The organism is Streptomyces sp. NPDC006235 (genome assembly GCF_040613735.1).
GTDB lineage: Bacteria > Actinomycetota > Actinomycetes > Streptomycetales > Streptomycetaceae > Streptomyces.
The window spans coordinates 108,621-151,448 of the sequence record NZ_JBEXSR010000019.1; the positions used below are offsets into that span (position 1 = coordinate 108,621).

At 70.8% G+C, this 42,828-nt stretch carries 37 protein-coding genes (1 of these 37 cut by a window edge); 24 read left to right on the forward strand and 13 right to left on the reverse strand.

Annotation, left to right across the window (positions count from 1 at the left end):
• The 4 genes from ABZ192_RS22855 to ABZ192_RS22870 form a co-directional block, all read right to left on the reverse strand.
• Positions 1-347 carry the 5' portion of a glutaminyl-peptide cyclotransferase gene (locus ABZ192_RS22855; protein WP_356926290.1) on the reverse strand. 547 nt of this gene lie to the left of the window's left edge, so 347 of the gene's 894 nt are visible here — the first part of the coding sequence; its start codon is at positions 345-347; the stop codon falls past the left edge of the window.
• 82 nt (positions 348-429) lie between these two features.
• Positions 430-1,962 carry a polysaccharide biosynthesis tyrosine autokinase gene (locus ABZ192_RS22860; RefSeq protein ID WP_356926291.1) on the reverse strand — a complete coding sequence of 511 codons (1,533 nt, stop codon included), beginning with the start codon at positions 1,960-1,962 and terminating at the stop codon, positions 430-432.
• A 121-nt stretch (positions 1,963-2,083) separates the two neighbouring features.
• A complete protein-coding gene (locus ABZ192_RS22865; protein ID WP_356926292.1) occupies positions 2,084-4,000 on the reverse strand; it encodes a DUF4012 domain-containing protein in 1,917 nt (638 codons plus the stop codon).
• A gap of 112 nt (positions 4,001-4,112) precedes the next feature.
• Positions 4,113-4,772, reverse strand: a complete 660-nt coding sequence (locus ABZ192_RS22870) for a sugar transferase (RefSeq protein ID WP_356926293.1) — start codon at positions 4,770-4,772, stop codon at positions 4,113-4,115.
• Between the two features lie 192 nt (positions 4,773-4,964).
• Between ABZ192_RS22870 and ABZ192_RS22875 the strand changes: the two genes are divergently transcribed.
• From ABZ192_RS22875 to ABZ192_RS22910, 8 genes are all read left to right on the forward strand, one after another.
• Positions 4,965-5,963 carry a UDP-glucuronic acid decarboxylase family protein gene (locus ABZ192_RS22875; protein WP_356926294.1) on the forward strand — a complete coding sequence of 333 codons (999 nt, stop codon included), beginning with the start codon at positions 4,965-4,967 and terminating at the stop codon, positions 5,961-5,963.
• Positions 5,964-5,986: 23 nt separating this feature from the next.
• Positions 5,987-6,907: a WecB/TagA/CpsF family glycosyltransferase gene (locus tag ABZ192_RS22880; RefSeq protein ID WP_356926295.1), complete on the forward strand. Its 921-nt coding sequence runs from the start codon at positions 5,987-5,989 to the stop codon at positions 6,905-6,907.
• A complete protein-coding gene (locus ABZ192_RS22885) occupies positions 6,904-8,106 on the forward strand; it encodes a glycosyltransferase family 4 protein (RefSeq protein WP_356926296.1) in 1,203 nt (400 codons plus the stop codon). Before ABZ192_RS22880 ends, ABZ192_RS22885 begins: the two co-directional genes overlap by 4 nt.
• Before the next feature lie 40 nt (positions 8,107-8,146).
• Positions 8,147-8,920 carry a hypothetical protein gene (locus ABZ192_RS22890; RefSeq protein WP_356926297.1) on the forward strand — a complete coding sequence of 258 codons (774 nt, stop codon included), beginning with the start codon at positions 8,147-8,149 and terminating at the stop codon, positions 8,918-8,920.
• Between the two features lie 23 nt (positions 8,921-8,943).
• Positions 8,944-9,837, forward strand: coding sequence for a glycosyltransferase family 2 protein (locus tag ABZ192_RS22895; RefSeq protein ID WP_356926298.1), 894 nt, complete (start codon positions 8,944-8,946; stop codon positions 9,835-9,837).
• 99 nt (positions 9,838-9,936) lie between these two features.
• On the forward strand, positions 9,937-10,728 hold the full coding sequence (locus ABZ192_RS22900; protein ID WP_356926299.1) for a class I SAM-dependent methyltransferase: 792 nt from the start codon (positions 9,937-9,939) through the stop codon (positions 10,726-10,728).
• Entirely contained in the window at positions 10,725-11,453 is a 729-nt protein-coding gene (locus ABZ192_RS22905; protein ID WP_356926300.1) for a hypothetical protein, read from the forward strand. Before ABZ192_RS22900 ends, ABZ192_RS22905 begins: the two co-directional genes overlap by 4 nt.
• Before the next feature lie 79 nt (positions 11,454-11,532).
• A complete protein-coding gene (locus ABZ192_RS22910; protein WP_356926301.1) occupies positions 11,533-13,008 on the forward strand; it encodes an oligosaccharide flippase family protein in 1,476 nt (491 codons plus the stop codon).
• On the opposite strand, the gene ABZ192_RS22915 is transcribed toward ABZ192_RS22910, so the two are convergent.
• From ABZ192_RS22915 to ABZ192_RS22935, 5 genes are all read right to left on the reverse strand, one after another.
• The gene (locus tag ABZ192_RS22915; protein ID WP_356926302.1) at positions 13,009-13,785 is read right to left on the reverse strand and encodes an FkbM family methyltransferase; all 777 of its coding nucleotides are present in this window, start codon (positions 13,783-13,785) and stop codon (positions 13,009-13,011) included. It abuts the gene before it with no gap.
• Positions 13,782-15,251 carry a hypothetical protein gene (locus ABZ192_RS22920; RefSeq protein ID WP_356926303.1) on the reverse strand — a complete coding sequence of 490 codons (1,470 nt, stop codon included), beginning with the start codon at positions 15,249-15,251 and terminating at the stop codon, positions 13,782-13,784. The genes ABZ192_RS22915 and ABZ192_RS22920 overlap by 4 nt, the downstream gene beginning before the upstream one ends.
• A complete protein-coding gene (locus ABZ192_RS22925; RefSeq protein ID WP_356926304.1) occupies positions 15,239-15,433 on the reverse strand; it encodes a hypothetical protein in 195 nt (64 codons plus the stop codon). Before ABZ192_RS22925 ends, ABZ192_RS22920 begins: the two co-directional genes overlap by 13 nt.
• 40 nt (positions 15,434-15,473) lie before the next feature.
• Entirely contained in the window at positions 15,474-16,517 is a 1,044-nt protein-coding gene (gmd, locus tag ABZ192_RS22930; protein WP_356926305.1) for a GDP-mannose 4,6-dehydratase, read from the reverse strand.
• A gap of 70 nt (positions 16,518-16,587) precedes the next feature.
• Positions 16,588-17,241 (reverse strand): class I SAM-dependent methyltransferase, encoded by a 654-nt coding sequence (locus ABZ192_RS22935; protein ID WP_356926306.1) that lies wholly within the window; start codon positions 17,239-17,241, stop codon positions 16,588-16,590.
• Positions 17,242-17,442: 201 nt separating this feature from the next.
• On the opposite strand from ABZ192_RS22935, the gene ABZ192_RS22940 reads away from it, so the two are divergent.
• Positions 17,443-18,483: a GDP-L-fucose synthase gene (locus tag ABZ192_RS22940; RefSeq protein WP_356926307.1), complete on the forward strand. Its 1,041-nt coding sequence runs from the start codon at positions 17,443-17,445 to the stop codon at positions 18,481-18,483.
• A gap of 321 nt (positions 18,484-18,804) precedes the next feature.
• Here the strand turns inward: ABZ192_RS22940 and ABZ192_RS22945 are convergent, their stop codons facing one another.
• Positions 18,805-19,308, reverse strand: a complete 504-nt coding sequence (locus tag ABZ192_RS22945) for a hypothetical protein (RefSeq protein ID WP_356926308.1) — start codon at positions 19,306-19,308, stop codon at positions 18,805-18,807.
• A gap of 345 nt (positions 19,309-19,653) precedes the next feature.
• Here ABZ192_RS22945 and ABZ192_RS22950 point away from each other — a divergent pair, with 345 nt between their 5' ends.
• The 3 genes from ABZ192_RS22950 (at position 19,654) to ABZ192_RS22960 (ending at position 23,712) form a co-directional block, all read left to right on the forward strand.
• A complete protein-coding gene (locus ABZ192_RS22950; protein WP_356926309.1) occupies positions 19,654-20,262 on the forward strand; it encodes a low molecular weight phosphatase family protein in 609 nt (202 codons plus the stop codon).
• Between the two features lie 114 nt (positions 20,263-20,376).
• A complete protein-coding gene (locus ABZ192_RS22955; RefSeq protein ID WP_356926311.1) occupies positions 20,377-21,897 on the forward strand; it encodes a cellulase family glycosylhydrolase in 1,521 nt (506 codons plus the stop codon).
• A 216-nt stretch (positions 21,898-22,113) separates the two neighbouring features.
• Positions 22,114-23,712, forward strand: a complete 1,599-nt coding sequence (locus tag ABZ192_RS22960; RefSeq protein WP_356926312.1) for an alpha/beta hydrolase — start codon at positions 22,114-22,116, stop codon at positions 23,710-23,712.
• A gap of 83 nt (positions 23,713-23,795) precedes the next feature.
• On the opposite strand, the gene serC is transcribed toward ABZ192_RS22960, so the two are convergent.
• Positions 23,796-24,914 carry a phosphoserine transaminase gene (gene serC, locus ABZ192_RS22965; protein ID WP_029180894.1) on the reverse strand — a complete coding sequence of 373 codons (1,119 nt, stop codon included), beginning with the start codon at positions 24,912-24,914 and terminating at the stop codon, positions 23,796-23,798.
• A 94-nt stretch (positions 24,915-25,008) separates the two neighbouring features.
• On the opposite strand from serC, the gene ABZ192_RS22970 reads away from it, so the two are divergent.
• From ABZ192_RS22970 to ABZ192_RS22980, 3 genes are all read left to right on the forward strand, one after another.
• A complete protein-coding gene (locus ABZ192_RS22970; protein ID WP_356926313.1) occupies positions 25,009-27,897 on the forward strand; it encodes an FAD-binding and (Fe-S)-binding domain-containing protein in 2,889 nt (962 codons plus the stop codon).
• A gap of 135 nt (positions 27,898-28,032) precedes the next feature.
• A complete protein-coding gene (locus ABZ192_RS22975) occupies positions 28,033-29,169 on the forward strand; it encodes a peptidoglycan bridge formation glycyltransferase FemA/FemB family protein (protein WP_356926314.1) in 1,137 nt (378 codons plus the stop codon).
• 141 nt (positions 29,170-29,310) lie between these two features.
• Positions 29,311-30,285, forward strand: a complete 975-nt coding sequence (locus ABZ192_RS22980) for an EamA family transporter (RefSeq protein ID WP_356926315.1) — start codon at positions 29,311-29,313, stop codon at positions 30,283-30,285.
• 16 nt (positions 30,286-30,301) lie between these two features.
• Here the strand turns inward: ABZ192_RS22980 and ABZ192_RS22985 are convergent, their stop codons facing one another.
• Entirely contained in the window at positions 30,302-30,985 is a 684-nt protein-coding gene (locus ABZ192_RS22985; protein ID WP_356926316.1) for an SUMF1/EgtB/PvdO family nonheme iron enzyme, read from the reverse strand.
• A gap of 70 nt (positions 30,986-31,055) precedes the next feature.
• On the opposite strand from ABZ192_RS22985, the gene ABZ192_RS22990 reads away from it, so the two are divergent.
• The gene (locus ABZ192_RS22990) at positions 31,056-31,514 is read left to right on the forward strand and encodes a PPOX class F420-dependent oxidoreductase (RefSeq protein WP_356926317.1); all 459 of its coding nucleotides are present in this window, start codon (positions 31,056-31,058) and stop codon (positions 31,512-31,514) included.
• A 30-nt stretch (positions 31,515-31,544) separates the two neighbouring features.
• Here the strand turns inward: ABZ192_RS22990 and ABZ192_RS22995 are convergent, their stop codons facing one another.
• Complete coding sequence (locus ABZ192_RS22995) at positions 31,545-32,477, reverse strand: hypothetical protein (RefSeq protein ID WP_356926318.1); 933 nt, start codon at positions 32,475-32,477, stop codon at positions 31,545-31,547.
• Between the two features lie 213 nt (positions 32,478-32,690).
• Between ABZ192_RS22995 and ABZ192_RS23000 the strand changes: the two genes are divergently transcribed.
• From ABZ192_RS23000 to ABZ192_RS23035, 8 genes are read left to right on the forward strand one after another with little or no spacing between them, the layout of a single operon-like run.
• Positions 32,691-33,488, forward strand: a complete 798-nt coding sequence (locus ABZ192_RS23000; protein WP_356926319.1) for a TIGR03084 family metal-binding protein — start codon at positions 32,691-32,693, stop codon at positions 33,486-33,488.
• The gene (locus ABZ192_RS23005) at positions 33,485-35,152 is read left to right on the forward strand and encodes an acyclic terpene utilization AtuA family protein (protein ID WP_356926320.1); all 1,668 of its coding nucleotides are present in this window, start codon (positions 33,485-33,487) and stop codon (positions 35,150-35,152) included. Before ABZ192_RS23000 ends, ABZ192_RS23005 begins: the two co-directional genes overlap by 4 nt.
• Positions 35,149-36,747 carry a carboxyl transferase domain-containing protein gene (locus tag ABZ192_RS23010; RefSeq protein ID WP_356926321.1) on the forward strand — a complete coding sequence of 533 codons (1,599 nt, stop codon included), beginning with the start codon at positions 35,149-35,151 and terminating at the stop codon, positions 36,745-36,747. Before ABZ192_RS23005 ends, ABZ192_RS23010 begins: the two co-directional genes overlap by 4 nt.
• A gap of 10 nt (positions 36,748-36,757) precedes the next feature.
• The gene (locus ABZ192_RS23015) at positions 36,758-38,602 is read left to right on the forward strand and encodes a biotin carboxylase N-terminal domain-containing protein (RefSeq protein WP_356926322.1); all 1,845 of its coding nucleotides are present in this window, start codon (positions 36,758-36,760) and stop codon (positions 38,600-38,602) included.
• Between the two features lie 42 nt (positions 38,603-38,644).
• Positions 38,645-39,775 (forward strand): acyl-CoA dehydrogenase family protein, encoded by a 1,131-nt coding sequence (locus ABZ192_RS23020; protein ID WP_356926323.1) that lies wholly within the window; start codon positions 38,645-38,647, stop codon positions 39,773-39,775.
• 25 nt (positions 39,776-39,800) lie between these two features.
• Positions 39,801-41,369 (forward strand): 4-coumarate--CoA ligase family protein, encoded by a 1,569-nt coding sequence (locus tag ABZ192_RS23025; protein ID WP_356926324.1) that lies wholly within the window; start codon positions 39,801-39,803, stop codon positions 41,367-41,369.
• Positions 41,366-42,100 carry an enoyl-CoA hydratase family protein gene (locus ABZ192_RS23030; protein ID WP_356926325.1) on the forward strand — a complete coding sequence of 245 codons (735 nt, stop codon included), beginning with the start codon at positions 41,366-41,368 and terminating at the stop codon, positions 42,098-42,100. Before ABZ192_RS23025 ends, ABZ192_RS23030 begins: the two co-directional genes overlap by 4 nt.
• Positions 42,101-42,104: 4 nt before the next feature.
• Positions 42,105-42,737, forward strand: a complete 633-nt coding sequence (locus ABZ192_RS23035) for a TetR/AcrR family transcriptional regulator (RefSeq protein WP_356926326.1) — start codon at positions 42,105-42,107, stop codon at positions 42,735-42,737.
• Positions 42,738-42,828 lie beyond the last annotated feature (91 nt).

The window sequence follows — 42,828 nt, forward strand, 5'->3', positions numbered from 1 at the left end:
CGCCGGCCGGGCGGGCCCCGGCGGATCGACGACTCACCGGCCGTGCCCGTGCCCTCGTAGAGGGTTCGCCCGGCCATCTCGAGGCCCTGCGTATAGGCCTTCGGGTCGTGGGGCAGGACGTCGAGGACCCTGACCCCGAGTTGCTCGACCGGCCCCGTGGCAGGCCCGGCCGCGACCTGCGCCCGCGCTGGTGAGCCGTCGTCAGCCTGGCACGAGGTGAGCAGTGTCGCGCCTCCCAGGGCCGCGGCCGCGATGGCCGGCAGCGCCAGCAGCGCACGCGTCCGCGCGGACCGGGCCGTCGGCCGGGAGAGGCGAACCGCCGCGCCGGGTCCCCGGAACCCGCGCACGCCGGGCAGGCGACGCGGCGCCTGCCCGGACAGGCCCGGGCCGGTCGTACGGCCCGGACAGGCCGCGGTGTCCCCCCTTCGCTCAGTGATGGTCTCCCCCCTCGTTGGCGGCCGCCGGGGTGGTGTCCTTCGCCGTCGGCACGGCCGGCGCGGGGAAGGTGTCGATCGTCGCCGGTTTCCCGCGGCGGCGGAGCCGGAGCCGTGGCCGGGGCGTGAGCCGGGCCAGGAGCCGGAGCCGGTTCCGGCGTCCCGAGGTCTTGGGCCGGTAGTCGTACCCGTAGCCGTACTGCTCGCTGTCGCGCTTCGCGGGCACCATGTTGAGGACGCTGCCGAGCACGGTGGCACCGACGTCCTGCAGGGCGCGCACGGCATCGGTGACTTGGCCCCGGGAGGTCTTCGCGTACCGGGCGGCCAGCAGGTAGCCATCGACCGCCGCGGACATCGCCGGGGTGTCCGCCACCGGGAGTACCGGCGCGGTGTCGATCACCACATGGTCGAACCTGTCGGCGAGCGAGCGCACCACGGCGCGGAACTGCGCCGAGCCCAGCATCTCCGCCGGGTTCGGCGGCAGCACCCCGCTGGCCAGCACCGAGAAGGAGCCCGCCGACTGCATCACGTCCTCGGCGTTCGCCTGGCCGATCATCACGGTGGTCAGACCGGCGTCCTGCACCAGGCCGAGCGCACTGGCCACGCTGGGGCGCCGCAGGTCCGCGTCGACCAGGCAGACCGAGGAGCCGAACTCGGCCAGGGAGGACGCCAGGTTGATCGAGATGCTCGTCTTCCCCTCGGCGGGCACTGCGCTGGTCACCGCGATGACCTTGGGCGGAGCGTCGATGTCAACGAACCGCAGGTTGGTGCGCAGCCGTCTGAAGTCCTCCGCCCGCCGGCTGAACGTGTCGTCGTCCGTCGCCACCGCGTGCCGGGAGGCACTCTGATCGAGGACGACGCTGCCGAGTACGGCCGTTCCGCCGGTGCCGGCGAGACACCGGGTGAGGTCGCCGCGGCTGCGTACCGAGGTGTCCAGCGACTCCCGCGCGACCGCCAGGCCGGTGCCGAGGCCCAGACCGGCCATGAGCCCGAGTGCGAGGTTGAGCACCAGATTCGGGGAAGCCGGCTTCTTGGGCTTGCTGGCGTGCTCGGTGATGCTCAGCCGGACGGGCGAGTGCCGGGCGCCCTCCGGTTGTTCGATCCTGGCGATGACCTCGGCGAAGCGGTGGGCGACCGCGTCGCTGATCCGGGCCGCCCGGGACGGCTGGGTGTCCGTGACGGTGATCTTGAGGAGGACCGTTTCCAGCGGTACCTCCGTGGAGATCTTCCGGGCCAGTTGGGAGGGCGACATGTCCAGGCGCAGAAACTCGATGACCGGTTCGGTCACCCGGGGGCTGGTGGCCACTTCCGCGTAGGAGCGGACGCGAGCCTGGGCGAAGGTGTTGCCCTGATTGAGCTTGACCGTGTCGTCCCAGTCCTGCAGAGCCACGAAGAGCGTCGAGGTGGCGCGGTACTGCGGTGTGATGGTGTGGGTGACGAACGCGCCGACCGCTGTTCCCAGCAGACCCAGTGCCACGATGGCGCGCCAGCGCCTGACCAGGAATCGAAGATAGTCGGACAGATCCATACCCATCCCAAGGTGTGCAGAGAGCGACAATAACGACATTCGTTGGCTGAGTGATCGTATCCGTGATATGCGGTGAAAACGTGCATGAGTGACCGTCTTCCGCCGAGTCGGCCGGACCGGATCAGCCCCCGCACGGACCGTTCGGGAGCACCCTGGCGTGCAGGGGACGCACCAGCGGCTGACGCAGCACGAAGGGAGAACGGCCCTCAGGGCGCTCCAGCAAGTGGAGTACGAGGGTGCGTGTGGCGCCCGCGGGCAGCTCGACGCCGAGGGTGAAGACCGGGTGACCCCGCTCGGCGCCGTGACTCAGCTGAGCGGGGCGGCCGTCCAGGGTGGCACCGGACAGGGTGGCCTCCGTGCTGGCGTAGTAGGACACCAGCAGGCGGTTGTCACCCGGCCGGGTGTCGTAGGGCGGGTCGTCCACCCGCTGGACGACGTACGGCGGGAGTCCCGACACCGGGGCCCGATTGGTCAGGCGCACGGTCACGGTGACCTCCCGCCGGCCATCCACGCACCGGCCCGGTGCCCACACGAGTCGGCGGTCGAGGTAGTAGTCGAGCTTCGTACCCGCCGCGTTGTTGACGACCAGTCCGGCCAGCGGAACGGATCTTCCGGGCAGCGCTCCGCCGAACGACCGCGCCAGGAGCTCACGCTGCTCCGCCGCGTGCCCACTCCACACCTTGATCCGTCCCTCTTCCAACTGCCGGTGCAGTGCCGAGAAGAGGGCGGTCCGGCGCGCGGGTTCGGCCGAGGCGCCGAGCAGCCGGACGGCCACCGCACGCGCCACGTCGAGGAAGTACGCCTTTCGCTGCCTGAAGTTCGGATGGCGCGCGTAGCTGGCGCGCTCGCTGACATCCACGACGTTGTGGGCGGTGACGGCGCTCCCGTCGCGCATCCGGGCAGGGCCGGAGGCGGCGAGCAGCCCGGAGACCGCACCTGGATCCAGGCCGAAGGCACCGTCCACGCTCTGGCCACTGTGCCGCTGCCACGCCGCGGCCCAGATCCGCGCCGCGTACGGGAAGTGCGGGCTCATGTTGGAGTTCACCCAGGTCCGGGTCGGGGCGCTGGGGCCGTAGAGCCCGTGGAACTCCGCTCCCAGGTCCACGTCCGCGTAGGCCTCGCTCAGTTCGGTGTCGTTCCCGAAGTGCTCGAAGCCGAGCCGGCCCCGGTCCGCCCTGAGCACCGCGAAGGCTCCGGGCAGCCCGCCCGTGCCACGAGCCTCGGCGGTGTTCTCGAACACCACCAGATACCGCCGCGGTCCGTCCGCTCCGAGCATCGGGGGCATCAACCGGGCCGCCGCCGCGGCATCGTGGGTGAGAGGGGCGATCCGATCGAGCTGCCGGGCGAGCCGGGTGCGCGCCCGGTCGGCGGTCGGCAGCCAGGTGCCGCGCGGGAGGGCGTCGACATCGGCGCGTACCCCCGAAGCGCTGCGCGAGGCCTTCCCGAGAAGGGGAGCCACACGGCGCAGCGCGGAGAGGTTCAGGTGCCCTCCGTCGTCCGTCCCGGTGGATTCCAGCTCCGCGACGGCGCGCGCCAAGGGGGAGAGTACGTCGTGGGTCAGCCGGTCGGAGGCCTCCGCGACACCGCGTACGGTACGGACGGGACCGCCGAGAAGGGGCAGATGGGCCGCCGGGAACCAGGCGGGGCCGGTCGTGAGCCGATGCGCTCGGGCGGCGTGGCCGGCGGCGTCGCGTACCGCGTCCCGCGCTCTCGCGGTCGACTTCGCCGGCGGGGCGGCCGCGGTGGCCGGGTCCGCTGCGGGCTGCGCGAGGTGCTGCCGGCGCAGTGCCTCCAGACTCCGCTGGGCGGCCAGCAGCTCATTACGGGCCAGCACTCCGGTGACGGCGATCCAGACGGCACCGGCCAGGAGCAGTCCGGCCACGGCGTACAGCGGCACCCGGACGCGGCGCTCGCGCAGCCGGCGGACGATGACGACGGGCGGGCCCCACTCCTTCCACCGGCGCCGAATCCAGCGGGCCCGCTCCGAACCGAGCGGGGGTTCCTGCACCCGCGACGCACCCCGGCGAGTCTCGGACATGTGATGTCACTCCCTGGCTGATCTCGTTCGCTGGGGCCTGTGGCCCCCGCAACTCCCTGCGGGGACGCCGGGTGTGGGGGTGGGTCCCTCCGTGCGACGCGCGGACGCCGGCTCAGTAGGCGCCGTCACCGCGCAGCACGGCCGGGAGGGTCCGGCAGAGGATCGCCAGGTCCAGCCTGATCGACCAGGTGTCGACGTACTCGAGATCCAGACGCAGGGCGTCCTCCCAGGAGAGATCGGACCGTCCGCTCACCTGCCAGAGTCCGGTGATCCCGGGTCGGACCAGCAGACGGCGGCGGGCCTCCCCGGTAAACGCCGAGTCCACGACCGGGAGCGGGCGCGGACCCACCAGCGACATCTGCCCCCGCAGCACATTGACCAGCTGCGGCAGCTCGTCCAGGGAGTAACGGCGCAACCAGCGCCCGGCCGCGGTCACCCGCGGGTCCTCACGGATCTTGAAGAGGTGCCCGTCCGCCTCGTTGGATTTCTCCATGGCGGTGCGCAACCGCTCCGAACCGACGTGCATCGTCCTCAACTTGAGGACGTCGAACTCCTTGCCCCGCCAGCCGGTGCGGCGCTGGCGGAACAGCAGCGGGCCAGGACTGTCGAGCTTCACCGCGACGGCGGCGGCGAGCAGCACCGGCGCCACGCACAGGAGCAGGACGGCGGCCCCCACGCAGTCGATGAACCGCTTGGCCGCCCGGACTCCCCGGTGCGCCCGGCCACGCGCGGCAGGCCGGTGATGAGCCGTCTTCTCAGCGGATACCGGCATCGCGCATCCCTTCGTCTTCTGCGGCAGAACGGGTGAAACGCGCCCTGGCTGGAGGCATTGCGACCCGCCTGACGTATCAAACGGTCTATTTCTGACTAATGAATAGAAACACGACATCGATCTGAGCTTCGGCAATGACACCGAAGCTCGCCCTCGTCCACCTGCTTGGACGGGACGGCCGAGAGGACCTGCATGCGTGCAGTAGTGACGGGTGGGGCTGGGTTCCTCGGCTCCCATCTGTGCGAGCGGCTGCTTCAGGAGGACCACGAAGTCGTCTGCGTGGACAACTTCCTGACGTCCGGCCCCGAGAACATCGAGCACCTCATGGGCGACCGGCACTTCCAGTTCCGCCACCGGGACATCACCGAGGGCCTGGACGAGCCCGGGCCGGTGGACGCCGTCTTCCACATGGCGTCACCAGCCTCTCCCGCCGACTACCTGAGGCTGCCCCTGGAGACACTCCGGGTGGGCTCGGCCGGCACCTGGCACGCCTTGGACCTGGCCGCGGCCAAGGGCGCCCGCTTCCTGCTGGCCTCCACCTCCGAGTCGTACGGCGACCCGCTGGTCCACCCTCAGCCGGAGAGCTACTGGGGACATGTGAACCCCGTGGGCCCGCGTTCGGTGTACGACGAGGCGAAGCGCTTCGGTGAGGCGCTGACGATGGCGTACCGCAGGAGCCGCGGTGTGGACGCCAAGATCGTGCGCATCTTCAACACCTTCGGGCCGAGGATGCGCCCGGACGACGGACGGGCGATCCCCACCTTCATGCGCCAGGCGCTGAGCGGGGAGCCGATCACGGTCACCGGTGACGGCAGCCAGACCAGGTCCCTGTGCTACGTCGACGACGTGGTCGAAGGCCTGTTGCTCATGATGGCCGGCGACCACGGCGGACCCGTCAACCTGGGCAATCCCCACGAAGTCACCATGCTGGAGCTGGCGCAGTGGATCGGCAAGCTCACCCGGTCCCGCTCCGAGATCACCCTCATCCCCCGTCCTCAGGACGACCCTGAGCGACGGCGTCCGGACATCACCCTGGCCCGCGAGCTGCTGAACTGGGAGCCCACGACTCCCCTGGAGCGTGGCCTGGGCGACACCGTCACGTACTTCCGCCGGCGTCTGTCCGTCGGGGAGTGCGCCGGGAGCGGCCCGCGGCCCGCCGGATCCACGCCGAGCTCCGCCGCCGCCTCATGACCGCCCCACCGAGCAGTCGAACGATGCCGGTGACCGCTCCCGTGGTCGAGTGCCTCGGTGTGCCCATCACCGCGCACACCCGCGACAGCGCGGCCCGCCATGTCGTGCACCTGGCCGGCCGGATGCGCGAGGCACGGCAGGGACTCACCGACGAACCCGGCGCCTCCGGCAGCCGGCCTGGCAGTGACGTTCACCTGTCCAACGCCTACACGCTCGCCCTGGCCGACCGGGACCCCGAACTGCGCGGCATCCTCCGCTCGGCCTCCCTCAACCTCCCCGACGGGCAGCCGGTCGTGTGGGCCAACCGGCTGCTCTACCCCAGCAGCGCCCTGCCGGGCACACGGGTCTACGGCCCCGACCTCCTCACGGACGTCTTCGCCCTGACCGAGCACACCGACCTGAACCACTACCTTCTCGGCTCCACGCCCCAGGTCCTCGACGCACTCCACCGAGAGCTGCGGCGGCGCTATCCCGGGGCCCGGATCGTGGGCACCAGCTCCCCGCCCTTCCGTCCCCTGACCGCCCACGAACGGCGGCAGCAGGTGGAGCAGATCCGCTCCGCCGCGGCGGACGTCGTCTGGGTCGGACTCGGCACCCCCAAGCAGGACCGCTGGGCCGCCGAACTGTGCGACGCACTGCCCGTGGTGGCCGTGGCCGTGGGCGCGGCATTCGACTTCGTCGCCGGCAACAAGCCGCAGGCACCGCACTGGATGCGGCACAACGGGCTGGAATGGCTGTTCCGCCTCGGCTGCGAACCCCGCCGCCTGTGGCGCCGGTACCTGTTCGGCAACGCGCGCTTCGTCCACGGGGTGGTGCGCCAGGCGACACAGCCTGTGCGAGCGGACAGCGGTTCGGTGATCGAGGCACCCGATCGCCTGAATTCGGGCCGCCTCGCCCGCCGCGGCCGAAAGACTCCCGCCAGAGTTCCCGAGGTGCGGTCATGACGATCACCCCGGTGAGCCCCCGAGACGCCCGGCGGCGCGTCGTCGTGGTGCAGCCCTACGTGCCCGGTTATCGGACGCCGTTCTTCAATCACCTGCAGGAGCGGCTGAACTCCGAGGGTGTTGCCCTGGAAGTGCTGTACGGGCTCGTACCGCCGCAGCAGGCGGCCCGACGCGACGCCGCTCCCTGCGCCTGCGCGGTACAGGTACCTTCGCGACGGCTGCCCGCTCCGGGCGGTCGGTCCCTTCTCTGGCGTCAGGTGACGGACCGGGCCGCTTCCGCCGATGTGGTGGTACTGGAGCAGGCACTGCGAAATCTGGAGGCGTACCCGCTGTTGTTGCGTCAGATGGTGCGACGGGCCGGGGGCCACCCTCCGCGGATCGCGTTCTGGGGCCACGGCCGCACCTACACCAAGAAGACGAGCCGGCTCCAGGAGGTTGCCAAGGACGCCCTCACGAGACAGGCCGCCTGGTTCTTCGCCTACACGGAAGGCGGAGCCTCGTACGTCAGCTCGCGGGGATTCCCCCGCGAAAGGATCACCGTCCTGCGCAACTCCGTGGACACCACGGAGCTGACCGTCACGCGTGACCGGGCGGACATCCAGGGCACGTCCGAACATGCAGCAGTCGCCGCACTGCGCGAACGCCACTGCCTCGAACTGGGACGAACAGCACTGTACGTGGGGGGACTTGACGCCCCCAAGCGAATCCCCTTCCTGCTCCAGTCCGCGCGGCGGGTCGCGGCCGGGCTGCCGGGTTTCAAGCTGCTCGTGGCGGGAGACGGTGTCGACCGGCCCCTGGTGGAAGCCGTGGCCTGCGCACCGGACAGCCCGGTGGTGGCTCTGGGCCACCGTGCCGGCCGGGACGTCGCACTGCTCGGAGCGGTATCGGACGTCATGCTGATGCCCGGGCGGGTGGGACTGTGCGCGGTGGACTCGTTCGCCCTCCGGACACCCATCATCACCACCGACTGGCCCTGGCACGCGCCCGAGTTCGAATACCTGGAGCACGGACGGAACGCAGTCGTCAGCCGAGACGATCCGGACGCCTATGCGGTGGCGGTTCAGCAAGTACTGAACGACCGCTCACGCCTGGAATCCCTACACGAAGCGTGCCGCAAGGACGCCGCCCACTACACGGCGGACGGCATGGCAGAGCGCTTTTGTGACGGTTTGCTGCATATGCTCGGGACAAGGCTGTGAGCCGCCTTGAGAAAGTGCACCAGACCGGCGAGCCCATTCCATGAAGGGTGTCAGTGAAATGACTGTTCCAAGGCCGACGGGCAGCCGGATCAAGGAGCGTGCATACGACGTCCTGCCCGTTCGGCTCCGGCGCACGATCACCAAGCCCATCCGCACCATGCGGCCGTGGCTCTACGGGCCGTGGCCCGCCGCCCTCAACGGGCAGCGATTCCGGCAGAACCTGTTCCGCTCCCTGGTCCGCGAACTCGAGCCCCGGGCGATCTTCGAATCCGGTACCTACTGTGGGGGATCGACGCAGTTTCTGTGGCACCTGTCCGGTGCTCCCGTGTTCACCGTCGAAAAGAATCGCGGATTCGCGCGCTGTGCCGAGAGACGTTTCCGCGGAAATCCAGACGTCCGGGTGCTCAACGAGGACTCCCGGGATGCTCTGCGGACGCTGCGTGACGACGCCGGGATTCCCCGCTCGCGGGTCCTGTTCTACCTGGACGCCCATTGGGAAAAGGACCTCCCCCTCCGGGAGGAAGTCGCCATCATCACGAAGGCGTGGACGGACTCGGTCATCGTCATCGACGACTTCAAGGTTCCCGACGACGACGGCTACGAATTCGATACCTACGGCGACCTGCAGCTGTCGATGGAGTATCTGGGAGAGACCGTCGCGCCCTACGAGGCGTTCTGGCCGAACTGCCCGTCCAGCATGGAGAGCGGGCGCCGCCGAGGTTGCGTGGTGCTGGCCGCCCCGGGCGTCGCACAGCAGGTGTCCGAGCTCCCTGAAGTGCGTCGCGCCGAAGCTCTCGTAGCGCCCAAGCGGTGAGCCGTGGACCAGGGGAGAAGACCATGGGCCGGTCGACGGTACCGGTGACGCGTGTGGTGGTGCTGATCGCTTGTCACAACCGCCGCGAGACCACGGTCCGGTGCCTGCGGTCGCTGATCGGGCAGGGCGGCCCCAACGTCTCGGTGCGTGTCGTGCTCACCGACGACGGCAGCACCGACGGCACCGCACGCGCTGCCCGCGACGTCTGGCCCGGCATCCAAGTGCTCCAGGGCAGCGGCAGACTGTTCTGGGCGAAGGCGATGGCACTCGCGGCGTCGGCCGCGGGCGACTACGACTTCCTCCTCTGGCTCAACGACGACGTGACCTTGGACCCCGGAGCGCTGTCGGGCTTGCTCCGGACCCACGAGTCGCTTTCCGGTTCGGGCGAGTGCGACGTGATCGTCGTGGGGGGCCTGCGTGATCCGCACACCGGCGCGGTGACGTACTCGGGTGTTCACCGGCGCAGCCGTCTGCGCCCGGTGCACTTCACCACGATCGCTCCGGCCGAAAGGCCGGTTCGCGCTGAGACCATGAACGGGAACCTGGTACTGATCCCCCGCCCTGTGGCCGAACGTGTCGGGCAGATCGACGCAGGCTTCAGCCATGGGCTGGCCGACTTCGACTACGGCCTGCGCGCCGGGCGCCTCGGATGTGCCGTCTGGGTCGCAGCCGGAACGCTGGGCACCTGTGCGCGCAACCCCACAGCGGGGAGCTGGACCGACCCCGCTCTGACCGTCCGGCAGCGGATTCGTCTGGCGTGGGCCCCGAAGGGCCTTCCACCGGGCAGCTGGTTGCGGTTCACGCGGCGGCACGCCGGTCCCGTATGGCCGCTGTACTGGCTCTCACCGTACGCGCGGCTCCTCGCCGGTGCGGCTCTCCCCCGAATGCTCGGTGGAGCGCGGGTCCTTAGCAGGTAGTTCCGATACAGCCCGGGAAAATCCGATCGCGATACGGCAGGAAGCGGCCATGGCAAAACTGATCCGGCGTGGGCTGCCACGCGCGGCGGAGGAGAAACCGTGACAAGCGGAGTGGATATGCAGCGCGCCGCGACAGCGGAAATCTGCGGCAACCGGGATGACTGGTCCTTCCACGTCACCAGCGATCCGCTGACTCGTTTCCTGCGCGATCGTCGCTTGCGGATCGCTCTGCGCATGCTGCGCGTGCGGGGACTTATTGATCCAGTAGGACAGAGCGTTCTCGTCGTCTGTGGCGGTGTGGGCGGGGAAGGTGTCTTCCTCAGCCGTTGCGGGTTCACTGACGTCACTGTCAGCGATCTGTCCGAAGAGGCACTCGAAGTCTGTCGCAGCCTGGATCCGAAAATTCGGACCATGCCTCTGAACGCGGAGAACATGGTCGAGATTCCCGACTCCAGTTACGACCTGGTACTGGTCCAAGACGGTCTGCACCATTTGCCGCGCCCGGTCCTGGGTTTCACGGAGATGCTACGGGTGGCCCGGAAGGCCGTCATCGTGATCGAGCCGCACGACGGGCTGGTGGGCAGGCTCATCGGCACCGAGTGGGAGCGGCAAGGAGAATTCGTCAACTATGTCTTCCGGTGGAATCGCTCGCTTGTGAACCAGGCCACCCGAAGCTATCTCCTGTGCCCGCAGGCCGTCGTGCTGCTCCGCAGGCTGTGGGACCACGGCCTCGCCGTCGGCAAGGTGGCGGGCCGCTTCCCGGAGCGTCGGCGCCTGGCAGTGGCCAAGGCCGTCTATCAATTGCTGCGGCCGGTGAACCGGCTCGGCAACATGATGGTCGCGGTGGTGGTGAAGGCGGAAGGTGACCCGACACATCGGAGTGGGCAATGAATCTTTCACAGCGGGCTTACCTCAGGATCAGCGCCGCCTTGCCCGCCGCGATCTCCTTCCGGACGGATCTGCTGTTTCCCCGCCTGGGCCTGCCCGAACTGGGGCCGTTCAACGGGCAGCTCAAGCGCCAGGAGATCATCCGTGAACTGCTAGCGGCGACCAGCTTCGATGAGATCGTCGAGACCGGTTCCTTTCGCGGCACTACGACGAGGTTCCTGAGCGATGTCTCCGGTCTGCCCGTCCACTCCGCCGAGATCGCAGACAGGTTCTACAGATACGCCGCGGTGAAATGCTGCGGCCTTCCGAGGGTCCGCCTGTACCACGCGGACTCACGGAAGATGCTGCACATCCTCTCGAAGCGGCCCGGGAACCCCGCGCTGCTCTTCTATCTCGATGCTCACTGGCAGGAGGACGTACCTCGCTACCAGGAACTGGAGATCATCCAGGCACGCTGGCGCAGAGCGGTCGTGATGATCGACGATTTCCGCGTACCCGGTGACCCTGGTTATCAGTTCACCTCGTACCACGGAACCCCGTTGGACGTGAACTATCTCCCCGAACTCCCCGGCTGGAAGGCCTTCTACCCGAAGAGCGATTCGGCCGACGAGACCGGCGCCAAGCGGGGCTGCGTCGTCCTGGCAAGCCCTGAGCTGGGCCCGGCCGTGGCGGCGCTTTCCAGCCTGCGCACGGGCGAACTCACCCGGCAGAGCATCGCGAACGGCTGAATTCCCGGTCATGTCAGCGGCTCACCGCCCGACCGCCTCCGCCCGGCACCGATCTTCGCGAACCGCATCCCGGTCAGCCGTGATCAGCCTGCGCTGGAACATCGCCGGCTCCATGGTGGTGGTGCTGATCCAACTCGGCTACACGGCCTACACCGCCCGCGCCGTGGATGCCCATGCCTACGGCGTCTACGCCGTCACGCTGACGGTAGTGCCGTTCTTCGGCTACTTCGCCAACGCCGGACTGTCTGCCTGCGTGCTCCGGTCCGAGCGCCTGACACTGCCCTTCGTGCGCGCCGCCCGGCGCCTCGGAATGATCTCGGGCACAGTGTGTTTCCTTCTCGTCGTAGCGCTGGCCCCGGTCTTCGCCTCCTTCTTCCAGATGCCGGACCTCACCGTCATGGCGCGCCTGCTGGCATGTGTGTTCCTCGTGCAGCCGAGCGCCAACGTGACCGTCACGGCCATGCGTCGCGTGGGCGCGGCCCCGGTGGCGGTGCTGGCCGAGTCACTTGGCCAGACGGTGGGGGTGGCGACGGGAGCGGTTCTCCTCGTATGCGGCTGGAACCCCTTCGGGCTGGCCCTCGCACAGCCGGTCGCGGCGGCCGTGGCCCTGTCCGTGGGCACGGCCTGGATGGCTCGCCGTCCACTGGCTTCCGGGCCCCCGGTCCGCACGCGCGACCTGCTCGCGCCTTCGGGTTTCATGACGAGCCACAGCCTGGGGCAGTTCATCACCAACAACATCCCCCTGTGGGCCTCGGGCCGGCTGCTCGGTCCGGGCGCCGCGGGATCGTACTCCCGAGCCTTCCTGTTCACCGGACTGCTTCTGACGTTCCTGTACCAGGGGATCAACTGGGCCGTGACTCCGCTGCTCGCCGAGCGACGCGCCGAAGGGCTCCGTTCCAGCCGGGACGTACGGCGAACGCTGTGTGCCGCGTCGGCCGTCGCGTTCATCGGCTTCGGCATCACGGCAGGCATCGGGCCGGCGGTCCTCCGCCTGCTGCTGGGGCCCGGCTGGGACCAGGCCGTGGCACTGGTCCCTGTCCTGTCCTCGGCGGCGGCCATGACCTTGCTGTGTTACTGCGGAGGGTTGATCGACCAGGTGCGGAACGCGCCGCGGGCCCTGCTCGGCACGCTGACGGCCACGGTCGTGGCCACCGCGGCGGGGGTTGCCGCGGCCGCGTTCGCGCAGTCCCTTGTGCTGGTCGCGGTCGCGGCCGCCGCGGGACAGGTGGTGGGCCATCTCGTGCAGGTGGCGGTCTGGCACCGGTCCGGCCTGATGCGTGCCGGCGCGGCCCTGCGCATGCACGGGGTGCACCTCGCCGTCGGGGCGGCACTCGGCGGCGCTGCCGCGGTCGGCTCGGCGGACCGTTCCGCGGCAGCGGCCTTGGGACACGGTCTGGTCGCCATGGTGCCGGTCATCCTGGTGTGCGTGCTTCTCCGTGGCCGGATTCCCGGGTTCAGGGTCGCTGTCGCCACGGGTTTGCTGCGGAGCCGCAGACGGCTCACTTCCCCTCTCCCGTCGTCCGCGGCCACGGATCCGTCCGACCGACCCTATTGATCACGGCCGGCCCGCTGCCCCTTCAACCGAGCCGCCACGCCGTCCCGCCCGAGCGCTTTCACGAAGGAACACCACGTCGCACTGCAGCATCTGCCCGGTCCGGCTGTCGCTGAAGCCGGGCACCAGTGCCGCCAGGGTCATCCCGTACCGGCGCTGTGCCATCCCCAGCGCGTCCTCCAGGAGCAGACCTCCCTGGTACAGCGGGACACACGAGACTTCCATCTGCAGTCCGGTGCACTGACGGACGCGGTCCGCGGCCCCTTCAAGGACCGCTCCTTCATATCCCTGGACGTCGAGTTTCAGGAACACGCGCTCCCCTGGCCCGGCCACTCGCGGCCAGACGGTGTCGAGGCGCAACTGCTCGGTTTCCTGTACGTCCACGTAGCGGGATTCCGGGCAGGCCTCCGCGTGCCTGGCCAACATGGGCAGCACGGAACTGCTGGCACATCCGTTACCGGCCACGTTGATGGTGACGGTGCGATTCCTGTCACCGAGGGCATACGGAAACACCTTCCACAGGGGGTCCGCCGCGGCGCGGCGGCGCAATGTCCGCAAGGGCTCGTGGAGCGGCTCGAACGAGACGATCCTTCCCCGGTATCCGAACCGCCTGAGCATCGCTCCGTACTGACCGCGGTTCGCCCCCACGTCGAGCACCACATCGATGCCGCTGTGGAGCATCTGCTGCACGACGCAGTAATCGGGTGAGCCCTGCGGGAACCGGTTCACATCAACGCCGAAGCGCTGAGCGGCGAGGCGGACGCGATGAAGGAGAGTCATTGCCCCATTGTCTGGGTTTCTTCCGTTCCTTCCCAGTATTCACCGTGTTTCCGCTCCAGCCCTTTTGTGGCTGTGTCACCCCTCTGCTGGACGACGAGTGGCTTCCTCCGGACGTCACCCGACTTGCCTGCCGTGTCGGCACGCAACTGCCACAGACACAGCCCGAGGAGGACCCCTTGCTCGGGGAACGGAGAGTACGAGACGAAGAGCACGAGTTGGGAGACGACCACCAGACGCAGGGTCGGCGTGCCGTTCTCGCCGCGACCAAGTCGCTGCCACACGAAAAGGTACAAGGCCAGCAGCGTGAGCAGTCCGACCACGCCGAGGCGGAGCACGACGTGCAGGTAGTAGTCGTGCGGGGAGACGGAGATCACCACGCCGTCGACCCACCGGTCGTAGCCGGAGCCGAACGGAGTGCCCAGCAGCCAATCGACCAGGGTCTTGGGCCCGTCCATCAGCTCCTGCCAGCCGAGAACCCGCCAGGCGAAGGTGCTGTTCGCGTCCTGAGTCTCCGCGAAGGAGTCGGCGAGAACGCTGCCCACTCCGCCGAACACGCCGGCGGAGAAGGTCAGCGCCACCACGCACAACGACAGCACGGCTGCCACCGCGGAGGCCAGCCGCTGACCTGCTCTGGCGGGAATCAGCGCCCACCACACGACCGCCATCACGATGGTGGTCGCCCAGACGGTCCGGTGCTGCAACAGCACCACGAAGACCAGACAGAGCAACGCCGACAGAATCTTGCCGCGACCGCCGTCCGGTCGGCCTTTCCGTCCCCGCCGGTCTCTTCGCGGGCCGTTCTGCCCGGTCGTGGCCGGAGCGGACGATTTTCCGCCCAGTGGGCACAGCAAGAGCACCGCGCTCTGCGCGAGGACCAGAGCAGACCTGGCCGGCACCGGCCTGGGGTCGTAGAACTCCCCTCCCACGGAGGCGCCGTCGACAACCGAATGCACGCCCGTGTTCAGCCATCCGACCAGACTCAGTGCGGCGTACGCGGCGGCTGAGAGCAGCCACAGCCGCACGACGGCCCGGGCCCTGCCGGCGTGCAGGGGCGCGGTCGCGACATACAGGACCGAGGCGAAGACCTGCCAGAAGTAGGCGCGGGCATCGTTGGCGGCGGCGGTCAGTCCCCAGGTGCCGATTCCCCGCTGGATCGACCATGCGATCAGGAACGTCACCGCCAGTACGAGCAGCAACTCTGCCCGGGGCGGCACCGCCCGCCGCAGCAGCCGGGCGCAGGTCACCAGCATGGCGCAGGCGGCCAGCAGATCACTAGGGAGGATGCTGACGCCGACATCGAAGAGCGGCACCTCACCGCCCGCGGCGATCGCCCACACCTGTACGCCCAGGAGAAGAGCGATGGCGGTGTTGCAGTGCTGTGTGAAGATCCACAGCAGGACGGCGAAGAGCGCCAGTCCCACGAAGAGGGTCTGGGCCATGTCCGCGGCGACGGCTAGGTCCTGCACCGTTGGTCCGTCCTGGGGGAGGTGATGAGCCAGGCCACCCGTTGGAGCGGGGCGGCGGTGTGCGGAACCGCGAGCGCGTTCGCGGCGAGGACCACCTCGGCGTCGAGCCAGGGCAGGTGAGCGCCGGGGTCCGCTCGTGCCGTCGCTGTGGCCGTGCGCTCCCGGCGGCTGTGACAGGTCATCAGGACGACCACCTTCCGTGGTCCGGGCTCCCTGTGCGCGTCACTGCCCCACCAACTCCGGCGTCGTCGGTGCGGCGGGCGCGCCGACGGGAGCGGCAGGTACCGGGGGCAGGGCCGCCATCTCGGCATCGACCATGAGCCGAGCCAGCTCCGGTGCTCGCACCGTTGGGCGCCACCCCAGCACCCGCTCGGCCTTCGATGCGTCTCCGACGAGGTCGTCCACCTCGGTCGGCCGCAGATATCGCTCGTCGAACCGCACGTGGTCCCGCCAGTCGAGGCCGACATGGGCGAAGCACTGCTCGACGAAGTCGCGCACGCTGTAGCTGACGCCGGTGGCGACCACGTAGTCGTCCGGTTCGTCCTGTTGCAGCATCCGCCACATCGCCTCGACGTATTCCGCCGCGTATCCCCAGTCTCGTCGGGCGTCGAGGTTGCCCAGGTAGACGACGTCCTCAAGGCCGGCCTTGATGCGTGCGGCGGCCGTGGCCACCTTGCGGGTGACGAAGGTCGGGCCACGGCGAGGAGACTCGTGGTTGAACAGGATGCCGTTGACCGCGTACATCCCGTACGCCTCCCGGTAGTTGCGCGTCGCCCAGTACGCGTACACCTTGGCGACCCCGTACGGGGAACGGGGGTGGAAGGGGGTGCCCTCGTGCTGAGGCGGCGGGGAGGCACCGAACATCTCGGAGCTGGATGCCTGGTAGAACCGGCAGGGCAGGCCCGTCGTCCTGATCGCCTCCAGCAACCGCGTGGTACCCAGTCCGGTGGCGTCCCCGGTGAACTCGGGCTCGTCGAACGAGACCCGCACATGGGACTGGGCGGCCAGGTGGTAGACCTCGTCGGGGCGCAGCCGCTCCAGCAGCCCCGCAATCCGGGTTCCGTCGGTCAGGTCGCCGTAGTGCAGGAAGAGACGCGCCCCGGGGTCGTGCGGATCCCGGTAGAGATGGTCGATGCGTTGCGTGTTGAAGGTCGAGGCGCGGCGGACGATTCCGTGCACCACGTATCCCTTCTCCAGCAGCAGTTCTGCGAGGTAGGAGCCGTCCTGGCCGGTGATGCCGGTGATGAGCGCGGTCTTGTCCGTCACGCGGATTCCTTTGCTGGGCTGTGCGGGCTGGAAAGCGCACCTGAGCGGGGCGGGAAGCGGCGGGCGCGGCTCACTTCCTGGCGACCAGGGACTTGGGAAGTCCTGCGAAGCGTTCGAACCAGATGGTGGAAGCGGGGAAGTAGGACCGCATCTCGGCCGCGGACAGCAGCTCGACCTCCTGGACGTCGCGGGTGGCCTGCGCACGCCCCGCGCGTGGGACGTGCCCGTGTCCCCAGTGCCGGGAGACGGCCACGCGAGCCGGGAACGGGAGCCATTGAAGCCCTGGGAACAGCCAGTGGGGTTCGACGGGGAAGTAGCGGTAGGGGGTCTGCACCCAATGGTGGTCCGCGTGGGTGTGCACCGTGTCGGCGAACTGCTTCCGCCGGTGGTGCCCTCCCACGTGCTCCATGACGGAGTTCGAGTACACCAGGTCGAATCGCCGGGTGACCATGTGCGTCGGCAGTGAGAGGCTGCACGCGTCCGCGACGACCGGCGTGATTCCGGGCTCGGCATGCCGGGTCGTGCGCGGGTCGAGATTGACGGTCACCACGTGGGCCGGGCGAACGGGCACGCCACGCCAGGCGGTCGGGGTGCCGCCGAGGTCGAGAACATGCATGTCGGCCAGGTCGGGAAAGCATCGCAGCAGTTCGCCCCAGCGCTTGGCGCGAGCCGAGTGGGCAAGGGTCCCGGGCCTGGCGGGGTCGGCGATCTTCGTCTTCAGCATGCTGCTCCCTCTCGGCCCGAACTCCGGCACCTCTGGCACCCGGCAAGAATACGGAAATTGGCGCTATAGTCCGCTTCATGGCGTTGTGTCGCGTTTTCAGTGGTTGTACCAGTTTCATCCAGCTCGTGGACGTTCCGTCCTCAAGATGCGCGGAGTCGGCGGCTCTTGACGCACCGTCCGCGAAGGAGGGCAGCGAAGCCCATGACCGCCCCTACTGATACCGGTGCCACAGTTCCGGCCGCCTCCGGGGCGAGCAGCCCCGCCCCGGTGGCGGACGGCAGGGCGCACCGCCCCCTCGACCGCTCGGCGCGCGTGTTCGTGGCCGGGGGCTCCGGGTTGGTCGGTTCGGCGGTGCGCAGGGAACTCCGCCATGAACGGTTCACCGATGTGGTCGCGCCCCGCTCGGCGGAGCTGGACCTGAGGGAGCGGCGGGCGGTGTTCGACTGGTTCGCGGCCATGCGCCCGGACGTGGTGGTACTGGCCGCGGCGCGCGTGGGCGGGATCAAGGCGAACGCCACCCGGCCCGCGGAGTTCCTCTCCGACAACCTGCGCATCCAGGTGAATGTGCTGGACGCGGCTCTGGAGCACGGCGTGGAGCGGCTGCTGTTCCTGGGGTCCAGTTGCATCTACCCGAAGTTCGCCGAGCAGCCCATCCGTGAGGAAGCGCTGCTGACGGGACCTCTGGAGCCGACCAACGACGCCTACGCCATCGCCAAGATCGCCGGCATCCTGCACGTGCAGGCGGTACGACGCCAGTACGGGCTGCCCTGGATCTCCGCCATGCCGACCAACCTGTACGGGCCGGGTGACAACTTCCATCCCGAGCACTCCCACGTGCTGCCGTCCCTGATGCGGCGCTTCCACGAGGCGAAGAAGTCGGGTGCGCGACGGGTCGTGAACTGGGGCAGCGGCACGCCTCGTCGGGAGTTCCTCCATGTGGACGATCTGGCACGGGCGTGCCTGCACCTGATCGAGCACTACGACGCGGACAGTCCGGTCAACGTCGGCACCGGCACGGACCTGACCATCCGGGAGCTGGCGGAGCTCGTCGCGGACATCGCCGGATACCGGGGGAGCGTCGAGTGGGACACGAAGCAGCCGGACGGTACTCCCCGCAAACTGCTCGACGTGTCCCGGCTCACCGCGCTCGGCTGGGCTCCTCGTGTCGGGCTGCGGGAAGGCATTGCCCGGACCTACGCCTGGTACGTGGAAAGCCTCGAGTCCGGCACGCTGCGGAACTGACGGTCTCCGCGGCGGCCGGACTCGGAGCGGGGGGCGAATCGCCGGCGGCGCCGGTCCTCCTGCGGCGCACGGTCGTCCTGGCCGGCGTGTGTGAGGGACAGGGCGGCAGGGCGCCGTCCGGCGCGAACTCAGCGACGCCGCCCAGCCCTGGAGGGTGAGAACGAGCGCCTTCCCGCAGAGCCCTGCTTCGGGCGGCCGGGGAACGCAACGGCCGACAGCGGGACTCCGGCGGCGACCTGAGTGGCAGCGCCGGAGGACCCGCTGTCGGCCGTCGGTAGCGCACGGGCTTCGCTACGGTCGGATCGACAGGGACAGGGGTGGTCAGTTGTGCTGGCGTCGGCGGACGGCCACCATCGTGCCGGCCCCGAGCGCGAGCAGCGCCGCCGTTCCGCCCAGCATGACGAGCGAACGGTCCTCACCGGTGTCGGCAAGGTGAGGCTTGTGCGGGCGTACGAAGATCTTGGCCTTCAAGGACTTGTTCGACTCCACGCCCTTGAGGGCGAAGATGTGCTTGCCCGGGTCCGTCCACTTGGGGATGGTGACGGTGCCCTCCACCGTGCCGTTCGCGTCGGCGGTGAAGCGGCCCAGCTTGACCGGCTTCGAGAACAGGACTGCGACTACCCCCTCGTTCGGATCGAACCCGGTCCCCGTGAAGCCGAGGTCGTCTCCCGCGTCGACGGTGGTGGCGGTGAGGGTCAGGTCCGGAGGGCCGGGTGGATAGGGCTGGGCGTGGGCGGGTTGGGCCCCGATGACTGGAACTGCGGCCAGGACAGCGGAGGCTGCCGCGGTCGCGAAAGCGGCACGACACTTCGATGAAGCCGTCATCGCGTTCACGCTCCTCAAGTGGATATAGGCGACGGCATGGTCCGACCCCGAGTACGGTATGTCCATAGTTAGCCTCTGATGTGGCTTGTTAAGCGACTTAGGAGGGTATGACGCCTTTTGGCGTAGGTGGATCACCGGACTGGCCGCCAGCCCCCGGATTCGAGGACCCGATTTGCTCGATGTGTGCTATTCGGTTGGTCGGCCCCTGGCGGCCGCCCCGACCAGCGAGGCCGTGATTAGACACGTGTCGCGCTTTCGGGGGCGCTGATGTCGCCCGGTGGAGACGCCGATGACGGAACCGCGCCACATGTCCTGATCTCCTCTTCTTCTCTTCCTGGAGGGTGCGTGCCCCCGTTCCGCGTACTTGTGGTGTGCACCGGCAACGTCTTCCGCTCTCCGCTTGCCGAGTGCCTGCTCAGGCACCGGTTGCTCGAACATCGGCAAGAAATCCGAGTGAGCAGTGCCGGCACCCGTGCCGTCGTGGGTGTGCCGATGGCGGCCGCCGTCGCCTCCTTCCTCGTCGCGCGCGGCGTGGAGCCCTGCGGGGTGGGCGCCCGCCGACTGACCCAGGACATGGTCGAGAACGCGGACCTGGTGCTGGGCGCTGCGCGGGAGCATCGGGAGGCCGCTGTGCAGCTCTCTCCTGTGCGTGCGTTGTCCCGCGCGTTCACCTTCCTTGAGTTCGCCCGGCTGGTGCGGTCGGAAGACGCCGCAGGCGCGGTGGATCCGGCCGCACGGTTTGCTGCCCTTGTGCAGGGCGCCGCCGCTCGCCGTGGTGCCGTATCGGCGCGTAGGGGTGGCGTGGATGTGAAAGACCCTCTTGGGGCGCCCCCGTCGCAAGTGCACGAGTGCCTGGTTCAGATCGAGGAGACCGTGGAGCGGATCGCGGTACCCGTGCGGACCGGATGGCATTCGTCTTCGTCGGCTGTGGGGCGGGCCGAGTCTGAGATGTGAACGCGCACCTCCTTGACGTGCTCATGGTGCCTCAGTTTCCTGGTAGGTGCGCGGCACACATGGGAGCGCTCCCATAACTGTTCCGGGGCCGCGCCTCCCCGAGAGGAAGCAGCCATGTTCCGCACTCTGCGAAGAGCGCTGTGCGTCGCCGCGGCGCTCCTGTTACCCCTGGCCGGTACCCAGTCGGCACGGGCCGACGCCGATGTCGACGCGCAGGCCGGCGCCGGCTACTGGCACACCAGTGGTCGGCAGATCCTGGACGCGGCCGGGCAGCCGGTCCGTATCGCCGGCGTCAACTGGTTCGGCTTCGAGACCGACATCCACGTCGTCCACGGCCTGTGGGCCCGCGACTACAAAAGCATGATCGACCAGATGAAGTCGCTGGGCTACAACACCATCCGCATGCCCTACAGCGACGACATCCTCAAGCCCGGCGCCATGCCCGGGAGCATCAACCACGACGGCAAGAACACCGACCTGCGGGGCCTGACGTCGCTTCAGGTCCTGGACCGGATCGTGGCGTACGCGGGTCAGGCCGGCCTCAAGATCGTCCTGGACCGGCACCGGCCGGACGCGGCGGGCCAGTCGGCGCTCTGGTACACGGCCTCGGTCCCTGAGTCGACCTGGATCGCGGGCCTCAAGTCCCTCGCGGCGCGCTACAAGGGCAACCCCACCGTCGTCGGCATCGACCTGCACAACGAGCCCCACGACCCCGCCTGCTGGGGTTGCGGCGACACGGCCCGGGACTGGCGGCTGGCCGCTCAGCGCGCGGGCAACGCGGTGCTGTCGGTCAACCCCGAGCTGCTGATCATGGTGGAGGGCGTGCAGTCGCACAACGGCGCCAACGGCTGGTGGGGCGGCAACCTCATGGGCGTCGCCCAGTACCCGGTCCAGCTGGACGTCCCGAACCGGCTGGTGTACTCGGCCCACGACTACGCCACGTCCGTGGCCCAGCAGTCGTGGTTCAGCGACCCGTCCTTCCCCGCCAACATGCCGGGGATCTGGGACAAGTACTGGGGCTACATCTTCAAGCAGGACATCGCGCCGGTCTGGCTCGGCGAGTTCGGTACGACGCTCCAGCCGGCGGTGGACCAGAAGTGGCTGGCCGAGCTGGTCAAGTACCTGCGCTCGACGTCGGCGCACGGCGCCGACAGCTTCCACTGGACGTTCTGGTCCTGGAACCCCAACTCCGGTGACACGGGCGGGATCCTGAAGGACGACTGGCAGACCGTGGACACCGCGAAGGACGGATACCTGGCGGCCGTCAAGGCGCCGGGCTTCGAGGGCGGCGGTTCCGGACCCGGCCCGGGCGGCCCGGGCGACCCCGGCGGTACGGCCGCCTGCTCCGCCGCCTACACCGTCGGCAGCGACTGGGGCGGCGGTTTCAACGCCGAGGTGAAGGTGACCAACACCGGCACCGTGCCGCTCAAGTCCTGGAAGGTGAGCTGGACATGGTCCGGCTCCCAGAAGGTCACCAGCATGTGGAACGCGTCGCACACCCAGAGCGGCGCGACCGTCACGGCGGTGAACGCCGCGCACAACGGGAGCGTGCCCGCGGGAGGTTCGGCGAGCTTCGGCCTGGGCGGTGTGCCCGGGGGCGGGAGCGTGGCGAGCGTGAGCTGTACGGCGACCTGACCGCGGAGTGAGGGGAGAGGGGAGTGGGGTGAGGGAGGGGCGTTCCGGAAATCGCCGGAACGCCCCTGTTTCTGAAGGCCCTTGAGCAGATGCGATGACTCGATTCGGTCAAGTCTTGGTCGAAAACGTACGTGAACGGCGCGCTCTTCCGAAACGATGCGGGACGGACCGTGGGACCCGCGGTCCTGACCCCCCTCACCGTTCTGAGAGAACTCCATGAGAAGAAGCGCAGCCGTCCTGTGCGGCGCGACCGTCGTCCTGGCCGGGACGCTCACCGCCGTCCCCGCCAGCGCCAGCGCGCCGCACTCCGCGAACACCGCCCAGGCCGCGAAGGTCACGTGGAAGAAGTGCGCCACGGAGGACTACCCGACGCTCCAGTGCGCGTCGGTGAAGGTGCCCCTCGACTACGCCAAGCCGCAGGGGAAGCAGATCACGCTGGCGCTGTCCCGCGTGCCGCACACCGCCAAGACGTACCAGGGCCCGCTGCTGGTCAACCCCGGCGGCCCCGGCGGCAGCGGCCTGTCGCTGGCCGGTTTCGTCGCGTCGTCCCTGCCGAAGGAGGTCGCCGCCCAGTACGACGTCATCGGGTTTGACCCGCGCGGCGTGGGCAAGAGCCAGCCCGCCCTGGACTGCAAGCCGGGCTACTTCGACCCGGTGCGTCCCGACTCCGTGCCCAGCACGCCCGCGCTGGAGAAGGCCAACCTCGACCGCGCCAAGTCCTTCGCCCAGGCCTGCGGCAAGAAGTACGCCGGCGTCCTGCCGTACATCAACACGGTCAGCGCCGTGAAGGACATGGACTCGATCCGCAAGGCGCTCGGCGCCAAGAAGATCAACTACTTCGGCTACTCGTACGGCACCTACCTCGGCTCGGTCTACGCCAAGCTGTTCCCCGAGCGCGTGCGGCGCCTGGTGCTGGACTCGATCGTCGACCCGACCGGCGTCTGGTACGACGACAACATCCAGCAGGACTACGCCTTCGACAAGCGCCACAAGGCGCTCATGGCATGGATCGCCAAGTACGACTCGACGTACAAGCTCGGCACCGACCCGAAGAAGGTCGAGGCCAAGTGGTACGCGATGCGGGCGGCCCTGGCCAAGAAGCCGGCGGGCGGCAAGGTGGGCGCCTCCGAGCTGGAGGACATCTTCATACCCGGCGGCTACAACAACGCCTACTGGCCCACCCTCGCCCAGACGTTCGCGGCCTACGTCAACAAGAAGGACACCGCCGCGCTGGTGAAGGCGTACGACAACATCGCCGCCATCGACGCCTCCGGTGACAACGGCTACAGCGTCTACACCTCGGTGCAGTGCCGTGACGCGTCCTGGCCGCGCGACTGGAAGCAGTGGCGCAAGGACAACTGGGCCGTGTACGAGAAGGCGCCGTTCATGGCCTGGAACAACGCCTGGTACAACGCGCCGTGCGCGTTCTGGCCGACGCAGTCGCTGAAGCCGGTGAACGTGGCCAACGCCAAGCTCCCGCCGGTGCTGCTGTTCCAGGCGACGGACGACGCGGCCACCCCGTACCAGGGCGGTGTCACCATGCACCGGCTGCTCAAGGGCTCCAGCCTGGTGGTGGAACAGGGCGGCGGCAACCACGGCATCTCGCTGAGCGGCAACGCCTGCCTCGACAAGTACCTGGCGACGTACCTGACCAGCGGCAAGGTGCCGCACGGCAGCGGCGTGGCCGACGCGGTCTGCAAGAAGCTGCCCGACCCGAAGCCGCAGGCCACGGCGGGCAAGACGCCGAGCACGGGCCAGTCGGCCGTCGCGACGGTCGACGACACCCTGCGCGGGATCCTGGGGTCCGGGGTCTGAGCGCGCTCGCGTGAGCATCGCCTGACATGACGTGAGGGGCGCCCGGAACATACCGGGCGCCCCTCATGGTCTGCGGGAGAAGGTCAGAGCTTCTCGATCACGTAGTCGACGCACTTCGTCAGGGCCTCGATGTCCGCCGGGTCGATCGCCGGGAACATCGCGACGCGCAGCTGGTTGCGGCCGAGCTTGCGGTAGGGCTCGGTGTCGACGATGCCGTTGGCGCGCAGGACCTTGGCGACGGCGGCGGCGTCGACCTCGTCCGTGAAGTCGATCGTGCCGATGACCTGGGAGCGCTTGGCCGGGTCGGTGACGAACGGGTTCGCGAACTTGACGTCCTCGGCCCAGCCGTACAGCGTCCGCGCGGAGGTGGCGGTGCGGCGCACCGACCAGTCCAGGCCGCCCTGGCCGTTGATCCACTCCAGCTGCTCGTTGAGGAGGAACAGCGTGGCGAGGGCCGGGGTGTTGTACGTCTGGTTCTTGCGGGAGTTGTCGATCGCCGTCGGCAGCGAGAAGAACTCCGGGACGTGCCGGCCGGAGGCGTGGACGCGCTCGGCGCGCTCGATCGCGGCGGGGGAGAAGACGCCGATCCACAGGCCGCCGTCGGAGGCGAAGGACTTCTGCGGGGCGAAGTAGTAGACGTCCGTCTCGGCGATGTCGACGGGGAGGCCGCCGGCACCGGAGGTGGCGTCGACGAGCACCAGGGCGCCCTCGTCCGCGCCGGCCACGCGCTTGATCGGCATGGCGACACCGGTGGAGGTCTCGTTGTGGGTGAAGGCGTACACGTCGACGCCCGCCTCGGCGACCGGCTCGGGGTGCGTGCCCGGGTCGCTGGAGATGACGTCCGGCTCGGCCAGCCAGGGCGCGAGCTTGGCGGCCTTGGCGAACTTGGAGGAGAACTCGCCGAAGCTGAGGTGCTGTGACTTGTTCTCGATCAGGCCGTGCGTCGCGATGTCCCAGAACGCGGTGGAGCCGCCGTTGCCGAGGACCACCTCGTACCCGTCGGGGAGCTGGAACAGCTCACGGATGCCCTCGCGCACCTTGCCGACCAGGTTCTTGACGGGGGCCTGGCGGTGGGAGGTGCCGAGCAGGGACGTACCGGTGGCGGCCAGGGCGTCCAGCGCCTCCACCCGCACCTTGGAGGGGCCCGCGCCGAATCGACCGTCGGCGGGCTTGATGTCAGCAGGAATCTGGATCTCAGCCACGCTCTGGAGGTTAGCCGGTGAGGAAACCTGGGCGAAACGCGTTCCGTCGGGTGAGACGGGGTTCGTGCCGGCGTGAGACTGGTTTGCTGGACGTATGACGGATCTTGAGGCCGAGCTGCGCAAGGTCGTCCGGGGCGATGTGGGCTTCGACGTCACCTCCCGGGCACTGGCCACCATGGACGCCTCCAACTACCGCCGGGTCCCGCTCGGCGTCGTCGCCCCGCGCGACGCCGACGACGTGGCCGGCGTGCTGGAGGTGTGCCGGGCCCACCGCGTGCCGGTGGTGCCCCGGGGCGGGGGCACGTCGATCGCCGGGCAGGCGACCGGTACGGGCGTGGTGCTGGACTTCACCCGTCACATGAACCGCCTCGTGTCGCTGGATCCCGAGGCGCGTACGGCCGTCGTGCAGCCGGGGCTGGTGCTCGACCGGCTCCAGGAGGCGGCGGCCCCGCACGGGCTGCGGTTCGGCCCCGACCCCTCCACCCACAGCCGCTGCACGCTCGGCGGCATGATCGGCAACAACTCGTGCGGTTCGCACTCGGTGGCCTGGGGGACGACCGCCGACAGTGTGCGCGAACTGGACGTGATCACCGCGCCCGGGCGGCGGCTGCGGCTCGGGCGGGACTGGTCCGGCGCGCCGGAGGGCCTGCGGGAGCTGGTGGACGGCGAACTGGCCCGTTTGCGTACGGGCTTCCCGGAGCTGCCCCGCCGCATCTCCGGGTACGCGCTGGACGCCCTGCTGCCCGAGCGGGGCGCCGACGTGGCCCGCTCCTTCTGCGGCTCGGAGGGCACGCTGGGCGTGCTGACGGAGGCGGTCGTACGACTCGTCGAGGCACCACGCGCGCGTGCGCTGGCCGTGCTGGGCTACGCCGACGAGAGCGCGGCGGCGGAGGCGGCCGCCGGGCTGCTGCCGTACGGTCCGCTGACCGTGGAGGGCATGGCGGCGGACCTGGTGCCGTCCCCGGCCGCGCTGCCGCGGGGCGCGGCCTGGCTGTTCGTGGAGACCGGCGGGGAGACGGCCGGGGAGGCACGCGCGCGTGCGGAGGGGATCGTGGGGGCGGCCGATGTCGTGGACGCCCTGGTGGTGACCGACCCGGCGGGGCAGCGCGCGCTGTGGCGGATCCGGGAGGACGCGAGCGGCACGGCGACCCGGATGCCGGACGGGACGGAGGCCTGGCCCGGCTGGGAGGACTGCGCGGTGCCGCCCGCCCGGCTCGGGCCGTATCTGCGGGACTTCCGGGCGCTGCTGGCCGCCCACGGGCTGCGCGGCACGCCGTACGGGCACTTCGGGGACGGCTGCATCCACGTCCGGATCGACTTCGACCTGCTGACGGAGCCCGGCATCGCCCGGTTCCGCCGCTTCTCGGAGGAGCTCGCGGAGCTGGTGGTGACCCACGGCGGCTCGCTGTCCGGGGAGCACGGCGACGGGCAGGCGCGGGCGGAGCTGCTGCCCAGGATGTACGGGCCGGAGATGGTCGGCCTGTTCGAGCGGGCGAAGGGGATGTGGGACCCGGACGACCTCCTCAACCCCGGCATGCTGGTGCGCCCCGCGCCCCTGGACGCAGGCCTGCGCTTCTCCGTCCTCCCCCGCGAGCCCGTCGACGTCGCCTTCGGCTACCCCTCCGACGGCGGTGACTTCTCGGCGGCGGTGCGGCGCTGCGTGGGCGTCGCCAAGTGCCGCACGACCTCGGTGTCCGGCTCCGCCGTCATGTGCCCGTCCTTCCGGGCGACCGGCGAGGAGCAGCACTCCACGCGCGGGCGGGCCCGGCTGCTGCACGAGATGCTCGCCGGTGAGGTGGTGACGGACGGCTGGCGCTCCACGCAGGTGCGGGACGCCCTGGACCTGTGCCTGTCCTGCAAGGGCTGCCGGTCGGACTGCCCGGTGGAGGTGGACATGGCCACCTACAAGGCGGAGTTCCTCCACCACCACTACGCCGGCCGGCGCCGCCCGGCCGCGCACTACGCGATGGGCCGGCTGCCGGTGTGGCTCCGCGCGGTGGCCCGTACGCGCACGGCTCCGCTGGTCAACGCCCTCGCCCGGATGCGCCCCTTCGCCTGGACGGCGAAACGGCTGGGCGGCATCGCCCCCGAGCGGGAGATCCCCCGGGTGGCGACACGGACGTTCAGCCGGTGGTGGGAGCGGCGGCGGGCCTCCGTGCAGGGCGGCGACCTGGTCGTCCTGTGGCCCGACACCTTCACCGAGTACCTCTCGCCCTCCGTGGGGCGGGCCGCCGTACGGGTGCTGGAGGCGGCCGGGCTGCGGGTGGCGCTGCCGCCGACCGTGCGCCTGGCGAAACCGCCGGTGGGCGACGGCAGGACCGTCGCGCTCGACCCGCTGTCCCTGCTGCGGGGCCGGGGCCACGTCTGCTGCGGGCTGACGTACGTGTCGACGGGGCAGCTGGACCGCGCCCGAGTGGTCCTGCGCCGCACGCTCGACCTGATGGAACCGGTGCTGGAGACCGAGGCCCCGGTCGTGGTCCTGGAGCCGAGCTGTGCCGCGGCCCTGCGCACGGACGTCCCCGAGCTGCTGCACGACGATCCGCGCGCGGCCCGCCTCGCCGCCAAGGTCCGCACGTTCGCGGAGACGCTGGAACGCCACGCCCCCGACTGGACACCGCCGCGGCTCGACCGCCCGGTGGCCGGCCAGACCCACTGCCACCAGCACGCGGTGCTGGGCGACGCCGCCGACCGCCGGCTGCGCGGAGCCGCTCAGCTCACCGGCGAGCTGAGCGGCGGCTGCTGCGGCCTCGCGGGGAACTTCGGCTTCGAGAAGGGCCACTACGAGGTGTCCGCCGCATGCGCCGAGGAACAGCTCCTGCCGTCGGTACGCAACGCCCCCGACGGCACGGTCGTCCTGGCGGACGGCTTCTCCTGCCGCACGCAGCTGGAGCAGCTGGCGGGCGTACGGGGCAGGCACCTGGCGGAGGTACTGGCGGCGGCGCTGGAGGGAGAAGCAGGGAACGACCCGGAGATCGGGCGGTGAACCGGGGCGAGTGGCCGTCGCCGGACGCGCTTGAGGCGTTCGGGCCACGGGACGGGTGGACCCGAGTGTCTGAGCCGGGGGAGGGGCGGGGCCGCTCCTAGGCTCTCGGCACCAGCCACTCGAAGGAGCCCGCGCATGAGCGTCCGCGTCCAGCCGATCACCCGAGACGAGCATCTCGCGTTCGTCGCGGCCCGCCCCTCCGCCAGCCACACGCAGATCCCCTCCTGGGGCGAGGTGAAGCCCGACTGGCGGGCGGAGAGCCTCGGCTGGTTCGACGGGGCCGGGCAGCTCGTGGGCGCGGGACTGGTGCTGCTGCGCCCGCTGCCCGGGCCGAAGCTGCCCGGACTGCCGCGGTACCTGGCGTACCTGCCCGAGGGCCCGCTCATCGACTGGCACGAACCCGGCCTCGAACGCCTGCTGGAGCCGATGGTCGCCCACCTCGGCAGACGGGGTGCGTTCGCGGTGCGGATGGGCCCGCCGGTCGTGGTGCGCCGCTGGAGCGCCGAGGCGGTCAAGGCGGCGATCGCGGACCCGGCCGCCCGGCGTCTGCGCGACGTGCGGGCGACGTCGTTCGAACCGCGGGCCGGTCAGGTCGCGGACACCCTGCGCCGCATGGGCTGGCGGCAGACCGAACCCGGCGGCGAGGACGGTTTCGCCGCGGGACAGCCCCGGTACGTCTTCCAGGTGCCGCTGGCCGGACGGTCGCTGGAGGACATCCGCGGCGGCCTGAACCAGCAGTGGCGGCGCAACATCACCAAGGCGGAGAAGGCCGGCGTGAAGGTCGTGCGCGGCGGCTACGAGGACCTGCCGGCCTTCCACGAGCTGTACTGCGAGACCGCCGAGCGGGACCGTTTCGTCCCGCGCCCGCTGCCCTACTTCCAGCGCATGTGGAGCGCGCTCACCGCCGAGCACCCGGACCGTATGCGGCTCTACCTCGCCCACCACGACGGCGAGGTGCTCGCGGCCGCGACGATGCTGACCGTCGGTGACCACGTCTGGTACTCCTACGGCGCCTCCACCAGCCGGCGGCGCGAGGTCCAGCCGAGCAGTGCCGTGCAGTGGCGCATGATGACGGACGCCCATGAACTCGGCGCCGCCGTCTACGACCTGCGCGGCATCACCGACACGCTGGAGGAGTCCAGCCACCTGCTGGGCCTGCTCCGGTTCAAGGTGGGCACGGGCGGCGAGGCCGTCGAGTACCTCGGCGAGTGGGACTTCCCGATCAACCGGCTGCTGTACAAGGCGCTGAGCCTGTACCTGGCCCGCCGCTGAGAGCCCGGCCCCGGAGCCTTCCGAGACAGTGGCATAAACGGTTTACGCGCCTGGCCGAGTCCATTACTCTGGACTTCGAAGTACATCTTGATGCACGTGAGCGTGGATGAAGATGTAGGTACGCCGAGCACAGGATCGCCCGTGACCCCTCCGGACACCGCCACCACGCCCCAGTCCGCGACGACCGCCGCCGCCGGCCCACCGGCCGCGGGGCCGGGCCGGCTGGGCTCCCTCGGACCGGTGGGCCTGGTGTTCGCGGGCGGAGTCTCGGTGCAGTTCGGCGGCGCGCTGGCCGTGATGCTGATGCCGAGGGCGGGTGCCCTCGGGGTGGTGGCGTTGCGGCTGCTCGTGGCGGCGGCCGTCCTGCTGCTGGTCTGCCGGCCCCGCCTGCGCGGCCACTCGCGCGCCGACTGGAGCACGGTCGTCGTCTTCGGCATCACCATGGCCGCGATGAACGGCCTCTTCTACCAGGCCGTCGCCCGCATCCCGCTGGGCCCCGCTGTCACCCTGGAAGTCCTGGGCCCGCTCGCCCTCTCGGTGCTGGCGTCCCGCCGCGCGATCAACCTCGTCTGGGCGGCCCTCGCCCTCGCCGGCGTCTTCCTCCTCGGCGGCGGAGGCTTCAGCGGCCTCGACCCCACAGGAGCGGCCTTCGCCCTGGGCGCCGGCGCCATGTGGGCGGCCTACATCATCTTCAGCGCCCGTACGGGCCGCCGCTTCCCGCAGGCGGACGGCCTGGCCCTGGCGATGGCCGTGGGGGCGGTGCTGTTCCTGCCGCTCGGCATCGCCGAGTCGGGCACGAAGCTGCTCGACCCGGTGACGCTGGGTCTGGGCGCGGCGGTGGCCCTGCTCTCCTCGGTCCTGCCCTACACCCTCGAACTCCTCGCCCTGCGCCGCCTGCCCGCCTCCACCTTCGCGATCCTCATGAGCCTGGAACCGGCCATCGCCGCGACGGCCGGCTTCCTCCTCCTCGACCAGGCCCTCACCGCCATGGAGGCAGCCGCGATCGCCCTCGTCATCGTGGCGAGCATGGGAGCGGTACGGACCCAGGTCGGGCGCGGACGCGGCGGCGGCCGCCGGAAGACGGCGGCGCTGGAGGGCACGGGCCTGGAGGGCTAGAGCGAGCGGGAGGCGTTCACTGCGGCCGGGACGCGCGCGCCACGCGAAACCCGACGTCGTCGATCCGGAACGTCGGATGGCTGCGGCGCCGGACAGAAGCACGGCAACTCCAGTGCTCGTCGGCCCAGCCGCCGCCCCGCAGCACCCGGTAGGTGCCGTAGACCTCGGCGTCGTAGACGTCCCAGCACCACTCCCAGACATTGCCCAGCATGTCGTAGAGGCCCCACGCGTTGGGCCGCTTGCCGCCGACGGGGCGGATCCGCTCCTGTGAGGTGCCGCGATACCAGGCGATCTCGTCGAGCCGCCCGTACCGCGGCCCGCTGCCGCCGGCCCGGCAGGCGTGCTCCCACTCGGCCTCGGTCGGCAGCCGGTACCCGTCACCGGAGACGTCCCGGCCGACCGACTCCGAGTCGTCGCACAGGCGGTACACCGGCGTCAGCCCCTCCGCCCGGGACAGCGCGTTGCAGAACCGGACCGCGTCCCACCACGACACGCCCTCGACGGGCAGCCGCTCACCGTGGACGGCACTCGGCCGCTCGCCGGTGACCCGGGCGTACCAGGCCTGGGTGACCGGCACCGCCGACATCCGGAACGACGCGACGTCGACGGCCCAACTCCGCTGCGTCCGCCGGTCGGACAGCGTCACCCGCCCGGGCGGGACGGCCACCATCTCGATCCCCGTGTCCACGTCGGCGCCCATGCGAGCCACCCTAACGGCGGTGCGCTCGCCGTCGTGAAATTTCCGCGCGGGCACCGGAGTTGACCTGGTCATGACTCAAGGCCCCGCACCCCGCCCGCTGTCCGAGGAAGCCCTCTCCGACCTGCTCGGCGAGCAACAGTTCGGCACGCTCGCCACCGTCAAGCGCAACGGCCGGCCCCATCTGACCACCATGGTCTACGGCTGGGACCCCGAGGCCCGGATCGTGCGGTTCTCGACGACGGCCGACCGCGTCAAGGTCAGGCAGCTGCGGCACAATCCGCGCGCGGCGCTGCATGTGCAGGGCGGTGACGTGTGGTCGTTCGCCGTCGCGGAGGGCGAGGCGGAGGTGTCCGACGTCACGACGGTTCCCGGCGACGAGGTCGGGCGGGAGCTGCTCGGGATCATCCCGGAGCAGGCCAGGCCGCAGGACGAAGGCGCGTTCCTGGAGCAGTTGGTGGCCGAACGGCGGGTGGTCGTCCGCTTGCACGTGGACCGGCTGTACGGGACGGCACTCGACGTCGACGGCTGAGATGTGACTCCCCAGGGGTGTCCGCGCCCCCTAGCGCACCAGCACCCCCCGCACCGAGATCCCGTAATGCATCCGCAGCCGCCGCAGCTCCCACAGCCCGACCGCGGTCACCGACAGCGGGGCCCCGAGCACGAACACCGCCCGCACCGGCCCCGGCACGCCCGCGTACGCCCCGGTGAACACATCGATCAGTGCCATCTCCCAGACCAGCGTCATGGTGAGCAGCGGCGGCATGGTCTGGTGGATGTCGGCCGTGCGGAACACATGGATCAGTCCCAGGCCGATGCCCCAGAAGATGAACGGCGTCACCCACACCAGGATCAACACGATGACCACCCAAGTGACCACGGTCATCACCGGGGTGGTCGCGAATTTCCCGTCGAGGAAGCCGGTGAGCATGGTCGCCGGGAAGACGAAGACCACGGCGACGAGGGCCAGGATCGCGCCGAACGACCGCGCCGCCCGGCGCAGTAGGTCCGAGCGGGCCGACGGAGCCGTCAGGGCCGCAAGGACGCCCACGACCACCGGGAGTGTCACGGACAGCACCAGCACGCTGATCCACGACTGCGAGAACCGGTCGCTCGCCACGTCCTCGACGGAGTGGGCGACCTTGTAGGACACCGACACCCACACCACCGCGCCGAGCCCCACGAACGTGCGGACCCTCTGCATACGCGCGATGAACGGATCCTCCACGAGGTCCGGCCGGGACGGCTTGAAGACCCGGCGCGCGGTGTGGATGGGGCCGATCCGCCGCCGCAGCCGCGTGAAGGGGCCGGGCGGTGGCGCCTGCGGTGGCATCGGAGGGGGCGTATAGGGGTGCGGCACATGGGGCGGATAGCCACCGCCGGCGCCCGGTGGCTGGTGCGGGGGCCCATAGGGGCCGGGCTCGGGCGGCGGGTACGGCTGCCCGCCGTGCGGGCCGTACGGCGGCGGCTGCCCGCCCGGGTTCCAGCTGCTCATCCTTGTGTCTCCCCCGATGCCTGACCCGTGCGCGACCAAGTGAACGAGCGCGTCCCCGAGTGTATGGAGCGCGCCGCCGACGCACAGCTTCCGGCCACCGGCACATTTTCATGCAAGCACGCTTGATTGTTTCTGGCGCCGCTGCCATGCTCCTCAGCACGCCACACCGCCCTGCACCACCTCCCACACCGCCGTGCCCCGAGGGGAGCGCCCGTGTCCGATCCGACGACGTCCGTGATCGACGACCTGCGCGAGGAGAGCGAGGAACTCGACCGCCTCGTCGCCGGGTTGAGCGCACCGAGCTGGGCGCTCCCCACCCCCGCGCCCGGCTGGACCGTCACCCACCAGATCGCCCACCTGGCCTGGACGGACCGTTCGGCCCTGCTCGCCGTCACGGACGCCGACGGCTTCCAGGCCCTGGTCGAGAAGGCCCTCGCCGCACCGGGCTCCTTCGTCGACGAGGGCGCCGAGGAGGACGCCGGACTCCCGCCCGCCGAGCTGCTCGCGCGGTGGCGCGAGGGCCGTACGGCGCTGGACGAGGCGCTGCGGGCCGCCCCGCCCAAGGCGCGCTTCCCCTGGTACGGCCCACCCATGTCGGCCGCCTCCATGGCGACGGCCCGTCTGATGGAGACCTGGGCCCACGGACAGGATGTGGCCGACGCACTCGGTGTGGTGCGCCCACCCACCGACCGGCTGCGGCATGTGGCCTGGCTCGGGGTGCGGACGCGGGACTTCGCCTACGGCGTGCACGGACTGACTCCGCCCGCCGATCCCTTCCGCGTCGAACTCCGGGCCCCCTCCGGCGACTCGTGGGCGTACGGCCCCGAGGACGCCCCGCAACGCGTCACCGGGCCCGCCCTCGACTTCTGCCTCCTGGTCACCCAGCGCGCCCACCGCGCCGACCTGGCCCTGCGCGCCGAAGGCCCCGACGCCGACCGCTGGCTGGACATCGCCCAGGCCTTCGCGGGCCCGCCCGGCACCGGCCGCACCCCGAAAGAGGAGGCGCCGTGACCCTCCGCATCGGCAACGCCTCCGGCTTCTACGGCGACCGCTTCGACGCCATGCGCGAGATGCTCACCGGCGGCGACCTGGACGTCCTCACCGGCGACTACCTCGCCGAGCTGACGATGCTCATCCTCGGCCGGGACCGGCTGAAGGACCCGGGCGCCGGATACGCCCGTACGTTCCTGCGCCAGTTGGAGGACTGCCTGGGGCTCGCCCACGAGCGGGGCGTGCGGATCGTCACCAACGCCGGCGGGCTCAACCCGGCCGGACTCGCCGACGCCGTACGGGCGTTGGCCGACCGGCTCGACATCCCCGTGCGCGTCGCACATGTGGAGGGCGACGACCTCACCGCCGCCCACCCCGGCAGCCTCGCCGCCCACGCCTACCTCGGCGGCTTCGGGATCGCGGCCTGTCTGCGGGCCGGCGCCGACGTCGTCGTCACCGGGCGGGTGACGGACGCGGCACTCGTCAGCGGGCCGGCCGCCGCCCACTTCGGGTGGCAGGAGACGGACCACGACCGGCTGGCCGGGGCCGTCGTCGCCGGGCACGTGCTGGAATGCGGGGCGCAGGCCACCGGCGGCAACTACGCCTTCTTCCGCGACGGCGACGTCCGCCGGCCCGGCTTCCCGCTCGCCGAGCTCCACGACGACGGCAGCTGCGTCATCACCAAGCACCCCGGCACCGGCGGCTTCGTCGACATCGGCACCGTCACCGCCCAGTTGCTGTACGAGACGGCCGGGGCCCGGTACGCGGGGCCGGACGTCACCGCCCGGCTCGACACCGTGCGGCTCGGCCAGGACGGGCCCGACCGGGTGCGGATCGAGGGCGTGCGCGGGGAGGCGCCGCCGCCCACCCTCAAGGTCGGGCTGAACAAGCTCGGCGGCTTCCGCAACGAGGTCGTCTTCGTGCTCACCGGCCTCGACATCGAGGCCAAGGCCGCCCTGGTGCGGGAGCAGATGGAACCGGCCCTCGGGAAGGCCGCCGATGTGCGCTGGGAGCTGGTCCGCACCGACCGGGCCGACGCCCCGAGTGAGGAGACGGCGAGCGCGCTGTTGCGGCTCGTCGTACGGGACCCCGACCAGGAGGTCGTCGGTCGGGCCCTGAGCGGGGCCGCCGTGGAGCTGGCGCTCGCCAGTTACCCCGGCTTCCATGTGCTGGCACCCCCCGAAAAGGGCGCGCCGTATGGAGTCTTCGAGGATGTGTACGTCCCCCATGGGGCCGTCGACCACGTGGCCGTCCTCCACGACGGGCGCCGGGTCCCCGTGCCGCCGGCCCACGACACCGCCGTACTCGACGAGGTGCCGGAACCGCCCCTGCCGGAGCCGCTGCCGCCCGGGCCCACCCGGCGCGCCCCGCTCGGCCTCGTCGCGGGCGCCCGCAGCGGCGACAAGGGCGGCAACGCCAACGTCGGTGTGTGGGCCCGCACGGACGACGCCTGGCGCTGGCTCGCGCACGAGCTGACAACCGACCGGTTCCGGGAGCTGATCCCCGAGAGCCGGCCGCTGAAGGTCACCCGGTACGTCCTGCCCAACCTCCGCGCTCTCAACTTCGTCGTCGAAGGGATCCTCGGCGCGGGCGTCGCCGACCGGCACCGCTTCGACCCGCAGGCCAAGGCCCTCGGCGAATGGCTGCGCTCCCGCCACCTGGACATACCGGAGGCTCTGCTGTGACCGTCCTGACCTCCGCGCTCGATCCGAGCGGCCCCGAGTATCGGGCCCACCGCGAGACGATGCTCGCCAAGCTCGCCGAACTCGACGCCGAGCACGCCAAGGCCCTCGCGGGCGGCGGCGAGAAGTACGTCGCACGACACCGGAAGCGGGGCAAACTCCTCGCCCGCGAACGGATCGAGCTGCTCCTCGACCCCGACACGCCCTTCCTGGAGCTGTCCCCGCTGGCCGCCTGGGGCAGCGATTACACCGTCGGCGCCTCCCTCGTCACCGGCATCGGTGTCGTCGAGGGCGTGGAGTGCCTGATCACGGCCAACGACCCGACCGTGCGCGGGGGCGCGAGCAACCCGTGGTCGCTGAAGAAGGCCCTGCGCGCGAACGACATCGCGCTCACCAACCGGCTGCCCTGCATCAGCCTGGTGGAGTCCGGCGGCGCCGACCTGCCGTCGCAGAAGGAGATCTTCATCCCCGGGGGCGCCATCTTCCGGGACCTGACCCGGCTGTCCGCCGCCGGCATCCCCACCCTCGCGGTCGTCTTCGGCAACTCCACGGCCGGAGGCGCCTACATCCCCGGCATGTCCGACCACGTGATCATGGTCAAGGAGCGGGCGAAGGTGTTCCTCGGCGGTCCGCCGCTGGTGAAGATGGCCACGGGGGAGGAGAGCGACGACGAGTCCCTGGGCGGCGCCGGGATGCACGCGCGCGTGTCGGGCCTCGCCGACCACTTCGCCGTCGACGAGCAGGACGCGCTCCGGCAGGCCCGCCGCGTGGTCGCCCGCCTCAACCACCGCAAGGCCTACGGCGACCCGGGCCCGGCCGAGCCCCCCAAGTACGACGCCGACGAACTCCTCGGCATCGTCCCCGGCGACCTCAAGAGCCCCTTCGACCCGCGCGAGGTCATCGCCCGCATCGTCGACGCCTCCGACTTCGACGAGTTCAAACCGCTGTACGGGACGAGCCTGACCACCGGCTGGGCCGCGCTCCACGGCTATCCGATCGGCATCCTGGCCAATGCCCAAGGCGTCCTCTTCAGCGAGGAGTCCCAGAAGGCCGCCCAGTTCATCCAGCTCGCCAACCAGCGCGACATCCCACTGCTCTTCCTGCACAACACCACCGGCTACATGGTCGGCAAGGAGTACGAGCAGGGCGGCATCATCAAACACGGCGCGATGATGATCAACGCGGTCAGCAACAGCCGCGTCCCGCACCTCTCGGTCCTCATGGGCGCCTCCTACGGCGCCGGCCACTACGGCATGTGCGGCCGGGCCTACGACCCGCGTTTCCTCTTCGCCTGGCCCAGCGCCAAGTCGGCCGTGATGGGCCCGCAGCAGCTCGCGGGCGTGCTGTCGATCGTCGCCCGCCAGTCGGCGGCGGCGAAGGGCCAGCCGTACGACGAGGAGGCGGACGCCGCCCTGCGCGCCATGGTGGAGCAGCAGATCGAGTCCGAGTCGTTGCCGATGTTCCTGTCCGGGCGGCTGTACGACGACGGCGTCATCGACCCGCGCGACACCCGCACCGTCCTCGGCCTGTGCCTGTCGGCCATCCACACCGCCCCCTACGAGGGCGCGCGCGGCGGCTTCGGCGTCTTCCGGATGTGAGGAACCTTCAGTGATCACTTCTGTGCTCGTCGCCAACCGGGGCGAGATAGCCTGCCGCGTCTTCCGCACCTGCCGCGAGCTCGGCATCCGCACGGTCGCCGTGCACTCGGACGCCGACGAGAACGCCCTCCACGTGCGCGTGGCCGACACGGCCGTACGGCTTCCCGGCGCCGCGCCCGCCGACACCTACCTGCGCGGCGACCTGATCGTGAGGGCCGCCCTCGCGTCCGGAGCGGACGCCGTGCACCCCGGCTACGGCTTCCTCTCCGAGAACGCCGGCTTCGCCCGGGCCGTGCTGGACGCGGGCCTGGTCTGGATCGGCCCGCCCCCGGACGCCATCGAGGCGATGGCGTCCAAGACCCGCGCCAAGCGGCTCATGGGACTCAAGCCCCTCACCGACGTCACCGAGGCCGACCTCCCGGTCCTGGTGAAGGCGGCGGCGGGCGGCGGAGGCCGCGGCATGCGCGTCGTACGGCACCTGGCGGACCTGGACGCCGAGCTGGCCGCCGCGCGGGCCGAAGCGGAGAGCACCTTCGGCGACGGCGAGGTCTTCGTCGAGCCGTACGTGGAGAACGGCCGCCACGTCGAGGTCCAGATCCTCGCCGACACCCACGGCACCGTCTGGCCGCTCGGCACCCGCGACTGCTCCCTCCAGCGCCGCCACCAGAAGGTCGTCGAGGAGGCCCCGGCACCCGGACTCTCCGAGGAACTCCAGGAGGAGGTGAGCGCCCTCGCGGTACGGGCCGCCCGAGCCGTCGACTACGTGGGGGCCGGCACGGTCGAGTTCCTCGTCGCCGACGGCAGGGCCCACTTCCTGGAGATGAACACCCGCCTCCAGGTCGAACACCCCGTGACGGAAGCCGTGTTCGGCCTCGACCTGGTCGCCGAACAGATCCGCGTCGCCGAGGGCCGCCCCCTCGACACCACCCCGCCACGCGCGCGTGGCCACGCCGTGGAGGCCCGCCTCTACGCCGAGGACCCGTCCCGCGACTGGTCCCCCCAGACCGGCCGCCTGCACCGCCTCGCCCTGCCCGACGGCATCCGCCTCGACACCGGCTACACCGACGGCGACGACATCGGCGTCCACTACGACCCCATGCTCGCCAAGGCCGTGGCCCACGCCCCCACGCGCCCGGAGGCCGTCCGCAAGCTCGCCTCCGCCCTGGAACGGGCCGTGATCCACGGCCCCGTCACCAACCGCGACCTCCTGGTCCGCTCCCTGCGCCACCCGGAGTTCACCGCGGCCCGCATGGACACCGGCTTCTACGACCGCCACCTGCCGGACCTGACCGCCCCGTCCCCCGACCCGCACGCCCCCCTGGCCGCCGCCCTCGCCGACGCCCACGGCCGCTCCCGCTTCGGCGGCTGGCGCAACGTCCCCTCACAGCCGCAGACCAAGCGGTACGCCATGGCCGGGCAGGAACACGAGGTCCACTACCGGCACACGCGCACGGGCCTGGAAGCGGACGGCGTACGGGTGGTACACGCCGACGCGCACCTCGTGGTTCTGGAAGTCGGCGGCGTACAACGCAAGTTCGAGGTGGCCCGCTACGGCGACCGGATCCACGTCAACACCACCGCCCTGACGGCCCTGCCCCGCTTCCCCGACCCGACGACCCAACACGCCCCCGGCTCCCTCCTGGCCCCCATGCCGGGCACGGTCGTCCGAGTGGCCGACGGCGTCACCCAGGGAACACCCGTGAAGGCCGGAGACCCCCTCCTCTGGCTGGAGGCGATGAAGATGCAGCACAAGATCACGGCCCCGGCCACGGGAACGCTGAGTGAGTGGTGCGTCGTCCCCGGACAACAGGTCGAGCCGGGCGCACTACTGGCGGTGGTGACGGAGACCCCTTAGGGGCGCGGGGAACTGCGCGACCAGCCACGACGAAGGAGTCACATGCCCACGAGCGAAACCGACGAGCACAAGGCCCTCCGATCGGCCGTCGCCGCACTCGGCAAACGCCACGGCCGCGCCTTCGAACGCGAAGCGCTCTGGTCCGAGGCGGCCAAGCTCGGCTACCTCGGCGTCAACCTGCCGGAGACATACGGCGGTGGAGGCGGCGGCATCTCCGAACTCTCCATCGTCCTCGAAGAACTCGGCGCAGCAGGCTGCCCCCTCCTCATGCTGGTCGTCTCACCAGCCATCTGCGGCACGGTCATAGCCCGCTTCGGTACAGCCGCCCAGAAACAACACTGGCTCCCCGCCCTGGCCGACGGCTCCCGTCTCATGGCCTTCGGCATCACCGAACCCGACGCCGGCTCCAACAGCCACCGCATCACGACCACGGCACGAAAAGACGGCAGCGACTGGATCCTCACCGGCCGCAAGGTCTTCATCTCCGGCGTCGACCTCGCGGACGCGACCCTCATCGTCGGCCGCACGGCGGACGCCCGCACCGGCCGCCTCAAGCCCTGCCTCTTCATCGTCCCGCGCGACGCCCCCGGCTTCACCCGCCGCCCCATCGACATGGAACTCAACGCCGCCGAGAAGCAGTTCGAGCTGACACTGGACGACGTACGGCTCCCCGCCGACGCACTCGTCGGCGACGAGGACGCAGGTCTCCTCCAGCTCTTCGCCGGCCTCAACCCCGAGCGCATCATGACGGCCGCCTTCGCGGTCGGCATGGGCCGCTACGCCCTCGCGAAGGCCGTCGAGTACGCCCGCGACCGGCAGGTCTGGGACACCCCCATCGGCGCCCACCAGGCCATCGCCCACCCCCTGGCCCAGGCGCACATCGACCTCGAACTCGCGCGCCTGATGATGCAGAAGGCGGCCCGTCTCTACGACGCCGGCGACGACATGGGCGCGGGCGAGGCCGCCAACATGGCGAAGTACGCGGCAGGGGAGGCCTGCGTGAAGGCCGTGGACCAGGCGGTGCACACCCTCGGCGGCAACGGCCTCACCCGCGAGTTCGGTCTCGCCTCGCTGATAACGGCCGCGCGCGTGGCTCGAATCGCGCCGGTGAGCCGGGAGATGATTCTCAACTACGTCTCCCACCAGACCCTGGGCCTGCCCAAGTCGTACTGAGACGGCCCGCGCGCGAGGAGGAACCATGTTCCGCAGCGAGTACGCAGACGTTCCGCCCGTCGACCTGCCCATCCACGACGCCGTCCTGGCCCGGGCCGCGGAGTTCGGCGACATCCCGGCGCTGATCGACGGTACCGACGGCACCACCCTCTCGTACGAGCAGGTGGACCGGTTCCACCGGCGCGTCGCCGCCGCCCTCGCCGAGGCCGGGGTGCGCAAGGGCGACGTCCTCGCCCTGCACAGCCCCAACACCATCGCCTTCCCGACCGCCTTCTACGCCGCCACGCGCGCGGGCGCCACCGTCACCACCGTGCACCCGCTCGCGACCGCCCAGGAGTTCGCCAAGCAGCTGACGGACTCGGCGGCCCGCTGGATCATCACCGTCTCACCGCTGCTGGACATCGCCCGCCGGGCCGCCGAACTCGCGGGCGGCGTACACGAGATCTTCGTCTGCGACAGCGCGACCGGACACCGCTCCCTGATCGACATGCTGGCCTGTGCCGCCCCCGAGCCGCAGGTCGCCATCGATCCCGCGCAGGACGTGGCGGCCCTGCCGTACTCCTCCGGGACCACCGGCACGCCCAAGGGCGTGATGCTCACCCACCGGCAGATCGCCACCAACCTCGCCCAGCTCCACCCGGCGATACCCGCCGGCCCCGGAGACCGCGTCCTGGCGGTTCTGCCCTTCTTCCACATCTACGGCCTCACGGCCCTGATGAACGCACCGCTGAGGCAGGGCGCCACCGTGGTCGTCCTGCCGCGCTTCGACCTGGAGCAGTTCCTCGCGGCCGTCCAGAACCACCGCATCACCGCCCTGTACGTGGCCCCGCCGATCGTGCTGGCCCTCGCCAAGCACCCGGCCGTCGCGCAGTACGACCTGTCGTCGCTGAAGTACATCATCAGCGCCGCCGCACCCCTGGACGCCCGCCTCGCCGCCGCCTGCTCCGAGCGGCTGGGCCTGCCGCCCATCGGCCAGGCCTACGGCATGACGGAACTGTCGCCCGGCACGCACGTCGTCCCCCTGGACGCGATGAACGACGCGCCGCCCGGCACCGTCGGCAAGCTCATCGCCGGCACCGACATGCGCATCGTCTCCCTCGACGACCCCGACAAGGACCTCCCCGTCGGCGAGTCCGGCGAGATCCTCATCCGCGGCCCCCAGGTCATGAAGGGCTACCTCGGCCGCCCCGACGCCACGACCGCGATGATCGACCCCGATGGCTGGCTGCACACCGGCGACGTGGGGCACGTGGACGAGGGCGGCTGGCTGTTCGTCGTCGACCGCGTCAAGGAACTCATCAAGTACAAGGGCTTCCAGGTGGCCCCCGCCGAGCTGGAGGCGCTGCTGCTCACCCACCCGGGCATCACCGACGCCGCCGTCATCGGCGTGTACGACGACGACGGCAACGAGATCCCGCACGCGTACGTGGTCCGCCGGCCGTACCACACCGACCTGTCCGAGGCGGAGATCATGATGTACGTCGCCGAGCGCGTGGCCCCCTACAAGCGGATCCGGCACGTCACCTTCATCGACGGCGTCCCCCGGGCGGCCTCCGGCAAAGTACTCCGCCGACAGCTCAGGGAGCGGGCATGACCCTGATCGGCCGGGCACGCGCGCGTGCCGTGGAAACCCTCACCCTCGACTCACCCCACACCCGCAACGCCCTGTCGGCCGCCCTCGTCGGCGAACTGGCCGAGGCGCTCGCGGACGCCGGCCGGGACCCCGGCGTCCGCGCGGTCGTCCTCACCCACACCGGCAACACCTTCAGCGCCGGCGCGGACCTCAAGGACCCGCCGCCCCCCGAGGCGCTGGTCGCCCTGCTCCGCCGGATCATCGACCTGCCCAAGCCGGTCGTCGCCCGGGTCACCGGCCACGTCCGCGCGGGCGGTCTCGGCCTGCTGGCCGCCTGCGACATCGCGGCCGCCTCCACCGAGGCCACCTTCGCCTTCACGGAGGTCCGCATCGGCGTCGCCCCGGCGGTCATCTCCCTGCCGCTGCTGCCGCGCACCGACCCGCGCGCCCTGTCCCGCTACTACCTCACCGGCGAACGCTTCGGTGCCGCCGAGGCCACCGCGACCGGCCTGCTCACCACCCACGCCGACGACGTCGACACCGCACTGGCCCCCATCCTCGACGGCCTGCGCAGATCCGCCCCCGACGCCCTGGCCGAGACGAAACGGCTGCTCACGGCTAGGGTGCTGGAAGCCTTCGACCGGGACGCGGCCGTCCTGACCGCGCTCTCGGCCCGGCTGTTCTCCTCCCCGCAGGCCCGCGAGGGGATGACGGCCTTCCTCGAACGACGGGATCCGGCATGGGTGGTGTGAGGACATGGGCGGTGTGAGCACGGCCGACCGCGCGGAGAGAGACCGTGCGGAGCGAGTCCCCAAGCAGGACCGCAGCCGGGCCACCCGGCAGCGGCTCCTGGAAGCGGCCGTGTCCTGCCTCGCCGAACACGGCTGGGCCGGATCCACCGTCTCCGTCGTCGCCGAACGCGCCGGCGTCTCGCGCGGCGCCGCCCAGCACCACTTCCCGACCCGCGAGGACCTCTTCACGGCGGCCGTCGAGTACGTCGCCGAGGAACGCTCCACGGCCCTGCGCGCCCTGTTCCCCGAGGGCGCGGCCGGAGACCGGCACGCGGTCGTCGCGGCCCTGGTCGACCTCTACACCGGACCGCTGTTCCGCGCGGCCCTCCACCTCTGGGTGGCCGCCTCCAACGAGGACCAGCTCCGCGCCCGCGTCACCGAACTCGAATCCCGCGTGGGCCGCGAGACCCACCGCATAGCCGTCGACCTGCTGTCCGCCGACGAATCCGTCCCCGGCGTCCGCGAAACCGTCCAGGGCCTCCTCGACATGGCCCGCGGCCTGGGCCTGGCCAACCTCCTCACGGACGACGAGGCCCGCCGGGAACGGGTGGTCGAGCAGTGGGCGGGGCTGCTGGAGCAGGCGCTGGGCGGCCGCTAGGGCCTGTCGTTTGGATCACGCCGCAGACGCGGGGTCTGGCACGCGCATCTGCGGCGTTGTCGTCGGTTGCCGATGCTCCGCATCGACGCCC

Excerpts from the sequence above, each read along its gene's own strand:
- ABZ192_RS22905 (WP_356926300.1), top strand. The coding sequence starts at position 10,725 with ATGAATCTTTCACAGCGGGCTTACCTCAGGATCAGCGCCGCCTTGCCC.
- ABZ192_RS22955 (WP_356926311.1), top strand. The coding sequence starts at position 20,377 with ATGTTCCGCACTCTGCGAAGAGCGCTGTGCGTCGCCGCGGCGCTCCTG.
- ABZ192_RS23030 (WP_356926325.1), top strand. The coding sequence starts at position 41,366 with ATGACCCTGATCGGCCGGGCACGCGCGCGTGCCGTGGAAACCCTCACC.
- ABZ192_RS22995 (WP_356926318.1), bottom strand. The coding sequence starts at position 32,477 with ATGAGCAGCTGGAACCCGGGCGGGCAGCCGCCGCCGTACGGCCCGCAC.
- ABZ192_RS23025 (WP_356926324.1), top strand. The coding sequence starts at position 39,801 with ATGTTCCGCAGCGAGTACGCAGACGTTCCGCCCGTCGACCTGCCCATC.
- ABZ192_RS22885 (WP_356926296.1), top strand. The coding sequence starts at position 6,904 with ATGACGATCACCCCGGTGAGCCCCCGAGACGCCCGGCGGCGCGTCGTC.
- ABZ192_RS22990 (WP_356926317.1), top strand. The coding sequence starts at position 31,056 with ATGACTCAAGGCCCCGCACCCCGCCCGCTGTCCGAGGAAGCCCTCTCC.
- ABZ192_RS22940 (WP_356926307.1), top strand. The coding sequence starts at position 17,443 with ATGACCGCCCCTACTGATACCGGTGCCACAGTTCCGGCCGCCTCCGGG.
- ABZ192_RS22890 (WP_356926297.1), top strand. The coding sequence starts at position 8,147 with ATGAAGGGTGTCAGTGAAATGACTGTTCCAAGGCCGACGGGCAGCCGG.
- ABZ192_RS22875 (WP_356926294.1), top strand. The coding sequence starts at position 4,965 with ATGCGTGCAGTAGTGACGGGTGGGGCTGGGTTCCTCGGCTCCCATCTG.
- ABZ192_RS22865 (WP_356926292.1), bottom strand. The coding sequence starts at position 4,000 with ATGTCCGAGACTCGCCGGGGTGCGTCGCGGGTGCAGGAACCCCCGCTC.
- ABZ192_RS22895 (WP_356926298.1), top strand. The coding sequence starts at position 8,944 with ATGGGCCGGTCGACGGTACCGGTGACGCGTGTGGTGGTGCTGATCGCT.
- ABZ192_RS22960 (WP_356926312.1), top strand. The coding sequence starts at position 22,114 with ATGAGAAGAAGCGCAGCCGTCCTGTGCGGCGCGACCGTCGTCCTGGCC.
- ABZ192_RS23020 (WP_356926323.1), top strand. The coding sequence starts at position 38,645 with ATGCCCACGAGCGAAACCGACGAGCACAAGGCCCTCCGATCGGCCGTC.
- ABZ192_RS22985 (WP_356926316.1), bottom strand. The coding sequence starts at position 30,985 with ATGGGCGCCGACGTGGACACGGGGATCGAGATGGTGGCCGTCCCGCCC.
- ABZ192_RS22915 (WP_356926302.1), bottom strand. The coding sequence starts at position 13,785 with ATGACTCTCCTTCATCGCGTCCGCCTCGCCGCTCAGCGCTTCGGCGTT.
- ABZ192_RS22880 (WP_356926295.1), top strand. The coding sequence starts at position 5,987 with ATGCCGGTGACCGCTCCCGTGGTCGAGTGCCTCGGTGTGCCCATCACC.
- ABZ192_RS22860 (WP_356926291.1), bottom strand. The coding sequence starts at position 1,962 with ATGGATCTGTCCGACTATCTTCGATTCCTGGTCAGGCGCTGGCGCGCC.
- ABZ192_RS22970 (WP_356926313.1), top strand. The coding sequence starts at position 25,009 with ATGACGGATCTTGAGGCCGAGCTGCGCAAGGTCGTCCGGGGCGATGTG.
- ABZ192_RS22945 (WP_356926308.1), bottom strand. The coding sequence starts at position 19,308 with ATGACGGCTTCATCGAAGTGTCGTGCCGCTTTCGCGACCGCGGCAGCC.
- ABZ192_RS23035 (WP_356926326.1), top strand. The coding sequence starts at position 42,105 with ATGGGCGGTGTGAGCACGGCCGACCGCGCGGAGAGAGACCGTGCGGAG.
- ABZ192_RS22975 (WP_356926314.1), top strand. The coding sequence starts at position 28,033 with ATGAGCGTCCGCGTCCAGCCGATCACCCGAGACGAGCATCTCGCGTTC.
- ABZ192_RS22925 (WP_356926304.1), bottom strand. The coding sequence starts at position 15,433 with ATGACCTGTCACAGCCGCCGGGAGCGCACGGCCACAGCGACGGCACGA.
- ABZ192_RS22935 (WP_356926306.1), bottom strand. The coding sequence starts at position 17,241 with ATGCTGAAGACGAAGATCGCCGACCCCGCCAGGCCCGGGACCCTTGCC.
- ABZ192_RS22870 (WP_356926293.1), bottom strand. The coding sequence starts at position 4,772 with ATGCCGGTATCCGCTGAGAAGACGGCTCATCACCGGCCTGCCGCGCGT.